Genomic DNA, 53,043 nt, shown 5'->3' with positions numbered 1-53,043 from the left:
GGAGGGCGTGCCGCTGCGGGTCGACGGCTTCGTCCGGGCCGGCGCGGTCTTCTCCGGCGGCACCTTCGCCTCCGCGCTGACCGCCTTCGGACGCGGCCGGCAGATGCTGCGGGCGGCCCGCGAGCGCCGGCTGCACGCGCCCCGGCTGGTCGGCCGGCGGGCCCGCGCGCCGCTGGGCGCGCCCCGGTTCAGCACCGAGACGGGCACCTGGGCGCTGCCGCTGCCCACCCTGGACCCGCAGGTGGTGGCCCGGTCGGCCGCCGCCCTGGAGCGGTACGGCCCCGACTTCCGCTACCGCCACTACGCCTCGGTGAAGACGCTGCCGATGGCCCTCGGCGGCACGGCGGCGCTCGGCGCGGCCGTCGCGGCGGCCCAGGTCCCCGCCGCGCGCCGGTGGATGATGGACCGGTACGAGGCGGGCAGCGGCCCCTCGGCCGAGCGGCGCGCCCGCAGCTGGTTCACGGTCCGCTTCGTCGGCGAGGGCGGCGGACGCCGGGTCCTCACCGAGGTGGCGGGCGGCGACCCCGGCTACGACGAGACGGCGAAGATGCTGGCCGAGTCGGCGCTCTGCCTCGCCCTGGACCCGCTGCCGAAGACGGCGGGCCAGGTCACGACGGCGGTCGCGATGGGCGACGCGCTCATCGCCCGGCTGCGGGCGGCGGGGCTCCGCTTCCGGGTGGCGCACGCGGAGTAGCGGGCGGCCCGGGGCGCGCGGGCCGCCGGCTTCACCAGCCGATCATGTCGGCGGGGGCGGTGCGGTCGTCGACGATCGCGTCGATCTCGATCTCGACCAGCCAGGCGGGGTCGATGAACCGGGACACCTCGACGAAGGTGCAGGCGGGACGGACCCCGGCGAACCGCTCCCCGTGGGCGCGGGCCGCCTCCCGCCAGGTGGTGGCGTCGGTGAGCATGACCCGGGTGCGGACGACGTCGGCGAGGCGGGCGCCCGCCTCGCGGAGGGCCGCCTCGGCGATGTCGAGGCAGCGCACGGTCTGGGCGTAGACGTCGCCGGGCGCGGTGGCGGTGCCGTCGGGCGCGATCGGGGCCGTACCGGCGACGGAGACGTACGGGCCGTGCCGTACCGCGCGGGAGAAGCCGATCTCCGGTTCGAGCGGCGAGCCGGAGGAGACGAGCCGGCGGGAAGTCGTGTGCAGGTCCATCCGCTCATCCTGCCCACCGCGCGCGCCGGCCAAAGCCGGGACGGGGACGGGCTTCAGGGCCCCATGAGGCGGAAGGGGTGCCCGGCCGGATCCGCGTAGACCCGCCACAGCGGCGCCCCGTCGGGCCCGTCCGCGTCGCCCAGCGGTACGGCACCGAGGGCGAGCACGGCCCCGTGGGCGGCGGCCGGGTCCGGGACCCGGACGTCCAGCAGGAACTGCTGCTCGGGGGCGCCCCAGACGGGCGGCCGGTGGTCGGCCACCTCCTGGAAGGCGAGGACGGGTCCGCGCGCGTCGCGCAGCACGGCCGAGCCGGCGCCGACGGCGAGCCCCGGATCGGGCGCGTCGACCTCGCCGCCCAGCAACTCCCGGTAGAACCGGGCGAGTCCGAAGGCGTCGGGGCAGTCGAGCACGACGCAGCGCAGCCGCCCGTTCACCCGGTGGTCCAGTCGGCGAGCACGTACAGGATGGCGCAGGTCCAGGCGAGCGCGGAGAGCGCGGCGACGGCGAGGACGGCGGGCAGCGCGCGGCCGCCGGAGCGGCGGCGGGGGCCCGTGGTGGCGGGGGAGGTCATGGAGGCCACTGTGCCGTGCGGGTCTGACAGCGGGCATCCGTACGGCTACTCAGCCGCTACTCAGCTCCTCCTCGGACGCCCTGCCGCGCGCCTCGGCGAGGGCCCGCCGGCAGAGCGCGTCGGCGCGCCGGGTGGTCTCGGGGATCCGGTAGCGCGGGGTGAGCGCGAGGGTGTGCGCACAGGCGTTGTCGAGGGAGGTCCCGTGCCCGACGGAGACGAAGACGGGCTTGACCCCGCGCCGGGTGCGCAACGCCCGCCCGACCTCCTCCTCCTGGGCGAGGAGGGGCGTGAAGTCGCCGCGCTCGGGGCCGGGTTGCCCGTACGAGAAGGTGAAGGGGTTCTTGGCGACGCCGATCGAGGCGCGGCCGGTGAGCACGCCGAGGTGGGCGGCGAGGCCGAACCGGCGCGGGTGGGCGAGGCCGTAGCCGTCGCAGACCAGGAGGCCCGGGTCGGCGGCGAGCGCGTCCAGGGCGGCGAGCACGGTGGGGATCTCTCGGAAGGCCAGCAGCCCCGGCACGTAGGGGAAGGAGACCCGTCCCACGGCGGTGGCCTCCTCGACCACCTCCAGCGTCGCGGCGTCGAGCACCACGGCCGCCGCGGCGACGAGGTCGCGCTCGTCGTCGTAGGCGACGTCGAGCCCGGTGACGTGTCCCTCCCCCGCCGGCGGCCCGGTCTCGTCCAGCACGAGCCGCCCGCGCAGCGCGTGCTGGACGGCCAGTGCCGCCGCCTCGTCGGCGGGCCAGTCCGCCGGAACCCCGATGATCGCCATCCCGCCACCCTACGGCGCCCTGCGGTAGCCTCCCCGCCGTGACCGCGATCGACGACCTCGTGCGCCTCTGCCCGCCGCCCGCCGAACCGCCGCCCGCCGTGGACTGGGCGGAGGTCGAGCGCGCCCTCGGGGTGCCGCTCCCCGCCGACTACAAGCTGCTGGTCGAGACGTACGGCGCGGGGATCTTCGACTCCACGGTGTGGCTGCTCGCCCCGGAGTCGGCGCGCGCGGACTGCGCGTTGCTCGCGCAGGCGGCCGAACGGGACGAGATCCTGGCCTCGTTGTGGTACGACGTCGGCGAGGAGCGGCCCGAGGAGCTGGAGGAGCCCGGCGCGCGGGTGGTGCCGTGGGCGTTCGAGGAGGGGTCGGGGGCGTTCCTCTACTGGCTGGTGCGGCCCGGCAGCCCGCCGGAGGAGTGGCCGGTCCTCTACAACGAGGGGCGCGGCCCGCTCTGGGAGCACCACGGGCCGGGCTGTGCCGCCTTCCTCCACGCGGTGCTCACGGGCACGGCGGAGACCTCGTACTTCGGCTACCTGTACGAGGTGCTGAAGCCGGTCGAGCACCGTTTCAGGACCGCCGCCGAGACCCTCGGGGGCTGATCGGCGCGGCGGGCCCCGCCGGTAGCCTTGCCCGCATGTTCGTACTGGAATTGACCTACACCGCGCCCGTCGAGCGGGCGGACGCCCTCATGGACGCGCACATCGCCTGGCTGGACGAGCAGTACGCCGCCGGGGTGTTCCTCGCGTCCGGGCGGAAGAACCCGCGCGACGGCGGGGTGATCCTGGCCGCCGGGGTCGACCGGGCCGCGATCGAGCGGATCGCGGCGGCCGACCCCTTCAGCTCCGAGGGCGTGTGCGCGTACCGGATCACCGAGTTCTACGCGTCGAAGACCGTCGAGGGCCTGGCCGGCTACCGCGAGCAGCCGCCGGCCTGACCCCCTGCGGACCTCAGGGGCGGGCGAGCCGCGCGATCCTGCCCTTCTCGCCCGAGGCCCAGCAGCCGCCGTCCGGGGCGCAGTCCACGGTGTCGTACGAGCCGGTGTCCACGGTCCGCCAGGTGCGGCCGCCGTCGCGGGTGAGGTCGGTGCCGGTCGGGCCGACGGCGAGGGCGGCGGTCCCGGAGTGCGGGAGCCAGGCGACGCCGGAGCGGTACGCGGGCGGGGGCGTCCCGGCCGGGGTCCAGCCGCGCCCGCCGTCGGCGGTGACGGCGGCGGCCGCCGGCGAGGGCTGCCCGGCGCGGTAGTCGCCGCCGACCGCGAGGCCGTGGCGGCGGTCGCGGAAGGCGAGTCCGAAGACGCCCCGGGCCGGGTCGCCGGCCGGGACCGGGCTGTCGGTGACGGTCCAGGTGCGGCCCCCGTCGGCGGAGTGGAAGACGCGGGCGGTGGCGCCGCCGCCGGTCGCGAACCAGACGTCCCCACCCGGTCCCCGGTCCGCCGTGACGAGGCACTGCCCGCTCGCGGCGAAACCGGCCTCGCCGGGCAGCGCGGCCGGCATGCCGGCGTCCGGCAGGACCTCCCACGAGCGGCCGCCGTCCCGGGTGGACAGGATCCGGAACCTCCCGTCGACCGGATCGCTCAGGGCGAGGCCGTGGCGGCGGTCGAGGAAGGTCACGCAGTCGTAGAAGGCGCGCGGGTCGGTGTTGCGGAAGGCCTCGGTCCAGGTGGCGCCGCCGTCCTCGGTGCGCAGCAGGCGGGACGCCTCGCCCTCGCCGATCGCGAGGACGACGGCCCGGCGGGCGTCGAGGGCCTCGACGTCGCGGAGTTCCAGGCCCTCCCCGCCGGGCGGCGAGACGTTCCGCCAGGTCCGTCCGGCGTCGGTGGTGCGCAGGACGGTGCCGCGGGAGCCGGCGGTCCAGGCGGTGCGGTGGTCCACCGCCGCCAGGCCCCGGAAGCGGACGTCGGTCCCGGTGGGGGTGAGCCGCCAGCCGGGCGCGGGGGCCGGGGCGGCAGCGGACTCCGCCGGGGCGGTGGGGGACGCGGGGGTCCGGGGGGCCGCGGGGGCCGTGGGGATCGCCCCGGCCCGCGCGGGGGCCGCGAGGGTCAGCGCCAGCGCCGCCCCCAGCAGGCCCGTCAGCCCCGTCAGGGCCGCCCGTCCCGTCCGTCCCGCTGTCATCGTGCGTCGCGTCGTTCGCATCTTTCGCACAGGTGTCATGGCGCCGGAAGCTAGCGGCGGCGGCCCGGGCCCGTCCAGAGGGCGTCCCCGGGGCGGCGGCCCCGGCAGGCGGCCCTCCGGGGCGCCGGGGTGCGGGACGCACGGGGCGTTCCTAGGCTGGGCGCATGACCGAGGGAACAGCGGAGACGGGCGCGGAGTCCCCGCTCGCCGAGAAGCCGCGGCTCAAGGAGTACGACGGCGAGGGCATCACCGTGACGTTCGAGCCGCGCCGCTGTCTGCACGCGGCCGAGTGCGTCCACGGCCTGCCCGAGGTCTTCGACCTGTCCCGCCGCCCGTGGGTGCTGCCGGACGGCGCCGAGCCGGAGCGGGTCGCCGAGGTGATCCGGCGCTGTCCCTCGGGCGCGCTCCGGTACCTCCCGGCGGGGGACGGCGCGGGCGAGGAGCCGGACGTCCCCACCACCGTGCGCCGCTCGCCCTCCGGGCAGCTGGTGGTCCGCGGCGACCTGCTGGTGTCGGGCGGGGCGGGGGCCCGGCGCGAGACGCGGGCCGTGCTCTGCGGCTGCGGCGCCTCGGGGAACCAGCCGTACTGCGACCACTCGGGGCCCTGCGCGCAGCCCGGCGGGGACGCCGACGACGCGGCCGGGGACCGCCGGTGAGCCCCTCGGCCGTCCGCTCCGCCGCCCCGTCCCCCGCCCGTGGCGCCGTCCCTTTCGTCCCGCGGTGACGCACCTCACGTAGGGGGCGAGTGCACGTTCCGGCGGTTCCGCTCGTCTTCACAAGTGTCAGGTGCCCTGGTGTCGGGGAGACGCTCAGGATCGCAACCGCGCGAGAGGAGTTTGCCGTGTCCGCCGTGATAGAGCAGCCCGTCCAGGCCCGTATGGTCGCTTCCGCCCCCCGGATGGAGACCGTCCCCGCCACCCTCCGCTACGACCGCGAGGATCCGTACGCGGTCAGCATGGCCTTCCCGCCGCCGGCGACCCTGGAGGGCGTGGAGGTCTCCTGGGCCTTCGCCCGGGAGCTGCTGGTGCAGGGGGTCGAACGGCCCGCGGGCGACGGGGACGTCCGGCTCCGGCCGTACGGCTACGACCGGACGGTCGTCGAGTTCCACGCCCCGGAGGGCGTGGCCATGGTCCACGTCCGCACCTCGGAGCTGCGCCGCTTCCTGGAGCGCTCGCAGCACCTGGTGCCGGCCGGGCGCGAGCACCAGTACCTGGACTGGGACCGGGACCTGGCCGAGCTGCTGGGCGGCCTGCCGTAGGGCCGGCCCCTCCTCGGCGGTCCCCGGGCCGCCGTAAACCGTTTGCCTCCGCTCCGGGCGGGACCTAGCGTCGACGGGGTCGCATCGCCTCCCGATCGGAGAAGGAACGTTGTTCATCTGAGGTCCTGAGACACCGTGCCGCGCGTGGCCCCCGTGCCGTGCGCGCCGTTCTCGACCTCGGTGGACGAGCCGTTCCCCACGCCGCCCGCGCACCGGTGTCTCACGCGTCGCACCCCATCCACGCTCACACCGTGCTCGCGGCACCGGAGGCCCTCGTGTCCCATCGACCCGTCTTCCTCTCCACCACCTCGCTCTCCTTCTCCTGGCCCGACGGCACCGAGGTCTTCGACGACCTCGGGGTCACAATCGGCCCGGGCCGTACCGGCCTGGTCGGCACGAACGGTTCGGGAAAGTCCACCCTGCTCCGGCTCCTCGCCGGGGAACTCGACCCCACCGCCGGCTCGGTGACGGCCTCCGGCGCGGTCGGCCACCTGCCGCAGAACCTGGTGCTGGACACCGGCCTGCGGGTCGACGCGATCCTCGGGATCGACCGGAAACGGGCGGCGCTGCACGCCGTCGAGGCGGGCGACGCGGCCGAGGAGCACTTCGCCGTGATCGGCGACGACTGGGACGTGGAGGAGCGGGCCCGGGCCGCGCTCGACCAGCTCGGCCTCGGCTCCGTCGGCCTGGACCGCACGGTCGGCGAGGTGTCGGGCGGCGAGTCGGTGCTGCTGCGGCTGGCGGCGCTGCTGTTGGCCCGGCCGGACGTGCTGCTCCTCGACGAGCCCACCAACAACCTGGACCTGTACGCCCGTTCGCGGCTGTACGCGGCGGTGGAGAGCTGGCCCGGGGTGCTGGTGGTGGTCAGCCACGACCGGGAGCTCCTGGAGCGGGTCGACCGGATCGCCGACCTCCACGAGGGCGGGCTGAGCTGGTACGGCGGCCCCTACTCGGCCTACGAGGAGGCGCTCGCCGCCGAACAGGAGGCGGCGGAGCGGACGGTGCGGGCCGCCGCGGCGGACGTCCAGCGCCAGCGGCGCGAACTGTCCGAGGCACAGATGAAGTTGGCGCGCCGCAGGCGGTACGCGCAGAAGAGCTTCGAGAACAAGGCGGTGCCGAAGGTGGTGGCGCGCGCCCGGCAGAGCACGGCGCAGGTGTCGGCGGGCAAGCACCGCGCCCTGCACGCGGACCGGCTGGCGGAGGCCCGGCAGCGGCTGGACGTGGCGGTGGAGGCGGTGCGGGACGACGACGAGATCCGCGTCGAACTGCCGCACACCTCGGTGCCGCCGGGGCGGGAGGTGCTGCGGCTGCGGGACCTGGAGCTGCGGTACGGGGCCCGGGTCGAGGGCGCGTTCGAACTGCGGGGGCCGGAGCGGATCGCACTGGTGGGCCGCAACGGGGCGGGCAAGACGACGCTGCTGAGGACGCTCGCCGGGGAGCTGGAGCCGGTGTCCGGGGAGGTGGAGGCGCTGGTGCCGCTCCGTTTCCTGCCGCAGCGGCTCGACATCCTCGACGACGGGCTCAGCGTCGTGGAGAACGTGGCCCGCTTCGCTCCCGCGTCGTCGGGGAACGCGATCAGGGCCCGGCTCGCGCGGTTCCTGTTCCGCGGGGCCCGGGCGGACCGGCTCGCGGGCACCCTGTCGGGCGGGGAGCGGTTCCGGGCGGCGCTCGCGGCGCTGCTCCTGGCGGAGCCCGCTCCGCAACTGCTGCTGCTGGACGAGCCGACGAACAACCTGGACGTGGCGTCGGTGCGGAAACTGACGGCGGCCCTCCGCGCGTACGAGGGGGCACTGGTCGTGGCCAGTCACGACCTGACATTCCTGGAGTCGCTGAGGGTCACCGGCCGGCTGCTCCTCGACGGCCGCCTGCGGCCGACGTCGGCGGAGGAGCTCCGGGCGATGACGGGATCAACGGTGCAGTAACGCCCAGGACTTGGTGCCGCCCTCGGGAGTGAGGGCGGGCGCCAGGCCCCAGTCGCCGCCCCACTCCTCGACCGCCGCGGCCAGCAGCCACATGCTGCGGCTGCGGCGGTCGCGGCAGCGCTCGGCGTCGTCCGGTTCGCGGTGGGCGGGATGCTGGTCGTAGACGACGATCCGCAGGGCGTCGTACTGCCAGCGGACGCGCAGGGCCATCTCGCGGTCGGGGGTGAACCGGTAGGCGGCGGCGACGAGTTCGGAGGCGGCGAGGGACGCGGTGTCGCGGAGCTCGGCGAGGCCGTGGCGGGCGAGGAGGCCATCGACGGCCCGGCGGGCGAGGCCCGCGCAGTAGGCGCCACCGGGGAGCAGCATCGAATAGCTGAGGTTCTCCGCGGCGGGGGGTAGGGGTCCGGCCGCCGGGACGGCGGCCGGAAGGCAACGCAGGGCGCCCTTCATCGGATTGCTCACATTTCCTGTACATGGGGGTGCTCTGCACACGGTCACGGTCGCCCCGTGTGAGACTTGCGCTACCGACCGTAGCGCAGAAGCGGAGCACAGTGCTACTACTTGCACGTAGTGGCGCTGTTTCCGGACAGAGAGCGACCAGCGGCACGGGAAAGGGCGGCAGGGGGCCGCCCGGCAGGACGAGGGAGAACGACGTGCCACCCAGGAGCAGCCCCACCGCGCGCCAGCAGCGACTCGGCGCGGAACTGCGCAAACTGCGCGAACAGTCGGGGATGTCGGCCCAGCAGGCCGCCGCCCTCCTGGGCGTCGACCGCACCCGGATCCCCAACGTGGAGTCCGGCCGCTTCGGCATCAGCCCCGAGCGGGTGCGGACCCTGGCCTTCAACTACGGCTGCCCCGACACCGCCCTGGTCGACCTGCTCGCCGCCATGGCGCAGGAGCGGGACCGCGGCTGGTGGGAGGAGCACCGCGGGCTCCTGCCGCCCGCCCTCCTCGACATCGCCGAACTCGAATACCACGCGGCCGAGTTGGCCACCGCCGTGACCACCCACGTCCCGGGACTCCTGCAGACCGAGGAGCAGGCGCGGGCGGTCTTCGACACCGCCGTGCCCCCGCTGCCCCGCCCCGACCTGGAGGCCCGGCTCGCCCTGCGGCTGCGCCGCCAGGAGACCCTGGACCGGCCGGTGCCGTACGAGGCCGTGATCCACGAGGCGGCGCTGCGCATGCAGTTCGGCGGCCCCAAGGTCGCCCGCCCCCAGCTGGAGCACATCCTGGACCAGTCCGAGCGGGCCACCGTCACGGTGCGGGTCATCCCGTTCGCCGCGGGGGGTTTCCCGGGGGCGGGACAGTCGTTCACCTATGTGTCCGCGCCCGTGCCCCAGCTCGACACCGTGCAGCTCGACTCCTCGCACGGCTCGACGCTCCTCGACGCCGACATGAAGCTGCGCCGGTACCAGGGGCTGCTGGAACGGCTGCGCGGACTCGCCCTGTCCACCGCCGACTCCCGCGCGTTCATCCGCTCGATAGCCCAGGACCTGTGAAGGACCCCCACACCATGGACGTCACCCTCTCCCCCGCCCCTTCCGCCTCCCCCGCCGCGCGCACCGACATCGCCTGGGGCGACGCCTTCTGCAGCGAGGGCGCCAACTGCTTCCGCTTCGGCCTCGACGACGCCGGCCGGGCCTACATCGGCTCGACCCTCGCCCCCGGCGAGTACGTCAGCGACTCGGTGGAGGCGCTGCGCGCACTGATCTCCGCGGTGAAGTCCGGCGCGGCCGACCACCTGCTCTGAGTAGCCGATCAGTTGTTCACGGGTGACCACCGGCGACGTGACCTGCGTCTCTTTTGCCCGCGCGAGCTGCGCACATAACGGAACGTAGCCGGACAAGCCCCGAGAGGGGCTTGGTCACCGCCTTACGGAGCCTTAACCTACGGTCTCGTAACCTACGAGTCCGTAGGTAGTTCCGTTTGCCCTTCTCCGTCCCCAGGAGTCCCCGTGACGCTCACCTCTCCCCACCTCGGCAGCTCGGCAGGGTGGACCGACGCGCGCTTGCTGTACGCGTTGGAAGAGGTGGTGGAGAAGGAGCTCGACCGGCACCTCAAGGTCGCCAAGGACTGGATGCCGCACGAGTACGTGCCGTGGTCGGACGCCCGGAACTTCCCGGGCTTCTTCGAGGACGGCGAGGCCTGGGACCCGTCGCAGTCCAAGGTCACGGACATAGGGAAGACCGCGCTCGTGGTCAACCTCCTGACCGAGGACAACCTGCCGAGCTACCACCACGAGATCGCCAGCCTCTTCGGCCGCGACGGCGCCTGGGGCACCTGGGTGCACCGCTGGACCGCGGAGGAGGGCCGGCACGGCATCGTCATGCGCGACTACCTGCTCGCCTCCCGCGCCGTCGACCCGGACAAGCTGGAGCAGTTCCGGATGGCGCACATGAGCGAGGGCTTCGAGTCGGACAACCGCCACTCGATGCTGCACTCCGTGGCGTACGTGTCCTTCCAGGAGCTCGCCACCCGCATCTCGCACCGCAACACCGGCCACCAGTCCGGCGACCCCGTCTGCGACCGGATGCTCGCCCGCATCGCGCTCGACGAGAACCTGCACATGATCTTCTACCGCAACCTGCTGAAGGCCGCGCTGGAGATCGCCCCCGACCTGGCCATGCAGGCCGTGCGGGACGTGGTCGTCGGCTTCCGGATGCCGGGCCACGGCATCCCCGGCTTCGAGCGGGCCGCCGCGCAGATGGCGATCGGCGAGATCTACAACATGCGCATCCACCACGACGACGTCCTGGAGCCGGTGCTGCGGCACCTGAAGGTCCTGGAGATCTCCGGTCTCGGCCCCGACGGGCTGCGCGCCCAGGAGGAGCTGGGCCTGTTCATGAACGGGCTGGACGCGGAGGCGTCGAAGTTCGACGAGAAGCTCGCCGCCCGCAAGGCCCGGATGGCCGCCCGCGCCGCGGGCTGACGGCCCCGCCGTGGCCGGGGCCGTCAGCCCCGGCCACCGTCGCGCCGGAGCCGGAGCCGCTCCTTCTCCGAGAGCCCGCCCCACACGCCGAACCGCTCGTCGTGCGCGAGCGCGTACTCCAGGCAGGCGACGCGCCCCTCGCAGGCGCCGCAGAGCTGCTTGGCCTCGCGGGTCGAGGAGCCCGGGGCGGGGAAGAAGAACTCCGGACCGGCCTGGGCGCACAGGGCGCTCTCGCGCCAGGAGAGGTCGGGGGCGGTGAGAACGTCGGTATCCGTCTGCATGCCCCTACCGTGCCGTGCGGGCGTAAACACGCCCTCAACGTTCGATCAATGGCGCACGCCCAGCGCCGGCAGCACCGTCTCCGCGACCCGGTACGCCTCCTCCAGGAGGGGGTTGCCGGACAGGATGAAGGTGTCCGCGCCCAGCTCCCGGAACTCCTGGAGCCGCTCCACGACCTGGGCCGTGGAGCCGACGACCGCGGTGCCCGGCCCCGGCCGGAAGAGGCTCATGCCCGGCCAGAGGTTGGGGTACGTCTCCAGCTCCCGCGCGCGGGCCGGGACCCGGCCGCCGTGCTGGCGGAACTGCCGCTGCCAGCCCACGCCGTCCTCCCCCGCCCGCTCGCCGAGCTGACGGGCGTACGTCGCCGCGCTGGTCACGTCGAGGAGCCGGTCGGCCGCCGCCCACGCCTCGTCCTCGGTGTCGCGGACGATGAGGTGCAGGCGCAGGCCGATGCGCAGGGTGCGGCCGTACGCGGCCGCCCGGGCCCGCACGTGGTCGAGCTTCTCCTTCAGCAGGTGCGGCGGCTCGCCCCAGGTGAGGTAGACGTCGACGTGCTCGGCGGCCATCTCGACCCCGGGGGCCGAGGAGCCGCCGAACCAGAGCGGGACGTGCGGCGCCTGCACCGGGCGCAGGTCCCGGAAGGAGGCGCCCGCGTTCCTGAGGTCGTAGAAGCGCCCCTTGTGGTCGAAGACCTCGCCGGCCGTGAGCCGCTTCACGATCGACCAGTACTCGGCGCTCAGCTCGTACCGCTCGTCGTGGCCGACGTGCAGCCCGTACTCCTGGAGGGAGGCGGTCGAGCCGTTGACGACGTTGAAGCGGAGCCGGCCGCCGAAGAGGTTGTCGAAGGTGAGCGCCGTCTTGGCGAGCAGGGTCGGCGAGATCAGGCCGGGGTGGACGGCGAGCAGCGGCTTGAAGCGGGTGCTGGTGGAGGCCGCGAGCGCCGAGCCGAGCGGCCAGACGTCGTAGAGGTCGGTGGCCAGCAGCGCGCCGGTGTAGCCGAGGCGTTCGACGGTGCCGGCCAGCTGCTGGAGGTAGCCGAGGTCGACGGGCCTGCGGCCCTCCGGCTCCCAGGGGTAGGCGCCTTCGCGCGGGATGACGTACCAGAGGACTTCCGGTGCCGGGAGGGTCATGGGTCAGGCCTTCCGGGGCAGCGCGTCCGCGACGGTGACCGCGCGCTCGATGAATCCGGTGCGGTGGAAGACGTCGGCGGCCCGCTGCTGCTCGGCGATGAACTCCTCGCCGACCTCCTCGATCGTCCACGGCAGGGCGCGCAGGGCCGTCTCCCAGTCCTCGGCGGTGCCGCCCTGGTCGGCGGCGGCGATCGCGGCCGCCTCGCCGGGGTGGGCGGCGGCCCAGGCGTCGGCCCGGCGGAGCGCCCGGACCAGCGCCTCGACCAGCTCGGGCCGCCGCTCGGCCAGGTCGCGGCGGGTGAAGAAGACGGACCGGTCGGTGATGACGTCACCGGTGCGGATCAGGATGCGCAGACCGCCCGTGCGGCGGGCCGCGGCCAGTTCGGCGCCCTGCGCGACCCAGGCGGTGATCTCGCCCGAGCGGAGCTTCGCCTCGCTGCCGGAGTCGCCGCGCACCGGCGTGATGTCGGTGGCGTAGGAGAGGCCGGCGTCGTCCAGGGCCTGGGCGACGAGGTGGGTCTGCCAGGAGCCGACGGCGAGGTGGACGGTGCCGCCCTTCAGGTCGGCGACGGTACGGACCGGGCTGTCCTCGGGGACGAGGAGGGCGCCGTGGTCGGGGCGGGGCGCCGAGATCGCGGCGTAGACGATGTCGTGGCCGGCGGCCTGGGCGGTGACGGGCGGGGTGGAGCCGGTGCCGCCGAAGTCGATGGTGCCGTCGGCGAGGAGGGCGCCGGTGCGCACGCCGTCGGTGTACGCGTGCCAGCGCACGGTCTCGCCGAGGGCGGCGAGCTCCTCCTCCGCGTAGCCGAGGCGGGAGAGGTGGTAGAGGGAGGGGTTGCTGCGGTGGACGCCGAGGGTGACGGTCATGCGGAGAACTCCTTCTGCGGGGCGGGCACCGGTGCGGGTTCGGGTGCGGGTGCCGGGGTGGCGGTGGAGGTGGTCGGGGTGCGGTCGGGGCGGTCCTCGGCGGCGTGGACGCCGAGGTCGGCGAGGAGGCGGCGGCGCAGGGCGACGGCCTCGGGGTCGCCGGGATCACGGGGGTGGGGGACGGTCACGGGTTCGTCGGTGACCAGCCGGCCGTCGCGCAGGACGGCGACCCGGTCGGCGAGCCGCACCGCCTCGTCGACGTCGTGGGTGACGAGCAGGACCGCGGGCCGGTGGATCCGGCGCAGTTCGCCGACGAGGTCCTGCATCCGGAGCCGGGTCAGCGCGTCGAGGGCGGCGAACGGCTCGTCGAGCAGCAGCAGTTCCGGCTCGCGGACCAACGCCCTGGCCAGCGCGACCCGTTGGGCCTCGCCGCCGGAGAGGGTGGCCGGCCAGGCGTCGGCGTGCCGCTCCAGGCCGACCTCGGCGAGGGCCCGCAGGCCCGTCGCCCGGGTGGCGGCGCCGCGCGGCAGCCCGACGGTCACATTGGGGAGGACCTTCTTGGAGGGGATGAGCCGGGGCTCCTGGAAGACGATCGTGCGGGCCTCGGGGACGAGGACCTCGCCCCCGTCGGCCCCGTCGAGGGCGCCCAGGATGCGCAGCAGGGTGGTCTTCCCGCTGCCGCTGGCGCCGAGCAGGGCGACGAACTCGCCCCGCCCGAGGGTGAGGTCGAGGCCGTCGATGACGGCGCGGTCGCCGAAGACCCGGCGCAGTCCCCGTACGCGTACGGCGGTCATCGTGTCGTCCCTCCGGGTCCGGCGGTGCGCCAGGGCATGAGGATCCGCTCCAGGCCGCGGACGAGGACGTCGGCGGTGAGGCCGAGGAGCCCGTAGACGAGGATGCAGACCGCGAGGATGTCGGTGCGGGCGTAGCTCTGGGCCTGCGACATCAGATAGCCGATGCCGGCGGTGGCGTTGATCTCCTCGGCGGCGATGAGCGCGATGACGCTGAGGGTCGTCGAGAGGCGCAGGCCGGCGAGGAGCGAGGGCAGGGCGCCGGGGAGGACGACCTGGCGGACGATCGCGAGCCGGCCGAGGCCGAAGCCGCGCATGGCCTCGACGAGCTTGCGGTCGGTGTTGCGGACGCCGCCGCTGGTGGAGACGTACATGGGGAAGGTGGTGGCGACGGCGATGAGCAGGATCTTCGCCGTCTCGTTGATGCCGAACCAGACCATGAAGAGCGGCACCAGGGAGAGGAAGGGGATGGTGCGCAGGGTCTGGAGGGAGGAGTCGAGGAGTTCGTCGCCGAGCCGGGTGAAGCCGGTGGTGATCCCGAGGACGAGGCCGGCCGCGAGACCGATGACGAGTCCGGTCCCGGAGCGGGTGAGGGAGGTGGCGAGGGCGTCGGGCAGCTGCCCGTTCCCCCACAGCTCCCCCACCGCGTCCAGGACCTGGGCGGGAGAGGCGAGGACGTCGGGGGTCAGGAGGCCGGTGGCGGAGGAGACCCACCAGAGCACGAGCAGGGCGACCGGGCCGAGGGCGCGGACGGTGACCGCGTACGCACGGGGGCGGGGGCGGCGGACGGGCGGGCGGGGGACGACGAGGCCGGTGGCAGCCGGGGGCGCCGTCACGAGAGGGACTCGACGTCGAGGAGGTGGGCGGCGATGTCGACCGTGGTGGGCGTGACCTTCCGGTCGGCGTAGAACCGGGCGACGGTCTCGAAGCGCGCGACGTCCTCGGGGCCGATGGGGTCGACGGTCCCGCCCTGGCGGGTGAAGTCGATCTGGACCTCCCTGGCCCTGCCGGTGACGGCGGTGGGGCCGGCGTCGGTGAAGACGTTGAGGTAGGCGGCCGGGTCCTTCCGCTCCTTGGCGCTGTTCTCGTGGAGGTAGGCGTAGAGCGCCTTCACGATCGCCGGGTGGTCCTTCGCGAAGCCCGAACGGACCGCGTTGAGGCTGTAGTTGTCGGAGCCGATGGCCTTGCCGTCGGCGAGGAAGTGCGCCTTGCCGCTGCCGATCTCGGCGACGGCGTAGGTGGACCAGACGGCCCAGGCGTCGACCTGGCCGGCGTTGAAGACGGCGGCGGTCTGGTCGGGCCGCAGGTAGACGCGCTCCACCTTGTCGGCCGGGATGCCCTCCTTCGCGAGGGCCTTGAGGAGGAGGTACTCGCCGGTGCCGCCCTTGTTGACGGCGACCTTGCGGCCCACGAGGTCCTGGACGGAGGTGATGTCGGAGCCCTCGCGGACGAGGATGCCCTCGCCGACCGGGTCGGGGTCGGTGGCGGTGAAGAAGGCGAAGCCGGGGTTCTGGGCGAGGGAGGTGATGCCGGAGGTGATGGAGCCGGTGGCGAAGTCGAGCTGGTCCGCGTTCATCGCCTGGGCGGCGGGGGCGAAGGGCCCGGCGCTGCCGGTCCACGCGACCTTGGCGCCGACGGCGGCGAGGGCCCGGTCGAGGCTGCCGTCCTGCTTGCCCTTGGCGAGGACCCCGGAGTTGCCGGGGTCGGGGATGCGGACGGTGACCGTGCCGCCCTTCTCCCCGCCGCTCCGGCCGGAGGCGGAGTCGGCCGCCGGGTCGGCGCCGCAGGCGGTCAGGGTGGCGAGGGCGGCGAGGGCCGCCAGAGCGGTGAGGGGGGCGAGTGGGCGCATGGCGGTCGTCCTTGGGGAGCGGAGGGCGGGGTACGGGTGACGGCGGGGGCGCGGGCCGCGCGGAAGGGCGCCGGTCATGCGGCCGGGTCCGGTGTCGGCGTGGCCGGGCTCGGTGACGGTGCTGCCGGACCCGGTGACGGCGTGGCCGCGAGGAGCCGGTGGGCCGCGCGCAGCGGCTCGGGGTCGGCCCAGGCCCGGACGTCCACGGCCTCGGGGAGGAAGCCGTGGGCGCGCAGGGCCGCCTCCTGCCGGGCGAGCAAGTCGAGCCGGGTGTCGGAGAGGTCGGGGTGCAGGGTGCGGTGGGTGCCGGCGCGATAGGCGCCCGCGACGCCCTCCGCGCCCGCGCCGGTCTCCGCGCCGAGGATGCGGGCGACCTCGTCCGGCTCGCCGGCCGCCCAGTCGGCGGCGCGCAGCAGGACGGCGAGGAAGCGGGCCACCACCTCGGGCCGCCGGTCGAGGAGCTCCCGGTGCACGGTGAGGGGGCGGGGGGTGCCGTTGTTGACGCGGTGCGCCGGGTCGGGCAGCGCGTCGAGCTCGACGGCCACCTCGGCGCCGGCGCGCCGGGCCGACTCGACGGCGAGGGCGCCCTTCACGTACACGGCGTCGACCTCGCCCCGGCGCAGCGCGTCGAGCTCGGCGGCCCACTGCCCGGTGTGCCCGGTCGCGGGGACGTCGACGAGCCGGGCGTCGTCGAGCCCGAGGCCGGCCGAGGCGAGGGCTCCCTCGAAGCCGCGCAGGGCCATGGCCCGCCAGAAGTCGATGGGCACGTCGTGCCGGGGCAGGGCGAGGCGGAGTCCGCGCAGGGCGGCGGCGCCGCGGACCGGCGAGCCGGGGGCGACGAGCACCACCTGGCGCTCCTCGATCCAGGTGAGGCCGACGAGCCGGGTGTCCTGCCCGCGGGAACGGGCCCACAGGGCCGGGACGTTGCCGCCCTCGCGGAAGAGGCCGGGAAGGTCGTGGGTGTAGTGGGTGGCGCGGTCGGCGCCGGGGTCGGCGTCCTGGAGCGAGCGGACGGCGATGCCGTCCGGCGCGAACTCGGCGGCCAGCCAGCCGCGGTCGGCGGCCACGCCGGTGGCGGTGGGGACGGGGCAGCGGGTGAACCAGAGGGTGTCGGGCACCAGGGTGTCGGTCATGGGGGCGTCCAGGGGTGAGGGGGACGGGGAGGGCGAACGGGGAGGAGCGCGAGGAGGGACCGCGCCGGGGCGCGGCGGCACCTCCGGCGAACGCGGCGGGCCTCCGGCGGACGCGGAGCCCACGGCGGGCGCGGCGGCCCACGGTCGGCGCCGGGAGCGCCGGGAGCGAAGGGCGCGGCGGTGCGGCGCGAAGGGGTTCGGTCAACCGCCGTGGAGGCGCGGGAAACCCGGTGCGGCGACCGGCGCGATGGCCGGTGCGGCGCCCGGTGCGGCGCTGCCGTCAGCTACGGCGACAGGCGGTGCCGGTGACCCGCGCCAGGTCGATGTGGCGGCGCCGGGTGAGCCCGGGGGCGGCGGGGGGCACGGCGGAGGCGGCGGACATCGCCGTACGGCACGTGGTCATGGCGGTCCTGCTCCCTCCGGTGTCGTGTCCCGCGGTGCGGTGCTCCGCGGTGTGCTGGCCGGAACCATGGCACGGCGGTCCGGCCCGCCACAACTCGCTTCCCATCATGTGGGATTGCACGTGAACGGCGTGTTTCCTCCCGCCTCGGGGCGTCGTTCCCGCTCCCGTCATGTGGGAACGTGGGGCGACGATCACCCGAGGGGGAGCGAGCGCCATGACCACCGAGGCCGACGCCGTCCGGGCTCCGGCGGGCGCGCGGGCGGTCCGCCGCGCGCTCGACGTGCTGCACAGTTTCCACGACAACCGGCCCGACCTGAGCGTCTCCGACCTGGCGCGCCGACTGGACCTCTCCACGTCGACCGCCCACCGGCTGGTGCGGACCCTGCTCTCGGCGGACTTCCTGGAGCAGGACGCCCGCACGGCCCGTTACCGGCTGGGGCCCGCGGTGACGGAGCTGGGCCGGCTCTCGTACCACCAGCGGGGGCTACACCTCGCCGCGCCCGAACTGGCCGATCTGGCCGAGCGGACCGGCGCCACCGCCGACCTGGCCCTGCGCAGCGGGCCGTACGCGGTGATCGTGGCGGGCGGGTCGGTGACGCCGAAGGTGGGGCTGCGGCGCCCGCTGCACTCGACGGCGCTGGGCAAGGTGCTCCTCGCCTGGCCCCGGGCGGGCGAGGCAGGCCCGCTCGCGCTGCCGCCGCTGCCCGCCTTCACGGACCGGACGATCGTCGAACCGGCCGCCCTGGCGGCGGAGCTGGCGAAGGTGCGGGAGGCGGGCCACGCCCTCAACGACGAGGAGTCGGCGCGCGGGGTGCGGACCGTGGCGGTGCCGGTCCTGGAGCGGGCGGGGCACGCGCGGTTTGCGCTCGCGGTCCGGGCGACGCCGGAGGTGATCACGGACGCGCGGCTCGACTGGTTCCTGGCGCAGGCGCGGTCGTGTGCGCGGGCCCTGGAGGTGCTGCTGCTGTCCCCGGCGGAGCGCCGGGGCCCCGAGGCGTGACCACCGGACCCCTCCCCCTCTCCCCCGGCCGAGCCGACCGCGTCCCGGAGCCGTGCGGTCACGCACCGCTCGACGGGCCCGTCCCGTACGACCCGGCGGGCGTGCGCGGCCGACCGGCGAAGCCGACGATCTTCCCGGTCCCGGCGCCGCGGCGCCACGTGATTTCCTTCACACCGGCGGTGTCGTCCAGGGGCTTGCGCGGCGTCCGCCCGGCCCCGCCGCCGCCCCCGCGCGGCGGCGATACGCAGGGACCCTGCACCCGCCCGGGCCGCCGCCGCGCCCCGTACCTGCGAGAACGCCGGCGCGCGCGATCACCGGGGCGGGAGGGTGCCGGAGGGGTGCGCCCGCGCGTCCGGGGACGGCCGGGCGCCCCCGGGACGCACCGGCGCCGGAACCGTGCCGGAACCGCTCCCGCCATCCGGTACGTATGGAGGTGAGAGCCCTTCCCGTCCACCCCCACGAACCGCTAGGACTGACCCGTGATCGCCTCGCCCTCTCCCCTCGTGCCCGTCCCGATCCCCGACCGCGTGGCCGCCCTCATCGGCTCCTGTCTGCCCGCGCACGTCCTCCAGGCGGAGATCGAGGCGGACTGCGCGGCGCGCGAGGTCTACCGCTTCCGCGGGCCGCTCTGCGCGGAGGACCGGGCCGACCGCGAGCACGCGCTGTCCGCGCTCGCCCGGGCCAACAAGATCCTGGCCAGGCACCACCCGACGCTGCCGGTACGGCCCTGAGACCACTGCCGGTAGGCCCCTGAGGCCACCAACGGCACGGCCCTGAGGCCACCCGCGGCACGGCCCTGAGGCCTCGCCCGTTCGGCCGCCTCCCACGGGCAGCGGCGGCGGCGCGGTGTGACGCTGCGAGGGTGACCACGACCACCGACGCAAGCCCGGCGGCCCCGGCCGCTCCCGCGCCGCTCGACGGCCGCCGCCGCAACATCGTCTTCGGCACGATCATGCTCGGGGTGCTCCTGGCCGCGCTCGACCAGACGATCGTGGGCACCGCCCTGCCCACGATCGTCTCGGACCTCGGCGGCGCGGCCCACATGTCGTGGGTCGTCACCTCCTACCTGCTCGCGGAGACCGTGGCGACGGTCCTGGTCGGCAAGTTCGGCGACCTCTTCGGCCGCAAGCTGATCTTCCAGATCTCCGCGGTCGTCTTCATCACCGGCTCCTTCCTCTGCGGCCTCGCCACCAACATGACGCTGCTGATCGTCTGGCGCGGCCTCCAGGGCGTCGGCGCAGGCGGTCTGATGGTCACCTCGATGGCACTGATCGCCGACGTGATCCCGCTGCGCGAACGCGGCAAGTACCAGGGCGCGATCGGCGCCGTGTTCGGCGTCTCGACGGTCATCGGGCCGCTGCTCGGCGGCCTGTTCACCGACCACGCCAGCTGGCGCTGGGCGTTCTACGTCAACGTGCCGATCGCGATCCTCGTCGTCATCGCCGCCGCCCGGACGATCCCCTCGGTCCGCTCGGCCAGCCGGCCCGTCATCGACTACCTGGGCATCGCGCTGGTCGCGATCGGCTCCAGCGCCCTGATCCTGGCCACCAGCTGGGGCGGCAACGAGTACGCGTGGGGCTCCGGCGTCATCATCGGGCTCTTCGCCGGCGGCCTCGTCGCCCTCGGCCTCTTCTGCTGGGTGGAGGTCCGGGCGGCGGAACCCATGCTGCCCATGCGGCTGTTCCGCAACCCGGTCTTCACGGTCTGCTCGGTGCTGAGCTTCGTCGTCGGCTTCGCGATGCTCGGCGCGATGACCTTCCTGCCGACGTACCTCCAGTACGTGGACGGCGACTCGGCGACGATCTCCGGCATCCGGACGCTGCCGATGGTCGTCGGCCTGCTCATCGCCTCGATCTACAGCGGCAACGTGGTCTCCAAGACCGGGCACTACCGGATCTTCCCCGTCGTCGGCTGCGCCGTCATGGGCCTCGGGCTCTACCTGCTCTCGCTGATGGACGAGAACACCGGCACCTGGCTGGAGTCGCTGTACATGTTCGTGCTCGGCGTCGGCATCGGCCTGTGCATGCAGGTCCTCACGATCGCCGTGCAGAACACCGTCGACTACGCCGACCTCGGCACCGCCACCTCCGGCGTCACCTTCTTCCGCACGCTGGGCAGCTCCTTCGGCACCGCCGTCTTCGGCACGATCTACGCCAACTCCCTGAAGCCCAACCTCACCACCGGGATCGCCGAGGCGTCCGTCCTCGGCGGCCCGGTCGGCATCCCCCCGGAGACGGTCGCGAAGGCCGCGCAGAGCCCGGCCGGCCTCCACGCCCTGCCCGGCGGCGTCGCCGACCCGATCGTGCGGGCCTACGCCGAGACCCTGCACACCGTCTTCCTGTGGACCGTGCCGGTCGCCGTCGTCGGCTTCGTCGTCGCCCTCTTCCTCAAGCAGGTGAAGCTGCGCGACTCGGTCCGGGAGGCCGCCCCCGACATGGGCGAGGGCTTCGCCTCCCCCACCGGCAGCGGCGACTCGGCGAAGCTCCTCGAACTCGCCGTGGGACGGCTGCTGCGCCGGGTCGACATGGACACCGCGCGCCGGATCGTCGCCGGCTCCGACACCCGCCTCGACACGGCCGGCGCCTGGGCGGTCATGCAGGTGGAACTGCACACCCGGACGGTCGGGCACGCGAGCCTCGGGCTGATCGCGGCGAGCCGGCGGCTGCCGCCCGAGGTGATCTTCCCGGTCTTCGACCGGATGGTCGACGAGGGCTTCCTCACCCGGGACGGCAACCTCCTCTCCCACACCCCGGCCGGCGCCCGCGAGGCCGAGGTCATCACCCGCGCCTGGGGCGACTGGCTCGCTGACCGCCTGGAGCGGGAGCGCGGCCGGCCCAGCGGCCCCGAACTGCGCGCCGCCGCCGACGCCATCGCGAAGAAGGCCGTGGCGGAGGACCTCTCCACGGGGCTGCCGACGGGCGGCGCGGAGGACCGGACGGCGGTCACGGCGGGGCGCTGAGCCCAAAGGGCGAAAACGACTGGTCCGGACGGCGCCCCTCGCCGAGGATCGGGCCATGAGCCTTCTCGTCCACACTTTCGTCCTGACCGCCGACGGCACCGAGGAACTCCTGGAGGACCCGCCGGACGGCCGGGACCTCGCCGGTTTCGAACGGAGCCGCACCAAGCTGTGGGGGTCCTCCGCGATGCGGGCCCTCGGCGCGCGGTTCTTCCCGCTCCTCGACGGCTACGACCTGCGCGTCCAGCCCGGGGAACTGGCGGACTTCCTCGCCGAGTGCGACGCGGTCCGCCCCCATCTGGCCGCCCTCGCCGAGCACAGCGGCTACACCGAGCAGTACGTCACCGCGCGCTTCGACAACATCGTCGCCGCCGCCCGCCGCGCCGAGCGGGTCGGCGGCGGCGTCCTCGTCTGGTAGGCCGCAGGGCCGGGGTCAGGCGCCGGGGAAGTCGCCGTCGACGTAGACCCAGGCGCCGTCGTGGCGGGTGAAGCGGCTGTGCTCGTGGAGCGATCCGGCCTCGCCGTCGTGGACGTAGCGGGCGGTGAAGGTGACGGTGCCACGCTGGTGGAAGGCGGTGCCGTCGGTGACGGCCTCGATCTCCAGGCCCGTCCACCGCGTGCCGGGGTCCAGGTCGAGGGTGCCGGGACGGGTCTCGGGGGCCCAGGTGCGCAGCAGGTAGGGGGCGTCCCCGACCACGAAGGCGGCGTAGCGGGAGCGCATCAGGAGCACGGCGGTGGGGGCGGTGGCCGGGCCGGCGTGGAAGCGCCCGCAGCAGGCGCCGTACGGGGCGTCGAGCCCGCAGGGGCAGGGCGTGCCGGCGGTGACGGCCGGGGCGGGGGCGGGCGTGCGGGGGCGGGGCTTGCGTCGGGACATGCGGTCATTCTCCCCCGGCGCCGCCTGCCCGGGATGCGGACGCCGGCGTGGACGCCGGGGCCGGTCAGGGCCGTCCGGCGGGGACGGCCGAGTAGCGTACGGGCCATGCGACTGACGATTCTCGGAGGCGGCGGGTTCCGGGTGCCGCTGGTGTACGGCGCGCTGCTCGGCGACCACGCCGAGGGGCGGATCACCCACGTCACCCTGCACGACCTGGACTCCGGCCGGCTGACGGCCGTCGCCCGGGTCCTCGCCGAACAGGCCGAGGGGGTGCCCGACGCGCCCGCCGTGACGGCCACCACCGATCTCGACGAGGCCCTGCGCGGCGCGGACTTCATCTTCTCCGCGATCCGGGTCGGCGGCCTGGAGGGCCGGGCCGCCGACGAGCGGGTGGCGCTGGCCGAGGGGGTGCTCGGCCAGGAGACGGTGGGCGCGGGCGGGATCGCGTACGGCCTGCGGACCGTGCCGGTCGCCGTCGCCCTCGCCCGCCGGATCGCCGCGCTCGCCCCCGACGCCTGGGTCATCAACTTCACCAACCCGGCCGGGATGGTGACGGAGGCGATGTCCCGGATCCTCGGCGACCGGGTCGTCGGCATCTGCGACTCCCCCGTGGGCCTCGGGCGCCGGGTCGCCCGGGTCCTCGGCGCGGACCCGGACCGGGTGTGGATCGACTACGCGGGCCTCAACCACCTGGGCTGGCTGCGCGGGCTGCGGGTGGACGGCCGGGACGAGCTGCCGCGGCTCCTCGCGGACGAGGAGCTGCTCGGCTCCTTCGAGGAGGGCCGGCTCTTCGGCACCGAGTGGCTGCGGTCGCTGGGCGCGGTCCCCAACGAGTACCTGCACTACTACTACTTCAACCGGGAGGCGGTCGCCTCCTACCGGGGCGCCGCGAAGACCCGGGGCGCGTACCTCCTGGACCAGCAGGCCGGCTTCTACGCGGAGGCCGGCAAGCCGCGGGCCCGCGCCCTGGACGCCTGGCGCCGCACGCTCGCCGACCGCGAGGCGACGTACATGGCGCACAACCGGGAGGCGGCCGGAGCCGGGGAACGGTCCGTGGAGGACCTGGAGCCGGGCGGCTACGAGAGGGTGGCGCTCGCGCTGATGCGGGCGATCGCGCGCGGCGAGCGGGCCACGCTGATCCTCAACGTCCGCAACGGCACCGCGCTGCCGGGCCTCGACGCGGACGCGGTGGTCGAGGTGCCGTGCCTGGTGGACGCGGGCGGCGCCCGCCCGGTGGCGGCGGACCCGCTGCCGGACCACGCCATGGGGCTGGTGTCGGCGGTGAAGGCGGTGGAGCGGGAGGTGCTGGCGGCGGCGGAGAGCGGTGCGCGGGCGACCGCGGTGAAGGCCTTCGCGCTGCACCCGCTGGTGGACTCGGTGGGCGTGGCCCGCCGGCTGCTCGACGGCTACGCGGCCGTGCACCCGGGGCTCGCGTACCTGCGGGCATGAGGAACGGGGCGGCCCGCGCGGGCCGCCCCGTCCGTCCCCGTACGGATCAGGGCTTGCGGGCCACGGCGGCCCAGCCCGGGATGGGGTCGTCGCCCTGGACCGGCACCGGCTCGCCCAGCTCGGGGTGCCACTCGGCGGTGAGCGTCACCCCGGGCTCGACGAACTCCAGGCCGTCGAAGAAGGCGGCGAGCTCGTCGCGCGAGCGGGGCCGCAGGGTCAGGCCGCGGGCCTTGTACATGCCGACGGCCTTCGCCGCGCCCTCGGGATCGAAGTCCCCGGTGACGTGCGAGAGGACCAGGTAGCTGCCGGGGGCGAGCTGGTCGACGAGCTTGGCGACGATGGACTGGGCGCCGTCCTCGTCGCCCAGGAAGTGGAGCAGGGCCAGCATCGACAGCGCGATCGGCTTGTCGAAGTCAAGGACCTTTCCGGCCCTTTCGAGGATGGTCTCCGGGTCGCGGGCGTCCGCCTGGATGTACTCGGTGGCCCCCTCGGGGGTCGAGCGCAGCAGGGCGGCCGCGTGCGCGAGCACGATCGGGTCGTTGTCGCAGTAGACGATCCGGGAGTCCGGCGCGGCCGCCTGCGCGATCTGGTGCAGGTTGGGCTCGGTCGGGATCCCGGTGCCGACGTCCAGGTACTGGCGGACGCCGCGGGCGCTGAGCCAGCGGATGGCACGGTGCATGAAGGCGCGGTTGACCCGGGCCATGTCCCGGCCGCGGGCGTCGACGGTGAGGAGCTGGCGGGCCATCTCCTCGTCGACGGGGTAGTTGTCCTTGCCGCCCAGGAACCAGTCGTACATCCGCGCGGGGTGCGGCTTGCTGGTGTCGATCCGCGTCTCGCTCCGCGGGGCAGCGGGTTCCTGGGTCATCGGCTCTCCTGGTAGGGACGAACGGGTGGCGCTGCTACAAGAGTTACGTGACGGTGGTGGTGCGGCGGAAGGGGTCAGGTGAGGAGAAAGTCAGCCTGACCGGATTTGGCCCCCGCGATGAACGCGGCGATCTCCCCGTGGGTGTAGATGAGGGCGGGTCCTTCAGGGTCTGCGGACTGTCGCACGGCGACCCTGCCGTCGGCCAGTTTCATGGCCTCCACGCAGTTGCCCCCGTTCCCGCCGCTCCAGGGCTTGTGCCATCCCTCGGCACCGAGCTCCGCGGCGGGCATGCCGTTGTATATGCGATCCATTCACAGCTCCTTGCGGAGGTCCCGGAGGATCTCCTTCGTGCGTTGTGCAGTCGCGGCCTGCGCCGCCATACGGTCCATGACCTCCAGGTGGGACGCCACCTCGGGACGCGCGTCGAGGTAGACGGCGCCGGTCAGGTACTCGCTGTAGACCATGTCCGGGAGTTCGGGCATGGCGAAGCGGAAGAGGACGAACGGACCGTACGTGCCGGGGTGGTGGCCGGACGCGAACTCCGCGATCTGCAGGGTGACGTTCGGCAGCTCGGACGCTTCGAGCAGCCGGTCGAGCTGGTCGCGCATCACCTCGGGCCCGTCGCCGACCGGCCGGCGGAAGACCGTCTCGTCCATGATCACCCAGAACTTCGGGGCGTCCTCCCTGGTCAGCAGGGACTGGCGCTCCATCCGCAGGGCTACATGCCGATCGATGTCCTCTTCCCTGGCGGCTTCGCCGCCACCGCCGACCGCTCCGCTGCGCAGGATGGCGCGGGCGTACTCCTCGGTCTGGAGCAGACCGGGGACGAACTGGGGTTCGTAGGCCCGGATGAGGCTCGCGGCCCCCTCCAGGCTGACGTACATGGAGAACCAGCCGGGCAGCACGTCGTGGAACCGCTGCCACCAGCCGGGCAGGTTGGCCTCCTCGGCGAGGGCGACGAACGCCTCCGCCTCGGGGTCGGTGATGCCGTACGCGCGCAGCAGCAGCTGGACGTACGGGATCTTCAGCGCGACCTCGGCGGTCTCCATGCGGCGGATGGTGGCCGGGGCGACGTGGAGGACCTTGGCGGCCTCCTCCCGCTTGAGACCCGCGCGCTCGCGCAGATCCTGCAGACGCCGGCCCAGGACGACCTGTCCCACCGTCGGGGCGGACCGCGGCTCGCTCACTCTCAGACCTCCCCGACGCGCTGTTTCGATGAGTGTGCCACGAAGCCCGGCCAGAGAGAACACGGCACTCTGCAATTTTCAGAGTGCCACTTGCCAAGTGTCCGAGTCAGGAGGACAGTGTTCCGGTGAACCAGTACACACTGCCGCCGGTGCGCCCCCGCGCCCCGGCGACAGTGCCGTACGGCAGTCCTGCCCACTGTTGTGAGGAACCGGTCGTGGCTTCTGGTAACGCGCAGCCCTCAGGTCTCATGAGCCCCCGAGTCATGGCCCAGCGCCCCCAGCCCCACCACGACCCCCTGCACCGGGACGCCCACCGCGACCCGCACCGGGACCCCCACCACCGCGAGCCGTACCACCGCGACCCCCTCCACCGCTTCGCCTTCGAGCTGCCCGCCCGCACCGAGTCCGTGGGCCGCGCCCGGCGGCTCACCGAGGAACGGCTGGTCCTCTGGGGCCGCGGACCGGAGATACGCGACACGGCCGCCCTGGTCGTCTCGGAACTGGTCACCAACGCGGTGCTGCACACCGCGAGCAGCCGGATCGTCTGCGAACTCCGCCAGGGCGCCGACGCCCTCCGCATCGCCGTGCGGGACGAGGGCGGCCCCGCCGGCCCCCGGATCCGCGACTGCGGCGCGGACGAGCGCGGCCGCGGACTCCTCATCGTCGACGCGCTGTGCGAGGCCTGGGGCGCCGAGCGCACCGGCCACGGCACGGCGCAGATCGTCTGGGCGGAACTCCCGCACCACCCGGGGGAGCCATGCTGAAGTCGATGGCGACCCTGCTCGCCCCCCGCGCCCGCCGCTCCCCCGCGAGCGGCCCCGCCCTCGCCGCCACCCGCCTCGCGGTCCCCGCCGGCCTGAACGCCGGACTCGGCTGCGACGCCGTCGGCGTCCCCGCCCGCTTCGGCTTCAAGATCCTCTCCCGGCTCCCCGCCAAGGGCTGCGTGTACGCCGACACCGACTGGTGGTGGTGGCTCGTCCCGGCCGGCTCCGACCTCGACCTGGTCTGGCCGCTGCCCTCCTGCTACGCCCCCGGCGCGGAGATCCCCGACCGCACCCCGCGGCTGATCCACCACCCGGACGGCACCTCGCCCTACACCCCGCCGATCCCGCTCTACCTGCTGACCTGCCAGCTCACCGGCATCGCCCCGGCCTGGCCGGCGCCGCAGGTGCGCAGCGCCCTGTGACGGTCCGGGCCCCCGGCTGCGTAGAGTCGGCCCCATGTTCACCCCGCAGGGCCCGACCCTCCGCGAACTGACCGTCCAGGCGCTCTCCTCCGTCGAGCACGGTTACGACCTGCTCGCCCCGAAGTTCGACGCGACGCCCTTCCGCACCTCCGACCGGATCCTCTCCTCGGTGACCCGCGCCCTGGAGGGGCTGGGCCCCTTCGACGCGGGCCTGGACGTCTGCTGCGGCACCGGGGCGGGCCTCCCCGTCCTCCGCTCGGTCTGCGCGGGCCGGGTCACGGGCGTCGACTTCAGCGCCAACATGCTGGCCGAGGCCCGCCGCCGCCACCCCGCCGCGACCCTGGTCCGCGCCGACGCCCTCGCCCTCCCCTTCACCGCCTCCTTCGACCTGGCGGTCAGCTTCGGCGCCTTCGGGCACTTCCTGCCCGACGCCCAGCGCACCCTCTTCGCCCAGGTCCACGCCGCGCTGCGCCCCGGCGGCCTCCTCGCCTTCCCGCTCCCGGCCCCGCCCCCGGTCGGCTCCCGCGCCTACTGGACCCTGTGGGCCTTCGACGCGGCCATGCGCGTCCGCAACGCCGTCCTGCGCCCCCCGTTCGTCATGTACTACCGCACCTTCCGCCTGCCCGACGTCCGCACCCGCCTGGAGGAGGCGGGCTACGAGGTCGCCCACCGGCCCCTCCCCGAATTCGGCACCCGCGAGGACGGCAGCCCGCGCTGCCGGCTGGTGCTGGCGCGGAAGGCCGGAGAGTCCGCAGCCGAAGAGGCCGGAGAGGTCAGGGAAGGGGACCGCCCCACTGCGCCTCGTCGCCGGTGAAGCCGACGGTCACGCCCACCTCCAGCACGTCCCCGGCGTGGGGCGGGATGTCGAAGGCGTAGGCGGCCACGGCCCTGCGCCCGGGCAGCAGGTCCCCGTCGAACGACAGGATCCCCTGCTCCGCGTCGAACACCCCGACGGCCTCCCGGCCGTCGCCGTCCCGCCCCTGCACCGTCACCAGCTTGAGCCGTTCGCCGGAGCCGTTGCGGACGGTCACGTCCACCTTCACCGGGGTGTTCCCCGCTTTGTGCCCGGCCGCGCCCTCGGCCGGCGTGAACCGCTCCGGCGCCGACACCGTCACCTCGACCCCGTCGCCGTACCGGTGGGTCGCGCCGAAGGGCAGCAGGCCCTCGGCGGCGGGCTCGGCGGACGGCGGGCGGGCGGGGGTCTCGCGCGGGGCGGACGCGGTGGGCGTGGACGCCGCGGGCGCGGGCGGCGTCGCGGAGGGCGCGCCCCCGCCCCCGTCGTCGTCCCCGAAGGCGCCCGTGCCGACCAGGAGACCGGCGACGCCGACGGCGAGGACCAGCACCCCGACCAGGGCGAGCAGCCAGGTGCGGCGGCGGTGCGACGGCGTGGAGGACGGCCCGCTCAGGGGACCGGGCGGAGGGCCGCCGGGAGGGCCGGCGTCCTGGGAGGACCGTCCGGGACCGGAACCGTTCGCGTCGCGCATGGCACGCCTCCGCCGTCCCCGAGGGGTTTTCCTCAGCGTAGGCGCGGCATGCGGAAAGCGCCGGTCGAAGAGATCGACCGGCGCTTCCGTGTGGTGTCCGAGGGGGGACTTGAACCCCCACGCCCGATAAAGGGCACTAGCACCTCAAGCTAGCGCGTCTGCCATTCCGCCACCCGGACAGGGTGTGTGTCGCGGGTGTTCCCCGCGGCGACATGGATAACTCTACCAGGGGTTCGCGGGGGCTTTCACCGGCGTTTTCCGTGGTCAGTCACGGGGTGGTGGGTGGGGCGGTCCCGTGCGCCGGTGGACCCCCGGTCGTGACCGGGCGCACGGGGACCGCCCGTCCCCGGGGAGGCCGCCGTGGCGGCCGGGAGCTGGGCGCCCCCCGACGCCTGCTCCGGGGGACACGATGGCCCCGGGGGGTTGGTCCAGGCCAGTCGGTGTCCGGAATCCGTCAGGTCAGCGGACGGCGGTGAGGCGGGCGGAGACGACGACGTTGCCGGTGTAGCCGGTGGCGCGGCTGTAGGGGCCGCCGCAGGTGATCACGCGGAGTTCGGGGGTGCGGGTGGAGGCGTAGACGCGGGCGGCGGGGAAGCCGTCCTTGGGGACGACCTCGACGGCGTGGACGGTGAAGACGGCGGTGCGGCCGTCGGCGCGGCGGACCTCGACGGCGCGGCCGCGGGTCAGGGCGCCGAGGGCGTGGAAGACGGCGGGGCCCGCGGGGGTGTCGACGTGGCCGGCGAGGACGGCGGTGCCGGGTTCGCCGGGGGTGACCGAGCCCGCGTACCAGCCGGCCCGGCCGGGGTGCTCCGGCGGCGGGGCCTCCAGCCAGCCGTCCGCGTCCAGGCCGACCCGGGTGAGGGGGGCGTCCACGCCGATGGCCGGGATGGCGACGGAGAGCGGGGCGGAGGCCGGGAGCGGCGCGCGCGCCGGGGGCGGGGGCGCCGCCGGGGCCGGGGCGTCCGCCGCGAGGGGCCGGGGCGGGCCGGTGGCGGCGAGTTCCTGCGCACCGCCGCGGACGAGGTGCACGCCGACGAGGAGGAGGATCGCGACGACGCCCCAGGCGCCGCGCCGGCCGTGCGCGCTCTCCACCGCCTCGGGCCCTCCTGCCTCGTCTCGGTCGTACGCGGGTGGTCGCCCCTCCGCCCCGGACCTCGTCACACCGGGGCGGAGGGGCCGTCTCAGGGGCGGCCGCCGGCCCGGCCGCGGCGGCGGGTGAGGGCGACGGCGGCGCCGGCCGCGGCGGCGATGAGGACGGCGCCGGCGGCCAGTTCGGCCGTGCCGAGCGCGTCGGAGCCGGTGGAGCCGCCGAAGCCCGCCTTGACGCCCCTGTGCGGGGGCCGCGGGGGGTGCGGGGTGACCGGGGCCGGCGGCGGGGCGGTGCCGTGGTCGACGGTGAGGGTGGTGGTGCCGCGCTCGCCCTTGCAGTCGAAGGCGATCTCGTACTCGGCGCCGGCCTTCGCGTCGATGTCGACGGTCGCGCGGCCGGGGCGGCCCTCGGTGAGGGTCACGGTGTCGAAGATCCCCGAGGTGACGGTCACGGACGGCACCTCGCAGCCCTCGGAGGTCAGCGTGACGGTGCCGCCGGGGGCGACGGTCCGGGGGGTGACGGAGAAGCCGAAGGAGGTGATGTCCCGGCCGGTTCCGGTGCCGTCGTCGGCAGGGGCCGCGGGGGCGGACAGCGCCACGGCCGCGGTGGCGAGCAGGGCGGCGGAAGCGGTACGTATCGCGCGCATGCGGTCCTCCGGTTCGCGGCGGGGCGGGGACGCCCCCACCGCGACCGAAGCTAGGCGCGCCCGGGGGACGCCGCCACCGGGCTCCCGCCGTGCTCCGCCGTACGGGGCACGCGGTGGTGCGATCAGGGGATGCGGACGACCTGGCCGGCGTAGGAGAGGTTGCCGCCGAAGCCGAAGAGGAGGACGGGGGCGCCGGAGGGGAGCTCGCCGCGCTCGACGAGCTTGGCGAGGGCGAGCGGCACGGAGGCGGCGGAGGTGTTGCCGGAGTCGACGACGTCCCGGGCGACGACGGCGTTGACGGCGCCGATCTTCGCGGCGAGGGGTTCGATGATCCGCAGGTTGGCCTGGTGGAGGACGACGCCGGCGAGGTCCTCGGGGGCGATGCCGGAGCGGGCGCACGCCTCGCGGGCGAGGGCGGGGAGCTTCGTGGTGGCCCAGCGGTAGACGCTCTGGCCCTCCTGGGCGAAGCGGGGCGGGGTGCCCTCGATGCGGACGGCGTGGCCCATCTCGGGGACCGAGCCCCACAGGACGGGGCCGATGGCGCCGGTGTCGGTCTCGGTGGCCTCGACGATCACGGCGCCGGCGCCGTCGCCGGTGAGCACGCAGGTGGTCCGGTCGGACCAGTCGGTGATCTCGGTCATCTTGTCGGCGCCGATGACCAGGGCGCGGCGGGCGGCGCCCGCGCGGACCGCGTGGTCGGCGGTGGCGAGCGCGTGGGTGAAGCCGGCGCAGACCACGTTGAGGTCGAGGGTGGCGGGCGAGCCCATGCCGAGGCGGGCGGCGACCCGGGCGGCGGTGTTGGGCGAGCGGTCGATCGCGGTGGAGGTGGCGACGATGACGTAGTCGATGTCTCCGGGGGCGAGCCCGGCGGCGGCGAGCGCCTTGCCCGCGGCGTGCGCGGCGAGCTCGTCGACCGGCTCCTCGGGCCCGGCGACGTGCCGCGTGCGGATGCCGACCCGGCTGAGGATCCACTCGTCGCTCGTGTCGACCAGCTCGGCCAGGTCGTGGTTGGTCAGCACCTTGGCGGGCTGGTAGTGCCCGAGCGCGGCGATGCGAGTGCCCGTCATCCCGGGACCCCCTCGATGGTTCGTTCAGCGGCAGGAACCACCCAGTCTTGCCAGCGACTGATGGGTAACCGGTGACGTAAACCACCAAGATTCGCCCGAGTCGCTTGGCCGACCGTGACAAGGGGTCGGGCGGCGCACCGGTCCGGGCGCGGAATCCGGGGATGGCGGAGAATGACGGGGTCAGGGGCAGGAACACCGGAAGAATCGAAGGCGGCGGGGATGGGACGGGTCACCGAGCGGCGGCGGGTCACGCGGATCCGGGGCGGGGCGGTGAACGCGCGTCCGGACACCCTGGTGGCGGAGGAGCCGCTGGAGATCCGGCTGGACGGGCGGCCGATCGCGATCACCATGCGGACGCCGGGCAACGACTTCGCGCTGGCCGCGGGCTTCCTGGTGAGCGAGGGGGTGCTGGCCTCGGCGGCCGACGTGCGGTCCATCGTGTACTGCGCGGGGGCGAAGGAGGACGGCACCAACACGTACAACGTGGTGGACGTGAAGCTCGCGCCCGGGGTCGTCGTCCCGGACATCACGCTGGAGCGGAACGTCTACACGACCTCGTCGTGCGGGCTGTGCGGGAAGGCGAGCCTGGACGCGGTGCGGACCACGGCCCGCTTCCCGATCGCCGACGCTCCCCCGGTGCGCGTCTCCCCCGCGCTCCTGTCCGCGCTGCCGGACCGGCTGCGGGCGGCGCAGAAGGTCTTCGACACGACGGGCGGGCTGCACGCGGCGGCGCTCTTCTCGGAGGACGGCGAGCTGCTCGACGTACGGGAGGACGTGGGCCGGCACAACGCGGTGGACAAGCTGGTCGGGCGGGCCCTGCGCGAGGACCTGCTGCCGCTGGACCGGGCGGTGCTGCTGGTCTCCGGCCGGGCCTCCTTCGAACTGGCGCAGAAGGCCGTGATGGCGGGGATCCCGGTGCTCGCCGCGGTGTCCGCGCCGTCCTCGCTCGCGGTCGACCTGGCGGCGGAGACGGGCCTGACGCTGGTCGGCTTCCTGCGCGGACCGGACATGAACGTGTACGCCGGCGAGCACCGGATCGTGCTGGAGGGCTAGCTCTCCGGAGGGCTAGTTCTTCGGCGGGTCGATCATCTGGAGGGCCAGGGTGGCCGGGGGCGGGGCGAGGCCGGGGCCGCCGGCCTCGGTCCAGGCGAGGATGTCGTCGAGGCAGTCGTCGTCGAGGGTGAAGCCGATCCAGGCGGCCCGGCCGCCGCGCCTGCGGCCCTCGGTGGAGGGCTGGACGACCACGACGTTCGCCTGGGCGCAGGGCCCGAGGCAGTCGCTGGTGCGGACGGCGAGCCGCCCGCCGGAGGCCGCCGCGGCGGCCCGGAGCCGGTCGAGCTGGGCGGCGTGGTCGGTGCCGGGGTTCTTGCGGGGGTCTCCGCAGCAGCACCCCCGGCAGACGACGAGGGAGCAGGGGCGGGCCCCGTACCGTATCGGGACGCGGTTCGCGCGGGTGCGGCCGGGATCGAGGGAGGGCATGGGAGCACCGTAGCGGCCCCGGCGGTCACCTCGGGGCGGCGGCCGGCGCGACGGCGGGGTCGGGCTCCCGGGGGACGGCGGCCTCCGGGTCGCGGGCGCGGCGCCTGGCGAGGACGGCGCAGACCATGAGCTGCATCTGGTGGAAGAGCATCAGGGGGAGCACGGCGAGCGAGGCGTGGGCGCCGAAGAGGACGCTCGCCATGGGCAGTCCCGCGGCCAGGCTCTTCTTGGAGCCGGCGAACTGGATGGCGATCCGGTCGGCCCGGCCGAAGCCGAGCCGGCCCGCCCCGTACCAGGTCAGGGCCAGCATCAGGGCGAGCAGCACGGCCTCGGCGGCGAGCAGCAGGGCGAGCCGGCCGGGGGTCACCAGGTGCCAGATCCCGGCGACCACGCCCTGGCTGAAGGCGGTGTAGACGACGAGGAGGATCGAGCCCCGGTCGACGTACCCGAGCACCTTCTTGTGGCGGACCAGGAAGCCGGCGACCCAGCGGCGCAGGGCCTGCCCGAGGAGGAAGGGCGCCAGGAGCTGGAGGACGATCCCGAGGACCGCGTCGGCGGAGGGGCCGCCGGTGCCGCCGCCGAGCAGGGCGGCGGCGAGCAGCGGGGTCAGCACGATGCCGGCGAGCGAGGAGAAGGAGCCGGCGCAGATCGCGGCCGGGACGTTGCCCCGGGCGATCGAGGTGAAGGCGATCGAGGACTGGATGGTCGACGGGACCAGGCACAGGAAGAGGAAGCCGCCGTACAGCTGCGGGGTGAGGACCCCCGGCACGAGGCCCCGGGCGGCGAGTCCGAGGAGCGGGAAGACGAGGAAGGTCGCGCCGAGGACGGTGAGGTGGAGCCGCCAGTGCCGCAGGCCGTCGAGCGCCTCGCGGGTGGAGAGCCGGGCGCCGTAGAGGAAGAAGAGCAGCGCGACGACGCCCGTGGCGGCGGACCCGGCGGCGGTGGCGGCCGCGCCGGAGGCGGGCAGCAGGGCGGCGAGGCCGACGGTGCCGAGCAGGGCGAGGACGTAGCCGTCGACCGGCAGCCAGGAGGGCAGGAGGGGACGTCGGTTCATGGCTCCACTCGCGGGCGGGGGCGGCCGCCGGGGCGGCCGTGGTCGCTCTCCATCCTGGTCCGCGGGACCGTCATCGGGAATCCGGTACAGCGCACTGACTGTCATCACGTTCCGCGATAGCGTCGCGGTGTGTACGAACCCGCCCAGCTGCGCACCTTCCTCGCCGTCGCCCAGACGCTGTCCTTCACCCGGGCGGCCCGGCGGCTCGGGGTGCGCCAGTCGACCGTCAGCCAGCACGTGCGGCGCCTGGAGGAGGCGACCGGGCGGCCGCTCTTCGTCCGGGACACCCACAGCGTGGAGCTGACCGGGGACGGGGAGGCGATGCTGGGCTTCGCCCGCACGATCCTCCAGGCGCACGAGCGGGCGGCGGCCTTCTTCACCGGGACGCGGCTGCGCGGCCGGCTGCGGTTCGGCGCCTCGGAGGACTTCGTGGCGACCCGGCTGCCGGAGATCCTGGAGTCCTTCCGGCGGGCGCACCCCGAGGTGGACCTGGAGCTGACCGTCGAGCTGTCGGGGACGCTCCAGGCGCGGCTCGCCGCCGGCCGGCTCGACCTGATCCTGGCCAAGCGGGGCGCAGGGGCGGACGGGGACGCCGAGGGCGGGGTGCCGGTGTGGAGCGACGCGCTGGTGTGGATCGGGGCGCCGGGGCTGCGGCTCGACCCGGAGCGGCCGGTGCCGCTGATCCTCTATCCGCCGCCGGGCATCACCCGGGCGCGGGCGCTCGCGGCCCTGGAGGCGGAGGGCCGGGCGTGGCGGATCGCGTGCACGAGCTCCAGTCTGAGCGCCAACGTGGCGGCGGCCCGCGCGGGGCTCGGCGTGATGGCCCACACGCGGGGCCTGGTGCCGCCCGGGCTGGTGCCCGTGTCGCCCCGGTCGGGGCTGCCGGAGCTGGGCGGGGTCGACTTCGTCCTGCGCAAGGGGCGGCGCGGCGGGGCGACGCAGGAGGCGGCGGACGCGCTGGCGGAGGCGATCCTGGAGGGCGGCGACGGGCTGCGGCGCCAGGACTGACGGATACCGGCCGGGGGCGGGAGCGTGCGCGGGCGGTACAGATTCCGTGGAGACTTCGCGGGGCACGGACCTACCGGACGGTACGCAACGGCCCCCTGCCGGCCGCCATTTCCCTCCTCACCTGCCCTGACCTGTGCGAACGGGGAATGTCGCGGCTTGGTGAAGGTCCTGCCGCAGCCGCTCCGGGTGGGGTACGGTCACGGCGCCGCGGCCCACGCAGCGGCCCCTTTCAGCCACCGAGCCGTCGAGGGAGGAGCTGGTCCGTGCGCGAGTTCACCGTGCCGCCCGTCGAGGCGGCCCCGCTCAGCGGCGGGCTGGCGGACGCCGTCTTCACCCGTGCCGCCGAGGCCCCCGACGCGATCGCCTTCGGGCGCAGGACGGCGGACGGCGGCTGGGAGGACGTGAGCCGCGCCCGGTTCCGGGACGAGGTGCTGGCGCTGGCGAAGGGGCTCGTCGCGCACGGGGTGCGGTTCGGCGACCGGGTCGCGATCATGTCCCGCACCCGCTACGAGTGGACGCTCTTCGACTTCGCGCTGTGGACGCTCGGCGCCCAGCCCGTGCCGGTCTACCCGACCTCCTCCGCCGACCAGGTCCACTGGATGCTGTACGACGCCGAGGTCACCGCCTGCGTGGTGGAGCACGAGGACCACGCCATGACCATCGGGTCCGTGGTGGACCGGCTGCCGAGGCTCCGGCGGCTGTGGCAGCTCGACCCCGGCGAGGACGCCGGGCCGGGCGCGGTCGCCGAGCTGACCGCCGCCGGGGAGGGCATCGACGAGGACGTGGTGCAGCGGCACCGCCGGGCGGTGACCCCCGACTCGGTGGCCACGGTCATCTACACCTCGGGCACCACCGGCCGCCCCAAGGGCTGCGTGATCACCCACGGCCACTTCATGTTCGAGACCGACGCCCTGCTCGCCGGCTGGGAGCCGGTCTTCCGCTCCCGCCCCGGCGACCAGGCGTCCACCCTGCTCTTCCTGCCCCTCGCCCACGTCTTCGGGCGGATGGTGGAGGTCGCGGCCGTGCGGGGCGGGGTGAAGCTCGGGCACCAGCCGTCGATGACCGCGTCGGCGCTGCTGCCCGACCTGGTGTCGTTCCGGCCGAGCTTCGTGCTCGCCGTGCCGTACGTCTTCGAGAAGATCTTCCACGCCGCGCGCCGCAGGGCCGAGGCCGACGGCCGGGCCGCCGTCTTCGACAAGGCGGTGGAGGTGGCCGTGAAGTACGCGGAGGCGCTGGAGCACAAGGCCTTCGGCCAGGGCCCCGGCCCGTCGGCGGCGCTGCGGGTGCAGCACCAGTTCTTCGACAAGACCGTCTACGGCCGGGTCCGCGAGGCGCTGGGCGGCCGGATCAGGTACGCGATGTCGGGCGGTTCGGCGATGGACCGCAGGACCGGGCTGTTCTTCGCGGGCGCCGGCGTCACCGTCTTCGAGGGGTACGGCCTGACGGAGTCGACGGCCGCCGCCACCGCGAACCCGCCCGGCCGGGTGCGGTACGGCACGGTGGGCCGGCCGGTGCCGGGCACCACCGTGCACATCGCGGAGGACGGCGAGGTGTGGCTCCACGGCGGGCAGGTCTTCTCCGGCTACCTGGGCGACCCGGCGGCCACGGCGGCGGTGCTCAACGACGGCTGGCTCGCCACCGGCGACCTGGGCGCGCTCGACGCCGAGGGCTACCTGACGATCACCGGGCGGAAGAAGGAGATCCTGGTGACCTCCGGCGGCAAGAGCGTGGCGCCGGCCGGTCTGGAGGAGCGGGTGCGGGCGCACCCGCTGATCGCCCAGTGCCTCGTCGTCGGCAACGACCGGCCGTACGTCGCGGCCCTGGTCACCCTGGACCAGGAGGCGGTGGACCACTGGCTCGCCATCCAGGGCCGGCCGCCGCTCTCCCCCGCGGAACTGGTCCGCGACCCGGACCTGGAGACGGAGATCCGGCGCGGGGTGGTGGCCGCGAACACCCTGGTGTCGCAGGCCGAGTCGATCCGCACCTTCCGGATCCTCGCCCACCCGTTCAGCGAGGAGCACGGGCTGCTCACCCCGTCGCTGAAGCTGAAGCGGAAGGCGATCGAGCGGGCGTACGCCGCGGAGGTCGAGGCGCTGTACGGCTGACGGGGCGCCCGACCGGCGGAATGTTGCGGGCCGGGTGATCGTTGGAGGAAGGGGACGGGCGTTCGCGCGCCCGTCCGCGTACGACCACGACGACGTAAGGATCCATCCCACGTGAGCACGGACAGCAAGGTCCCCTCGGTCATCCTGAACAACGGCGTGGCGATGCCGCAGCTCGGCTTCGGCGTCTGGCAGGTGCCGGACGACGAGGCCGCGAAGGCCGTGGCCACCGCCCTGGAGGCCGGCTACCGCTCCATCGACACGGCGGCGATCTACGAGAACGAGCGGGGCACCGGCCGGGCCGTGACCGCCTCCGGCGTCCCCCGCGAGGAGCTCTTCGTCACCACCAAGCTGTGGAACAGCGAGCAGGGGCACGACTCCGCCCTGCGCGCCTTCGACGCCTCCCTGGAGCGCCTCGGCCTCGACTACGTCGACCTGTACCTGATCCACTGGCCGGTGCCGGCGAAGGACGCGTACGTCGACACCTACCGGGCCCTCGAGAAGATCCTCGCCGACGGCCGCGCCAAGGCGATCGGCGTCTCGAACTTCCTCCCGGAGCACCTGGAGCGGCTGACGGCCGAGACCGGCGTCGTCCCCGCCGTGAACCAGATCGAGCTGCACCCGCAGCTGGCGCAGGCCGAGTCCCGCGCGGCGCACGCCCGGCTGGGCATCGCGACCGAGGCGTGGTCGCCGCTCGGCCAGGGCCGGGGGCTGCTCGACGTCCCGGCGCTGATCGCCATCGCCCGCAAGCACGGGCGGACCCCCGCGCAGGTGGTGCTCCGCTGGCACCTCCAGCTGGGGAACGTGGTCATCCCGAAGTCGGTGACCCCGTCCCGCATCCGCGAGAACATCGACGTCTTCGACTTCGAGCTGGACGCCGAGGACATGGCGGCGATCGCCGCGCTCGACGAGGGCACGCGCCTCGGGCCGAACCCGGCCGAGTTCGACGCCGGCGCCTGAGGCTCCGGGTGAAGGGGAGGGAGGACGGGGGCCCCGCCCCCGTCCCCGATGGGTTGTACCGGGTGCGGAACGTGGGCAGCGGCCTGCTCCTGGAGGTGTACGCGGGCTCGCGGCGCGGCGGCGCCAAGGTCCAGCAGGGGGCCGCCTCGGACTCTCCGGGGCAGCGGTGGCGGGTGTCGGCGGTGCCGAACGGCGGGGGGCTCTACCACCTGGTCAACGCGGCCAGCGGGAAGCGGCTGGACGTCGTGAACGCCTCCACGGAGCCGGGCGCGCTCGTCCAGCAGTGGCGGGCGAACAACTTCGGCGCCCAGGAGTGGATCATCGAGCAGGACGTCCAGGCGCCCGGCACGGTCGCGCTGGTGAGCTTCGTCAGCGGACTGCTCCTGGAGGTGGCGGACGGCTCGGCGGCCGAGGGCGCCGACATCCGGCAGGGGGAGGACACCGACTCGCCGTTCCAGTGGTGGCGGCTGGAGCCGGTGGCCCCCTGAGCACGGCGGCGGCCCGCGCGGTTCAGCCCTTGCGGGCGGTGTGGACCGTGTGGGCCGTCAGGTGGAAGAGGTCCGTGCGGTGGTGCAGGGACCGCGCGTCGGCCGGGTCGAGCAGCCGGTCGAGGGTCGCGCGGTCCTCGGCGCCCAGGTGCTCGCCGAGGCCCTCGCGGAGCCGCTCGAAGTGGCGGACGGCGAACTCGCGGACGGCCTGGGGGACGGGCGCGGGCACGTCCACGAGGAAGGTGCGGGTGCCGGCCGGGGTGAGCCCGGCGGCGGTGAACAGGGCGCGCCAGTCGTCCGGTTCGCGCACGGCGCCGGGCAGCTCGGAGCGCATCCGGGCGAACCGGTCGGCGTGCTCGGCGTCGAGGCGGGCCTCCAGGCCGGGGCGGCCGATGCCGATGTCCCGGGGCAGGTGACGGGGCGGCAGCCCGCCCTCGACGAGGGCGATCAGGCCGCCGGGGCGGAGCAGCTTCGCGAAGCCGGCGAGCGCGGCGCCCTGGTCGCCGATGTGGTGCAGCGCGTTGCCGGCCCACAGCAGGTCCGTCTCGCCCAGGCTGCCGGTCTCCTCGGGGAGTTCGGCGCGCAGGGTGCTGATCCTGGCGCCGAGCCCCCGCGCCTCGGCGCGGGCGCGGGCGCGCTCCAGGAGTTCGGGGGTGCCGTCGACGGCGACGGCCTCGGCGTACGGGAACGCCTCCGCGAGCACCGCGGTGATGACGCCGGGGCCGCTGCCGACGTCGAGCAGGCGGCGCACGCCGCCGGCCGGGACGAGGGTGCCGAGCCAGGCGGCGGCCTCGCGGTAGGCGGTGCCGGCGATCTCGGCCTGGCTCTCCAGGAGCGGGGCGAGCCGGCCCCAGTCGTACTCGGTGCCGTCGCCGTGGGCGTGGCCGTGGTGGGCGTGGCCCGGGCCGGGCTCGTGGTGGTCGTGCGGGGCGTGGGACGCGCGATGCTGGGTCATGGCACCAGCGTGCGCCGGACCGCGCCGAAAACGCGAGAAAAGTTGCCGGTACGGCAAACGTGTCGCGGGCCCCGCGTGCCGCCCGCCGTAAGCCGACCGCCCGGCGACCCGGTGTCCCCACGGGCCGGGGCCGGACGGGCCGGGGTGGGGCGGAGCGGGCCGGGGCGGGCCCGCCGGCCGGGCCGGGGCGGGGCGTTCCGGGATGGCGCGGGCCGGGGTGGGACGGGCCGGGGTGGGGCGGGGCGGAATTCCCGGGGCCCCGTGCGGCCGGGCTGTTAGCCTGGGCGCATGGGTACGTTCCACTACTTCCTCTGATTCCGGGTACCGGTCCGGCCGCGGGTGCGGCCACGGGCCGGTTTCGTGTGCCCTCCTTCCACGAACCCCGCAGAGGAATCCACCCATGCGCGAGCGCGCCCAGCTCTCCCTCCGTCACGTCGGCGTCTCCTTCGGGGACCGCCGCGTCCTCGACCAGGTCTCGTTCACCGTCCGCCCCGGCGAGAAGGCCGTCGTCGTCGGCGAGAACGGCTCCGGCAAGTCCACCCTGCTCCGGCTGCTCGACGGCGGCCTGACCCCCGACGAGGGCGAGGTCCTCGTCCGCTTCCCCGGCTCCGTCGCCCGGCTCGCCCAGACGCTGCCGGAGACCTATCCGGTCGGCCCGGACGACACCGTCCAGGACGCCGTCGACCTCGCCCTCGCCGAACTGCGCGGGCTGGAGGCCGGGTTGCGGGCGGCCGAGGCGGACCTCGGCACGGCGGGCGCGGAGGAGCTGGCCGCGTACGGCGCGCTCCTCGACCGCTTCGAGGAGCGCGGCGGCTACACCGCGGACGCCGGGGTCGCCGCCTCCCTGCACGCCCTCGGCCTCGGGCACGTCACCGGAGACCGGCGGCTCGCCACCCTCTCCGGCGGCGAGCAGGCGCGGCTCGCGCTCGCCTGCGTGCTCTCCTCCGGCGCCGAGCTCCTGCTGTTCGACGAGCCGACGAACCACCTCGACCGCGACGCCGTCGACTGGCTGCGCGGCCGGCTCGCCGCGCACCGGGGCACGGCCCTGGTCGTCACCCACGACCGGGCCTTCCTGGAGGGCTTCGCGACGACGGTCCTGGAAGTCGACCGGGACCGGCGGACCGTGCTGCGGTACGGGGACGGCTGGGCCGGCTACCGGTCCGCGAAGGCCGCCGAGCGCCGGCGCCGGGTCCAGGAGCACCTGGAGTGGCGGGAGGAGGTGGCCCGTACCGAGGAGCTGGTCGCGGCGGCGGGGCAGCGGCTCGCCGTGACCGGCCGGGATCCCCGCCAGGGCTTCGGCAAGCACCGCCGCTCCAGCGAGAACAAGCTGTCGGGGCAGGTGCGGACGGCCCGGCGGCGGCTGGAGGAGCTGCTGCGCGATCCGGTGGCCGCGCCGCCCGAACCGCTGCGGTTCGGCGGGCGGTTCGCCGGCGCCGGGCCCCTCGCGGAGGTGCTGGTGGAGCTGGAGGGGGTCCGCTGCGGCGACCGGCTCGCCGTGGACGGGCTGCGGATCGGGGCCGGCGAGCGCGTGCTGGTGTCGGGGCCCAACGGGGCCGGGAAGACGACCCTGCTGCGCCTCCTCGCCGGTGAACTGGCCCCGGAGGAAGGGGTGGTGCGCCGGACGGGCCGGGTCGGCTACCTCGCGCAGGAGCTGGCGCACTCCCCCGCCCGCGGGACCGCCCTGGCGGTCTGGGCGGAGGGCAGGCCCGGGGCGCCCGAGGAGCACGCCGGGGAGCTGCTGGCGCTGGGCCTGCTGCGCGAGGAGGACCTGGCGGTCCCCGTGGCGGCGCTCTCCGCCGGTCAGCGCCGCCGCCTCGAACTGGCCCTGCTGGTCTCCCGCCCCGCCGACCTGCTGGTCCTGGACGAGCCCACGAACCACCTCGCGCCCGCGCTGGTGGAGGAGCTGGAGGAGGCCGTCGCCGCGTTCCCCGGGACGGTGGTCGCGGTCTCCCACGACCGGGAGTTCCGCAAGCGCTTCGCCGGGCGTCCGCTGGAGCTGGCCGGGGGCCGGGTGGCGGTCTAGGCGACGGGCGGCTTCACGTACGCGGCGAGGGGGTACTCGGGGGCCGGGCGGGGGCGGTCCTGGTCCGGGAGGGCCGCCAGGGCGGCGGCAAGGGCGTCGGTGGCGGCCGGGCCGCCGCGGAACCAGGAGGCGTAGTACCCGGCGCGGAGCCGGCGGGCGGTGGCGGCCGGGGTCGCGCCCTGGCCGTGGCCGGTGAAGGTGGTGGTGCCGGCCGGGGCCAGGCCGTGGGCGGCGGCGAGGGCGTCGACGCGGCCGGCCAGGTCGTGGGCGGCGCCGGTCGCACGGTGCGGCCGCAGCAGGGCGTCGATGTCGCTGCCGACGTCGTGGGCGGCGTCCTTGTCGACGGTGACGGCGAGGACGCCGCCGGGGCGCAGCACCCGCGCGGCCTCGGCGACGATCTCCCCGGTGAACGGCACCAGATGGAGCAGCCACACCGCGCAGACCGCGTCGAGGCTCCCGTCGGCGAAGGGCAGCCGGCGGGCGTCGGCGCGGACCGTCCGGCCGGGGAGCCGCCCGGCGGCGGTCCGGAGCATGGCGTGGGCGGCGTCGGCGCCGAGCACCCGCAGCCCGGGGCGGCCGAGCCGTTCGGTGACGAGGCCGGTGCCGCAGGCGAGGTCGAGCAGGGTGCGGGCGCCGGCCGGCACGAGCCGCAGCACGGCCCGGGCAGCCGCCTCGGCCCGGGGCACGCCGCCTCGGGTCTCGTCGTAGTGGGCCGCCTGGGTCTCGTAGTCGAGCAGGGTGTCCGCCATGCCCGGGATGCTACGGGGCGGCCCGGGGGGGGTGACGGTGGGTCAGCGGGCGCCGTGGCCGGGGGCGATGGACTCGACGCGTTCGGCGAGGTCGAAGTCCTTCCCGGTGAGGGCTCCGCCCGCGGAGTGGGTGTGGACGGCGAGGGCGACCGAGTCGTAGCCGAGCGTCAGGTCGGAGTGGTGGTTCAGCTCCTGCTGGATCTGGGCGACGTGGACGACGAGCGCGGTGGCGGCGAAGTGGTCGGGGAGCCGGTAGGAGCGGACCAGCCGGGCGTCCTCGACGGCCCAGCCGGGAAGCTCCCGCAGACGGTCCTCGATCTCCTTCTGCGACAGCGGCTGTGTGGGCACGGGGGTGCTCCCTCCGGTCGGTGGTGCGCGGGGCGGGGTACGTGGTGCGGGCGTCGCTCCCCGGGGGAACGTACCCGGGTCGCCCCTCTGGGATACCGTCTGCGCATGACAACGGTGGTGAGCGACACGGGTGTCGGACCGCTGCTGCGCGACTGGCGCGAGCGGCGGCGGCTCAGCCAGCTGCAGCTGGCGCTGCGCGCGGACTCCTCCGCGCGGCACATCTCCTTCGTCGAGACGGGCCGCTCGCGGCCGAGCGAGGAGATGATCCTCAAGCTCGCCGAGCACCTGGACGTGCCGGTGCGGGACCGCAACGCACTGCTCCTGGCGGCGGGTTACGCGCCCCGCTACGCGGAGTCGACGCTCGACGCGCCGGAGCTGGGGCCGCTGCGGGACGGCATCGCGCGGCTGCTCCAGGGGTACGAGCCGTATCCGGCGCTCGTCGTGGACGGCTCGTACACGGTGGTGGCGGCCAACCGGGCGATCGCCCTGCTGCTCGACGGGCTGCCCGGGCACCTGCTGACGCCCCCGATGAACGCCATGCGGATCACCCTGCACCCGGAGGGACTGGCACCCCGGATCCGCAACCTGCGGGAGTGGCGGGGGCACCTGCTGGCCCAGATGGAGCGTCAGATCGCCTTCGCCCGCTCGGACGCGCTGCGCGCGGTGTACGAGGAGGTGACGGCGTATCCGCTGCCGGAGCCGCCCCGGGCGGCGGCCGTCGAGGACCCGGAGCCGTACCCGTACTTCGCGCTGCCGCTGCGGATCGAGCACGACGGGCGGGTGCTGTCCTTCGTGTCGTCGATCTCGACCTTCAACACGCCGATGGACGTGACCGTCGCCGAGCTGGCCATCGAGACGCTGCTCCCGGCCGACCCGGCGACGGTGGAGTACCTGCACTCCCCCCGTTCCTGACGGGCCCTCAGCGGGTGGCGGCGCGCAGCGCGCCCCACTGGAGGAGCGCGAAGCCCGCGACGGTGCCGGCCTGCATCGGGGTCCAGACGAGTCCGGCGGTGGTGGGGTCCAGCCAGGCGGCGAGGGCGACCAGGCTGAGGACGGCCCACAGCAGGTTGGCGTCCACGACGAGCTTCACGGCGAGCGCCGGGGGCTGCGGGCGGCTCGCCAGCCAGGCGACGCCGGCGGCGAAGGCCGTGAGGAAGAGGCCGAGTCCGAGGAGCAGGGCGGGGTCCACGCCGAGGAGTTCGCCGAGCGGGCCGGAGGCCAGGGCGTAGGCGAGCCCGTTGGCCCCGGTGACGACGGCGTCGAGGGCGAGGAAGCGGCGGACCATGGAGTGCGGCCGGGTGGTGCGGGCGAGACCGGCGAGCAGGGTCTGGGACATGGCGGATCACCCTCCAGAAGGGGTCGTTCGTGCGGTGGGGACCCGGCGCCCGGGCGGAGTGCGCCGCCCGGGTTCCGGTGCTCCAGAGCTTGCCGACCGGGGCGGGTCCGGGTCGATTACCCCCGAGGTCATGCCGGAACCCGGGCGGAGCCGGCGGAGGCGTAGGCGGAACCGGCGGAGGCGTAGGGGGGAGCCGGCGGGGCGTCAGTAGGCGGCCCGGCGGTGGCCGATGTGGGCGCGCAGCCGGGCGGTGTCGGCTTCGGTCCAGCCTTCGGGCGGGACGACGGCGGCCCAGCCGTCGACGGCTCCGGCGCCGTAGCGGTGCCCGTGCGGGGCATCGACGCCGTACGAGACGGCCATGTCGACCGAGGTCTGCCAGAAGGTGACGAAGGGGAACCAGCGGATCTCGGGGGTGATGTCCGGGCCGAGCGGCCGAGAGAGCCAGCGGGGCCGGTCGAGCAGGAGGTCGGGCGACCACCAGACGACGGGGTCGGAGGCGTTCTGGAGGTAGACGACGCGCGGGTGTTCCCAGGGGGCGGCCGGGCGGGCGAGGTCGACGGCCGGGAACTGGCCGAACCTCACCCGTCGGCCGCCCTCGTACTCGGGGCGCCAGACGGGGCTGCCCGGGTCGCGGTCGCGGCGCAGCTCGCGGGAGATCGGCGAGAAGTCGGGCGGGCCCATGAGGAGGGCGCCGTCGGTGCCGGCGAGGAGGGCGTCGACGGTGCCGAAGGAGGCTTCGACGGCGTAGGCGCCGAGGCTCTCGCCGGTGACCACGAGCCGGGGCCTGCGGTCGTCGGGCAGGGTGGCGATCCGGGCCCGGACGGCGTCGACGAGGGCGCGGGTGGCCCGGCCCGCCTTCTCCTTGTCGACGAGGAAGGAGACCCAGCTCGGCAGGTACGAGTACTGGACGGCGACGATCGCGGTGTCGCCCCGGTACATGTACTCCAGGGCCTCGGCGACGTTCGGGTCGACCCAGCCGGTGCCGGTGGTGCCGGCGACGGCGAGGACGGCCCGGTCGAAGGCGCCGGTGCGGTCGAGTTCGCGGACGGCGAGCGCGGCCTGGGCGGCGAAGGGGCGGTCGTCGGCGAAGGCGACGGGCGGGGTGGAGGGGACGTAGACCCGGACGGGGTCGCGGGAGGGGCGTCCGCTCCAGGCGGTGAGCGCGGCCCGGGTGGGGGCGGAGCCGGTGAAGTTGCGGCCCTCGTAGCCGAGGGAGTCCCAGTCGAGGAGGGAGCCGGGGCCGCCGGAGACGAAGCGGGAGACGGGGCGCTCGATGCCCGCCCTGGTGCCGCCGTTGGTGGCGGCGGCGATGCGGTCGGCGACGTCGACGATCCCCCGGTCGTAGACGATGTCGCGGACGCCGACGAGGACGGCGAGGGCGGTGAGCAGCGCGCCGGTGGCGTAGGCGAGGGGCCGGGGCAGGAGCCGGCCGAGCAGCCGGATCAGGGTGACGGCGCCGAGCCGCACGAGCCGGGCCAGGAGCAGGGCGAGGGCGAGGAGCGCGAGGGCGATCAGCGCGATCATCGGGGTGTGCCAGGTCAGCGAGGGCGGCAGGTCCTGGAGGACCCTCAGCCGGCGCTGCATCCGCGCGGACTCGGAGATGAGCCAGACGCTCGCGAGCGGGGCGAGCAGCCAGTACGCCTGCCAGCAGCGGGCGCGGACCCGCTCGCCCGGATGCCGGGGGACGACGGCCCGGAAGAGCCAGGCGAGGGTGGAGCCGAGGGCGTAGCCGATGGCGGCGGTGATGCCGCCGACGATGCCCTGGAGGTACCAGGGGCGGGGCACCAGCGAGGGGCTGAGGCTCGACCAGAAGAAGACGGTGGCCAGGAAGAGCGCGGTGAGGTCGGGCCACCGCCGGACCCGGTACGCGGCGTCCGGCCGGTCCCAGTAGGGCCGCCGCGCGAAGGAGGCCCCCCGGCGGACGGCCCGCCGCACGAGAACGACGGGGGCACGGGGACCACTGCCACTGCCGTCGCCGCTGCCCGGGGCGGGGGCGGGGGTGGACACCGGGCCGCTGCCCGGGCCGGGGTCCGGGGACCGAGCGGGCTGGGGGGTCCGGTCGGTCGAGGTCATCCGGTCAGCCTCGTACGGACCGGTGGGCGGCCGCAAACGGGATTCCCCGGCGACCGGACGGATCCGGCCGCCCTGCGGGGGGGGGCGGGGCGGCCGGATCCCGTGGCCGGCGGACCGCCGTCAGCGGGCCGGGGCTCGCCGTCAGTGGGCCAAGAGCTCGCCGTCAGCGGGCCGGGGGCTCGCCGTCAGGGGAACGGCGGGCGTCGTCAGCGGGGCGGGGCCTCGCGGTGGGGGGCGGGGCCGGAGGGGGCGGGGGTCGGTTCCGCCGTCGGTTCGGGGGCCGGTGCGGAGGGGGGCTCGGCGGTACGGCGGGCCCGGGAGGCCTCGGCGCGCAGCAGGGCCTGGAGGACGGCGTACGGGTCGGTGGGCATGACGGTGCTCCTCGCGGGTGCGGGGTGGGTGGGAAGGGGCTGCTGGGGCGGGGCCCGTCAGCAGCGCATCACCACCCGCCGGTGCGAGGACGGGCGCGGCGCCGGCACGGGGGCGGGGGCGCCGGTCCGCGGGGCGCGACGGGACCGGAGGGGGCGCGGGAGTGCCGGGACGGGCCGGACGCGGGTCCTGCGGTGCCGGGCCCGGCCGGGGAGACCCGCCTCCGCGGGGCCGGGTTCGTGGGTCTCGCCGGCCGGATCCGGGGCGGTGGACGCGGCGGCCGGCCGGGGTTCGGCACCGGCGGGGCCGGCCGCCCCGCCGAGGGCGGCCAGGACCAGGAGCGCGCCGCAGAGCAGGGCGAGGAACCGCCGGAGGCGCGCCGTACGGCCCGCCGGGGCGGCGGGCGCGCGGGGCGGCCGGGGTGCGGGGCTCACGGTGATCCGTACTGCCCCGCCGGGGCGTCCGGCGCTCCGCCCGGGCGGGAGAACCGCCCTCCTGGACTACGCCTCCGGGGCCCGGTTCACCGTCACGGGGGCCCCGGTGCCGTCGGCCGGGCCCTCCTCCGGAGCCGCCGGCGGGGCGAGCGGCACCTGCGGGCCGTCGTCCTCGCGCAGCCAGCGCCGCAGCACCCGGTGCACCTGCTCGGCGCCCACCAGCTCCTCCCCCTCCGCGACCGGGGGCGACAGCTCCGGCGGGGAGAGCAGGAAGGGGTGGGACTGCTCGCCGCCGAGGCCGCCGTGCGAGCCGATCTGCTCCTCGAAGGCGTGCACGGTGCCGGTCGCCGGGTCGTACATCGAGTTGACCATCACGTCGGCGACGTGCGGGAAGCCGTCGGTGCGCCGGACCGCGTCCGCCGCGCCCCGGCCGAAGACCGCCAGCGGCCCGTCGTCGGCCAGCTCCGCCACCGGCACCTCCACCCCGTCCCGGGCCATCACCACCGAGCCGTGCTCGGCGCTCGCCACCAGCAGGAAGCCGATCCCCGGGTGCTGGGCGAGGGTGCGCAGCAGCGCCGGATGGCGCCGGTCGATCTCCTCCTTCGTCATCCGGTGCGGCACGTCGGGGAAGGAGATCAGGCCGAGGTTGCCCGAGGCGAGGACGACCGGCTCGGAGGGACGGGCGGGCAGCTCGCGCCGCGTCTCCTCACCGGTCTCCACCGGCCGGTGCAGGGCGCTGCGCAGCGCGTCCCTGGCCGCGTCCCCGGCCTCCGCGCCGCTGCGGGTCCGGCCGACCCGCCGGGACACCGGCAGTCCGCAGCCCGCCCGCACCAGGTCCTTCAGCGTCAGCCCGTACGCGCCGGCGAAGGTCTCCCCCGGGCTCTGCCCGTGGTCGGAGAGGAGCACGATCCGGTACGGCCGCGGGGCGTGCTCGGCCACCCTGGCGACCAGCGCGAGCGAACGGTCCAGGCGGCGCAGCACCTGGTCGGTGTCCCGCCCCCGGGGGCCCGAGTGGTGCGCCACCTCGTCGTAGGCGACCAGGTCGGCGTAGACGGCGGTGCGGCCGGCGAGCACGTCGCCCATCACCGCCGCGACCACCACGTCCCGCTCGACCACCGTCGCGAAGGCCCGCACGAAGGGGTAGGTGCCGCCGCGCCGGATCCGGGGCGTCTCGCGGCGCAGCCGCGCCCGGGTGGACTGCGCCAGCTCGCGCACGACCTCGTTGACGAGCGAGCCGGCGGTGCGCACCGCGTTGGCCGGGTCCGCGAAGTACGCGACGTAGCCGGCCCGCGAGCGGTTGCGGCGGCCCCGGCGGGCCGCCGCGGTCAGCACCAGCGCCACCTGGTCGGCGCCGCCGCTGAAGAGGTTGCCCCGGGAGGCGCCGTCCAGGCTGAGCAGCCCGCCGTCGCCGGTGCGGCGCACCGCCCGGCGCTGGAGCTCCACCGCGCTCGCCGGCCGGTTGGACACCATGAGCCGGCCGGTGTCCTTCTCGTACCAGCGGAAGGCGGGCACGTCCTCGTTGCTGCCGTGCAGGATGCCGAGCTGGCTGGCGCCGGTCTGGCTCGACCAGTCCGTCCGCCACGGGGTGAGCCGGTGGCCGGCGTCCAGCCAGCCCGCCACCGTCGGCATCAGCCCGTCGGCCACGGCCCGGCGCAGCGTCCGGTGGCCGACGCCGTCGAGCTGGAGGAAGACGGTGCCGGGCGCGGGGGCCGGGACGGAGCGGGGGTCGCGGGGGCGGGTGCGGCCGGTCTGCCGGTACAGGCGGCGGCGGTAGGCGTCGTCGTCGCGCACGGCGAGCGCGGTGGAGGTGGCGGAGGCGACCGCGGACATCACGGCCGCGACGACGACGGCGGTCTCGGGGTCGGCGGCGCCCCGCCCGTCCGGGATCAGCCAGAGCGCGACGAGCAGCAGCGAGCCGTTGAGGAAGAACACCAGCAGGCCGAGGACGAGCGCCGGGACCAGCAGGAAGGCGCGGACGACGAGCGGCCAGACGAGCGCGGTCAGCAGGCCGAAGGCGCCGGCGGCCCAGGCGGCGGTCAGGGCCGTGCGGGTGAGGCTGTCGCCGTCGGGGGACTGCAGCTGGAAGTCCGGCAGCAGTCCCGCGAGCACGAGCAGGGTGAGCGTCGAGACGCCCCACACGCTGAGCACCCGCACCGCCGTCCGCCCCGCGCCCCGCCACCGCCGGTCGCGCCCTCGCCCGTCGCCCACGCCGCCCGCACCTTCCACCCAAACGTCCCCCCACCCTGACATACCTCCCCACCCGGGGCGTTCCCCAGTGGTGCGGCCGGGCGCGGGTCGCGGGACGGGGGCGGGGGGTCAGGTGCCGTCGTAGCCGGCGGTGGGCATGGAGAGGCGGCGGTGGACGGCGGCCCTGGCGGCGGAGTCGTAGGGCGGCGGCGGCGCGTCGGCCGTCTCGACCCGCACGCCGCGCCGCGCGCACTCCGCCCGGAAGCCCGGCACCGAGGTGAGGGCCCGGGCCAGGACGCGCTCGTTCGCCGCGACGAAGACGTCGACCTCGCCGGACTCGACGTCGGCCCAGAGTTCGTCGTGGTCGGGCCGGACGCCGTAGAAGAGGAGCCGGCGCACGAGGACGTATCCGCGTTCGACCGCCCAGCGGGCGCACATCGCGTGCTGGCCGCGCGTGTCGACGAGGAAGGGCTCGGAATCGAGTTCTTCGAGCGGGGTGAGGCTGGCGATCGCCGCGACCCGGACGTCGTTCATGGACCGACCCTACTGCCCGGCGGAGCCGCACGGGAGGCCCGCCGGGCCTCTACCCTCGTGAGGGAGCGCGGATCGCGAGGGAAGGGCGGCATGCCGGTGGAGGTCACCTGGTGGGGGCACGCGACCTGCACGGTCGAGGACTCCGGGGTCCGGTTCCTCACCGATCCGCTGTTCGCCCGGCGCCTCGCGCACCTGCGCCGCCGCCGCGGCGCCCCGCCGCCGCCCGAGGCGGCGGTCGCGGAGGCGGTCCTCGTCTCGCACCTGCACTCCGACCACCTGCACCTGCCGTCGCTGGCCCGGCTCGCGCCGGGGACCCGCGTCCTGGTGCCGTCGGGCGCGGCCGACGCGGTGCCGGGGCTGCGCCGGCTGGCCGCGGCGGGGCTGCGGCTGACGGAGGTGGCGCCCGGGGACGAGGTGGTGGTGGAGGGCGTGACGGTACGGGCCGTACCGGCGCTGCACGACGGCCGGCGGCTGCCGTTCGGCCCGCACCGCTCCCCCGCGCTCGGCTACGTCGTCGAGGGCGAGGCGCGGACCTACTTCGCCGGGGACACCGGGCTCTTCGACTCCATGGCGGAGGCGGTCGGGCCGGTGGACGTGGCGCTGCTGCCGGTGGGCGGCTGGGGCCCCTTCCTGGGGCAGGGGCACCTGGACGCGGGGCGCGCGGCGCGGGCGCTGGCGGAGCTGTCGCCGGCGGCGGCGGTGCCGGTGCACTACGGCACGTACTGGCCGATCGGCATGGACGGGGTCCGGCCGCACGAGTTCCACGCGCCGGGCGTCGAGTTCGCGCGGCAGGCGGCCCTGCTGGCGCCGAAGGTGGCGGTGCACCCGCTGGGGCACGGCGAGCGGGTGCGGCCCGAGGTCGCCCGGTGACCGGTGGGCTGCTGGCCGCGGTGCGGGACCTGCCGCCGGAGTCGACGCAGCAGGCGGTGGGCTACCCCTCGCTGTTCCTGCTGGTGGCGCTGGGGGCGCTGGTGCCGGTGGTGCCGACGGGGGCGATCGTCAGCTCGGCCGCGGTGGTCGCCCTGCACCAGTCCTCGGCGGTGTCGCCCTTCCCGCTGCTCCTCGTCTTCCTGGTGGCCTCGGCGGCCGCCTTCCTCGGCGATCTGGCGCTGTACTGGCTGGGGCGGCGCGGGGTCCGGTCGCGGAACGGCTCGCGGTGGCTGGCGGCGCTGCGCTCGCGGGTGACGCCGGACCGGCTGGCGCACGCGCAGGAGCGGCTCGACAGTCACCAGGTGTCGGTGCTGGTGCTGTCCCGGCTGGTGCCGGCCGGGCGGATCCCGGTGATGCTGGCCTGTCTGCTGGCCCGGATGCCGCTGCGCCGGTTCGCGCGGGGCGACGCGGCGGCGTGCCTGGCCTGGGCGGCGACGTACCAGCTGATCGGGATCCTGGGCGGTTCGCTCTTCCCGGAGCCCTGGCAGGGCGTGGTGGCGGCGGTGGGTCTGACGCTGCTGGTCAGCGCGGTCCCGGCGCTGTGGCGGCGGGTCCGGGGCGGCGGGCGCGACGCGCTACGGCACGAGGACGCGTGAACCGCCGACGGGGAGGTCCCACAGGTCCTCGCGGGGAAGTCCGGCGTGGGCCCAGGCGGCCCGGACCCGGGTGAGGGGTTCGAGGACGGGTTCGGAGGAGAGCACGAAGGTGGCCCAGTGCATGGGGGCCATCCGGCGGGCGCCCAGGTCCTGGTGGGCGCGGACGGCCTCCTCGGGGTCGGTGTGGACGTCGCTGAGCCACCAGCGCGGGTCGTAGGCGCCGATGGGCAGGAGTGCCAGGTCGATGCCGGGGTGGCGGCGGCCGATCTCGGCGAACCAGTGGCCGTATCCGGTGTCCCCGGCGAAGTAGACGCGGTGCCCGGCGGTGTCGGTGAGCACCCAGCCGCCCCACAGGGAGCGGCAGGTGTCCAGGAGGGTCCGCTTGGACCAGTGGTGGGCGGGGACGAAGTCGAAGCGGACGCCGCCGAGTTCGGCCGCCTCCCACCAGTCGAGCTCGGTGACCCGGGTGAAGCCGCGCCGGACGAACCAGCGGCCGAGGCCAGCCGGGACGAGGACCGGGGTGGTGCGCGGGAGGCGCCGGAGGGTGGGGGCGTCGAGGTGGTCGAAGTGGTTGTGGCTGATGACGACGGCGTCGACCGGCGGCAGGTCCTCCCAGCGGACCCCGACCGGGGTGAGCCGGGCGGGGGTGCCGAAGATGCGGCGGGACCAGACCGGGTCGGTGAGGACGGTGAGGCCGCCGAGGCGGAGGATCCAGCTGGCGTGCCCGGCCCAGGTGACCGCGACGGTGCCGGGCCCGGCGGGCGGCAGCGGACCGGGCGCGAAGGGCAGCAGCGGCACGTCCCGCAGGCCCTCGGGCCGGGGGCGTACGGCTCCTTCGCGGGCGAGCCGGGCGAGGGCGCGGACGCCGGGCAGGGGCGCGGTGAGCCGGTCGGCGAAGGTGCGGGGCCAGTCCGCGCGCAGCCGGCCGAGGGGCTGGAGCACGGAGGTGGGGAGCGCGGCGGGCGCGGCCCGGTGCGGGGCCCCGGCGGGGCGGGCCGTCCGTTCGGTCATCAGCGGGCTCCGTTCTGCGCGGTGGGGTCGGCCGGCGGCCGGGCCAGGTCTTCCAGGGCGGCGGTCAGCCGGGCCAGGGCCCGTACCGCCTGGGGCAGTTCCTCGGGGGCGCGGGCGGCGAGGGTCTCGGCGCGTTCGGGCGGGGTGGTGCCGAGCAGGGGGCCGGTGTCGAGGCGGACCCGCAGCGCGACGGGTTCGTCGCCGAAGCGGTGGCCGCCGGGGACGGGCCGGCCGAGGCGGGCGGTGAGGTGCTGCTCCAGTTCCGGGGAGTCGGTGACGCCGTGGGCGGCGAGTTCGGCGCGGAGCGGTCCGAGGTCGGCGTAGAGGTGGCGGCCGGCCCGCGGGGGCCGGGCGAGGCCGCCGGCGGCGAGGACGGCGCGGTGCGCGGCGGCGGCGAGCCGGCCGTGGACGGCGGCGGCGCGCAGGGCCGGTACGAGGACGTCCTCGGGTTCGTCGAGGGCGTGGGCGACGGCGGGGGCGACGGGGGCGGGGAGCACGGCGCCGAGGACGGTGAGGACGTCGAGGGCGCGGGCCCGGGGGTCGCCGTAGCGGTCGGCGCGGGCGGCGCAGGCGGGCGGGAAGCGGGCGATGGCGCAGGGCCAGGAGGCGGGGACGAGTCCGCCGCCGGCGAGGTCGGCGAGGACGGTGACGTCGTCGGGGCACATCTCGGCGGGGCTGACCAGGACGGTGTCCCGGGGGTGGTGGAGGGTGTCGCGCCAGGTCTCGTCGCTGATCACGTGGAGGCCCTCGGCGACGGCGGCCTCGCAGCTCTCGCGGACCAGTTCGGGCGGGGCGACGGTGGCGGTGGGGTCGTCGGCGACGGAGAGGAGCAGGACGCGGGGGTCGCCGCCCTCGGCGCGGACCCGGCGGACGGTCTCCAGGAGGGCGTACGGGTCGGGGACGCCGCCGGCCTCGGGGGTGGTGGGCACGTGGTAGGCGGGCCGGCCGAGGAGCCGGACCTGCGGGGTCCACCAGGCGGGGCAGGGGCGGGGCAGCAGCACGTCGCCGCCGTGGGCGGCGAGGAGGGCGAGGAGCAGGGCGGGGGCGCCGGGGGCGACGAGGGCGTCCTCGGCGTGGCCGCGCAGGCCCCGCCGCCACCAGTAGCCGGCGGCGGCCTCGCGCACGACGGGTCCGCCGCCGGGCGGTTCGGGGTCGGTCCGGCCGGCGGCGGCCGCGAGGAGGGCGGCGAGCCCCGGGGGGACGGGGCGGCCGCTCCCGGGTGCCGGGGGTCCGTAGCGCACCGGGCCGCGGCCTTCCGGAGCCGTCTCCCGCATGTCCCGTACCTCCTGAGCGCGGGGGGGCGCCGGCACGGCGTCCCCGTGCCCTTTATAAGGGCGAACGCCCCGGCCCGCCCGTTCAGACGACGGTGACCGGGTGACGGACGACGGCGTCGAAGAGGTAGCCCTGGGTGTTGTGTACGGCCCGGTCGGG

Annotated in this window: 62 protein-coding genes and 1 tRNA gene (2 of these 63 only partly in view); 26 read left to right on the top strand and 37 right to left on the bottom strand. The window is 75.7% G+C overall.

Going from position 1 to position 53,043, the window contains the following annotated elements; all coding sequences use genetic code 11:
* A protein-coding gene (locus ACFW6A_RS11005; protein ID WP_386639944.1) for a saccharopine dehydrogenase family protein crosses the window boundary here: on the top strand, positions 1-694 show its 3' portion. 524 nt of this gene lie to the left of the window's left edge; the window shows 694 of its 1,218 coding nt (coding positions 525-1,218); its start codon lies off the left edge, out of view; it ends in the stop codon at positions 692-694.
* Between the two features lie 31 nt (positions 695-725).
* Here the strand turns inward: ACFW6A_RS11005 and ACFW6A_RS11000 are convergent, their stop codons facing one another.
* Genes ACFW6A_RS11000 through ACFW6A_RS10985 form a run of 4 tightly spaced genes read right to left on the bottom strand, consistent with a single transcriptional unit; the run spans position 726 to position 2,500 of the window.
* Entirely contained in the window at positions 726-1,160 is a 435-nt protein-coding gene (locus ACFW6A_RS11000; protein WP_351845368.1) for a RidA family protein, read from the bottom strand.
* A gap of 53 nt (positions 1,161-1,213) precedes the next feature.
* Positions 1,214-1,594: a VOC family protein gene (locus ACFW6A_RS10995; RefSeq protein WP_351845366.1), complete on the bottom strand. Its 381-nt coding sequence runs from the start codon at positions 1,592-1,594 to the stop codon at positions 1,214-1,216.
* Positions 1,591-1,731, bottom strand: a complete 141-nt coding sequence (gene mmpA / locus ACFW6A_RS10990; RefSeq protein ID WP_351845364.1) for a morphogenic membrane protein MmpA — start codon at positions 1,729-1,731, stop codon at positions 1,591-1,593. The genes ACFW6A_RS10995 and mmpA overlap by 4 nt, the downstream gene beginning before the upstream one ends.
* A 49-nt stretch (positions 1,732-1,780) precedes the next feature.
* Positions 1,781-2,500 (bottom strand): endonuclease V, encoded by a 720-nt coding sequence (locus ACFW6A_RS10985; protein WP_351845362.1) that lies wholly within the window; start codon positions 2,498-2,500, stop codon positions 1,781-1,783.
* Positions 2,501-2,538: 38 nt separating this feature from the next.
* Between ACFW6A_RS10985 and ACFW6A_RS10980 the strand changes: the two genes are divergently transcribed.
* Both ACFW6A_RS10980 and ACFW6A_RS10975 read left to right on the top strand, forming a co-directional pair.
* A complete protein-coding gene (locus tag ACFW6A_RS10980; protein WP_386639941.1) occupies positions 2,539-3,099 on the top strand; it encodes an SMI1/KNR4 family protein in 561 nt (186 codons plus the stop codon).
* A 35-nt stretch (positions 3,100-3,134) separates the two neighbouring features.
* On the top strand, positions 3,135-3,434 hold the full coding sequence (locus ACFW6A_RS10975; protein ID WP_360315913.1) for a YciI family protein: 300 nt from the start codon (positions 3,135-3,137) through the stop codon (positions 3,432-3,434).
* 13 nt (positions 3,435-3,447) lie between these two features.
* Here ACFW6A_RS10975 and ACFW6A_RS10970 read toward each other — a convergent pair whose 3' ends face one another.
* Positions 3,448-4,611, bottom strand: a complete 1,164-nt coding sequence (locus tag ACFW6A_RS10970) for a WD40/YVTN/BNR-like repeat-containing protein (protein WP_386639938.1) — start codon at positions 4,609-4,611, stop codon at positions 3,448-3,450.
* Between the two features lie 164 nt (positions 4,612-4,775).
* Here ACFW6A_RS10970 and ACFW6A_RS10965 point away from each other — a divergent pair, with 164 nt between their 5' ends.
* From ACFW6A_RS10965 to ACFW6A_RS10955, 3 genes are all read left to right on the top strand, one after another.
* Positions 4,776-5,267 (top strand): (4Fe-4S)-binding protein, encoded by a 492-nt coding sequence (locus ACFW6A_RS10965; RefSeq protein WP_386639935.1) that lies wholly within the window; start codon positions 4,776-4,778, stop codon positions 5,265-5,267.
* A 185-nt stretch (positions 5,268-5,452) separates the two neighbouring features.
* Positions 5,453-5,869: an SsgA family sporulation/cell division regulator gene (locus ACFW6A_RS10960; RefSeq protein ID WP_043231242.1), complete on the top strand. Its 417-nt coding sequence runs from the start codon at positions 5,453-5,455 to the stop codon at positions 5,867-5,869.
* Positions 5,870-6,144: 275 nt separating this feature from the next.
* Positions 6,145-7,791 carry an ABC-F family ATP-binding cassette domain-containing protein gene (locus ACFW6A_RS10955; RefSeq protein WP_386639932.1) on the top strand — a complete coding sequence of 549 codons (1,647 nt, stop codon included), beginning with the start codon at positions 6,145-6,147 and terminating at the stop codon, positions 7,789-7,791.
* Here ACFW6A_RS10955 and ACFW6A_RS10950 read toward each other — a convergent pair.
* Positions 7,777-8,253, bottom strand: a complete 477-nt coding sequence (locus ACFW6A_RS10950; protein ID WP_386639929.1) for an ATP-binding protein — start codon at positions 8,251-8,253, stop codon at positions 7,777-7,779. The two genes, ACFW6A_RS10955 and ACFW6A_RS10950, sit on opposite strands and share 15 nt — an antisense overlap.
* Positions 8,254-8,444: 191 nt before the next feature.
* Here ACFW6A_RS10950 and ACFW6A_RS10945 point away from each other — a divergent pair, with 191 nt between their 5' ends.
* The 3 genes from ACFW6A_RS10945 to ACFW6A_RS10935 all read left to right on the top strand — a co-directional run bounded on the left by ACFW6A_RS10945 (position 8,445) and on the right by ACFW6A_RS10935 (position 10,720).
* Positions 8,445-9,290 carry a helix-turn-helix domain-containing protein gene (locus ACFW6A_RS10945; RefSeq protein ID WP_386639926.1) on the top strand — a complete coding sequence of 282 codons (846 nt, stop codon included), beginning with the start codon at positions 8,445-8,447 and terminating at the stop codon, positions 9,288-9,290.
* The gene (locus ACFW6A_RS10940; RefSeq protein ID WP_351845349.1) at positions 9,287-9,541 is read left to right on the top strand and encodes a hypothetical protein; all 255 of its coding nucleotides are present in this window, start codon (positions 9,287-9,289) and stop codon (positions 9,539-9,541) included. The genes ACFW6A_RS10945 and ACFW6A_RS10940 overlap by 4 nt, the downstream gene beginning before the upstream one ends.
* 204 nt (positions 9,542-9,745) lie before the next feature.
* Positions 9,746-10,720, top strand: coding sequence for an acyl-ACP desaturase (locus tag ACFW6A_RS10935; RefSeq protein WP_351845347.1), 975 nt, complete (start codon positions 9,746-9,748; stop codon positions 10,718-10,720).
* A 23-nt stretch (positions 10,721-10,743) separates the two neighbouring features.
* On the opposite strand, the gene ACFW6A_RS10930 is transcribed toward ACFW6A_RS10935, so the two are convergent.
* The 8 genes from ACFW6A_RS10930 to ACFW6A_RS10895 all read right to left on the bottom strand — a co-directional run bounded on the left by ACFW6A_RS10930 (position 10,744) and on the right by ACFW6A_RS10895 (position 17,172).
* Positions 10,744-11,001: a WhiB family transcriptional regulator gene (locus ACFW6A_RS10930; RefSeq protein WP_351845345.1), complete on the bottom strand. Its 258-nt coding sequence runs from the start codon at positions 10,999-11,001 to the stop codon at positions 10,744-10,746.
* 45 nt (positions 11,002-11,046) lie between these two features.
* Complete coding sequence (locus ACFW6A_RS10925) at positions 11,047-12,129, bottom strand: LLM class flavin-dependent oxidoreductase (RefSeq protein ID WP_351845343.1); 1,083 nt, start codon at positions 12,127-12,129, stop codon at positions 11,047-11,049.
* A 3-nt stretch (positions 12,130-12,132) separates the two neighbouring features.
* On the bottom strand, positions 12,133-12,996 hold the full coding sequence (locus ACFW6A_RS10920; protein ID WP_386639922.1) for an ABC transporter substrate-binding protein: 864 nt from the start codon (positions 12,994-12,996) through the stop codon (positions 12,133-12,135).
* A complete protein-coding gene (locus ACFW6A_RS10915) occupies positions 12,993-13,790 on the bottom strand; it encodes an ABC transporter ATP-binding protein (protein WP_386639919.1) in 798 nt (265 codons plus the stop codon). Before ACFW6A_RS10915 ends, ACFW6A_RS10920 begins: the two co-directional genes overlap by 4 nt.
* On the bottom strand, positions 13,787-14,623 hold the full coding sequence (locus ACFW6A_RS10910; RefSeq protein ID WP_351845337.1) for an ABC transporter permease: 837 nt from the start codon (positions 14,621-14,623) through the stop codon (positions 13,787-13,789). Before ACFW6A_RS10910 ends, ACFW6A_RS10915 begins: the two co-directional genes overlap by 4 nt.
* Positions 14,620-15,636 (bottom strand): ABC transporter substrate-binding protein, encoded by a 1,017-nt coding sequence (locus ACFW6A_RS10905; protein WP_386482983.1) that lies wholly within the window; start codon positions 15,634-15,636, stop codon positions 14,620-14,622. The genes ACFW6A_RS10910 and ACFW6A_RS10905 overlap by 4 nt, the downstream gene beginning before the upstream one ends.
* Before the next feature lie 74 nt (positions 15,637-15,710).
* Positions 15,711-16,769 carry an ABC transporter substrate-binding protein gene (locus ACFW6A_RS10900; RefSeq protein ID WP_351845333.1) on the bottom strand — a complete coding sequence of 353 codons (1,059 nt, stop codon included), beginning with the start codon at positions 16,767-16,769 and terminating at the stop codon, positions 15,711-15,713.
* Between the two features lie 280 nt (positions 16,770-17,049).
* Positions 17,050-17,172, bottom strand: coding sequence for a putative leader peptide (locus tag ACFW6A_RS10895; protein ID WP_351845331.1), 123 nt, complete (start codon positions 17,170-17,172; stop codon positions 17,050-17,052).
* Between the two features lie 214 nt (positions 17,173-17,386).
* On the opposite strand from ACFW6A_RS10895, the gene ACFW6A_RS10890 reads away from it, so the two are divergent.
* The 4 genes from ACFW6A_RS10890 (at position 17,387) to ACFW6A_RS10875 (ending at position 21,546) form a co-directional block, all read left to right on the top strand.
* Entirely contained in the window at positions 17,387-18,172 is a 786-nt protein-coding gene (locus tag ACFW6A_RS10890; RefSeq protein WP_386482989.1) for an IclR family transcriptional regulator, read from the top strand.
* A 482-nt stretch (positions 18,173-18,654) separates the two neighbouring features.
* Positions 18,655-18,903, top strand: coding sequence for a hypothetical protein (locus ACFW6A_RS10885; RefSeq protein WP_386483009.1), 249 nt, complete (start codon positions 18,655-18,657; stop codon positions 18,901-18,903).
* Positions 18,904-19,034: 131 nt separating this feature from the next.
* Positions 19,035-21,131: an MDR family MFS transporter gene (locus ACFW6A_RS10880; protein WP_351845325.1), complete on the top strand. Its 2,097-nt coding sequence runs from the start codon at positions 19,035-19,037 to the stop codon at positions 21,129-21,131.
* Positions 21,132-21,186: 55 nt separating this feature from the next.
* Complete coding sequence (locus ACFW6A_RS10875) at positions 21,187-21,546, top strand: hypothetical protein (protein ID WP_351845323.1); 360 nt, start codon at positions 21,187-21,189, stop codon at positions 21,544-21,546.
* Positions 21,547-21,561: 15 nt separating this feature from the next.
* Here ACFW6A_RS10875 and ACFW6A_RS10870 read toward each other — a convergent pair whose 3' ends face one another.
* The gene (locus ACFW6A_RS10870) at positions 21,562-22,002 is read right to left on the bottom strand and encodes a YchJ family metal-binding protein (protein WP_351845321.1); all 441 of its coding nucleotides are present in this window, start codon (positions 22,000-22,002) and stop codon (positions 21,562-21,564) included.
* Positions 22,003-22,107: 105 nt separating this feature from the next.
* Here ACFW6A_RS10870 and ACFW6A_RS10865 point away from each other — a divergent pair, with 105 nt between their 5' ends.
* Positions 22,108-23,451, top strand: a complete 1,344-nt coding sequence (locus ACFW6A_RS10865) for a 6-phospho-beta-glucosidase (protein ID WP_386639913.1) — start codon at positions 22,108-22,110, stop codon at positions 23,449-23,451.
* A gap of 46 nt (positions 23,452-23,497) precedes the next feature.
* Here ACFW6A_RS10865 and ACFW6A_RS10860 read toward each other — a convergent pair whose 3' ends face one another.
* The 3 genes from ACFW6A_RS10860 to ACFW6A_RS10850 form a co-directional block, all read right to left on the bottom strand.
* Entirely contained in the window at positions 23,498-24,316 is an 819-nt protein-coding gene (locus ACFW6A_RS10860) for an SAM-dependent methyltransferase (protein WP_351845317.1), read from the bottom strand.
* A gap of 74 nt (positions 24,317-24,390) precedes the next feature.
* Positions 24,391-24,627, bottom strand: a complete 237-nt coding sequence (locus ACFW6A_RS10855) for a DUF397 domain-containing protein (RefSeq protein ID WP_030495614.1) — start codon at positions 24,625-24,627, stop codon at positions 24,391-24,393.
* Positions 24,628-25,503 carry a helix-turn-helix transcriptional regulator gene (locus ACFW6A_RS10850; protein WP_351845315.1) on the bottom strand — a complete coding sequence of 292 codons (876 nt, stop codon included), beginning with the start codon at positions 25,501-25,503 and terminating at the stop codon, positions 24,628-24,630.
* 263 nt (positions 25,504-25,766) lie between these two features.
* Between ACFW6A_RS10850 and ACFW6A_RS10845 the strand changes: the two genes are divergently transcribed.
* The 3 genes from ACFW6A_RS10845 to ACFW6A_RS10835 are packed head-to-tail and all read left to right on the top strand — an operon-like array spanning position 25,767 to position 27,503.
* Positions 25,767-26,267 carry an ATP-binding protein gene (locus tag ACFW6A_RS10845; protein WP_386639905.1) on the top strand — a complete coding sequence of 167 codons (501 nt, stop codon included), beginning with the start codon at positions 25,767-25,769 and terminating at the stop codon, positions 26,265-26,267.
* A complete protein-coding gene (locus ACFW6A_RS10840; protein ID WP_351845311.1) occupies positions 26,261-26,689 on the top strand; it encodes a hypothetical protein in 429 nt (142 codons plus the stop codon). Before ACFW6A_RS10845 ends, ACFW6A_RS10840 begins: the two co-directional genes overlap by 7 nt.
* Before the next feature lie 34 nt (positions 26,690-26,723).
* Positions 26,724-27,503, top strand: coding sequence for a class I SAM-dependent methyltransferase (locus ACFW6A_RS10835; RefSeq protein ID WP_386483006.1), 780 nt, complete (start codon positions 26,724-26,726; stop codon positions 27,501-27,503).
* On the opposite strand, the gene ACFW6A_RS10830 is transcribed toward ACFW6A_RS10835, so the two are convergent.
* The 5 genes from ACFW6A_RS10830 to ACFW6A_RS10810 form a co-directional block, all read right to left on the bottom strand.
* Entirely contained in the window at positions 27,463-28,173 is a 711-nt protein-coding gene (locus ACFW6A_RS10830; protein ID WP_386639902.1) for a hypothetical protein, read from the bottom strand. The genes ACFW6A_RS10835 and ACFW6A_RS10830 overlap by 41 nt on opposite strands.
* 91 nt (positions 28,174-28,264) lie before the next feature.
* A tRNA-Leu gene (locus ACFW6A_RS10825) sits at positions 28,265-28,352 on the bottom strand.
* A 280-nt stretch (positions 28,353-28,632) separates the two neighbouring features.
* Entirely contained in the window at positions 28,633-29,265 is a 633-nt protein-coding gene (locus ACFW6A_RS10820) for a class F sortase (protein ID WP_351845305.1), read from the bottom strand.
* A gap of 89 nt (positions 29,266-29,354) precedes the next feature.
* The gene (locus ACFW6A_RS10815; RefSeq protein WP_351845303.1) at positions 29,355-29,909 is read right to left on the bottom strand and encodes a hypothetical protein; all 555 of its coding nucleotides are present in this window, start codon (positions 29,907-29,909) and stop codon (positions 29,355-29,357) included.
* 122 nt (positions 29,910-30,031) lie between these two features.
* Positions 30,032-30,976, bottom strand: coding sequence for a beta-ketoacyl-ACP synthase III (locus ACFW6A_RS10810; RefSeq protein WP_351845301.1), 945 nt, complete (start codon positions 30,974-30,976; stop codon positions 30,032-30,034).
* A gap of 219 nt (positions 30,977-31,195) precedes the next feature.
* Here ACFW6A_RS10810 and fdhD point away from each other — a divergent pair, with 219 nt between their 5' ends.
* Positions 31,196-32,029 (top strand): formate dehydrogenase accessory sulfurtransferase FdhD, encoded by an 834-nt coding sequence (fdhD, locus tag ACFW6A_RS10805; RefSeq protein WP_386639897.1) that lies wholly within the window; start codon positions 31,196-31,198, stop codon positions 32,027-32,029.
* A 12-nt stretch (positions 32,030-32,041) separates the two neighbouring features.
* Here the strand turns inward: fdhD and ACFW6A_RS10800 are convergent, their stop codons facing one another.
* Complete coding sequence (locus ACFW6A_RS10800; protein WP_351845297.1) at positions 32,042-32,455, bottom strand: (2Fe-2S) ferredoxin domain-containing protein; 414 nt, start codon at positions 32,453-32,455, stop codon at positions 32,042-32,044.
* Positions 32,456-32,480: 25 nt separating this feature from the next.
* Positions 32,481-33,509: a bile acid:sodium symporter family protein gene (locus ACFW6A_RS10795; protein ID WP_351845295.1), complete on the bottom strand. Its 1,029-nt coding sequence runs from the start codon at positions 33,507-33,509 to the stop codon at positions 32,481-32,483.
* Positions 33,510-33,638: 129 nt separating this feature from the next.
* Between ACFW6A_RS10795 and ACFW6A_RS10790 the strand changes: the two genes are divergently transcribed.
* From ACFW6A_RS10790 to ACFW6A_RS10775, 4 genes are all read left to right on the top strand, one after another.
* Positions 33,639-34,517, top strand: coding sequence for a LysR family transcriptional regulator (locus tag ACFW6A_RS10790; protein WP_351845293.1), 879 nt, complete (start codon positions 33,639-33,641; stop codon positions 34,515-34,517).
* A gap of 263 nt (positions 34,518-34,780) precedes the next feature.
* Positions 34,781-36,622 (top strand): long-chain fatty acid--CoA ligase, encoded by a 1,842-nt coding sequence (locus ACFW6A_RS10785; protein ID WP_351845291.1) that lies wholly within the window; start codon positions 34,781-34,783, stop codon positions 36,620-36,622.
* A gap of 162 nt (positions 36,623-36,784) precedes the next feature.
* Positions 36,785-37,579 carry an aldo/keto reductase gene (locus ACFW6A_RS10780; protein WP_351845414.1) on the top strand — a complete coding sequence of 265 codons (795 nt, stop codon included), beginning with the start codon at positions 36,785-36,787 and terminating at the stop codon, positions 37,577-37,579.
* An 8-nt stretch (positions 37,580-37,587) separates the two neighbouring features.
* A complete protein-coding gene (locus ACFW6A_RS10775) occupies positions 37,588-38,067 on the top strand; it encodes an RICIN domain-containing protein (RefSeq protein WP_386480250.1) in 480 nt (159 codons plus the stop codon).
* Between the two features lie 22 nt (positions 38,068-38,089).
* Here the strand turns inward: ACFW6A_RS10775 and ACFW6A_RS10770 are convergent, their stop codons facing one another.
* Positions 38,090-39,022 carry a class I SAM-dependent methyltransferase gene (locus tag ACFW6A_RS10770; protein ID WP_351845289.1) on the bottom strand — a complete coding sequence of 311 codons (933 nt, stop codon included), beginning with the start codon at positions 39,020-39,022 and terminating at the stop codon, positions 38,090-38,092.
* 400 nt (positions 39,023-39,422) lie between these two features.
* Between ACFW6A_RS10770 and ACFW6A_RS10765 the strand changes: the two genes are divergently transcribed.
* Positions 39,423-41,045 (top strand): ABC-F family ATP-binding cassette domain-containing protein, encoded by a 1,623-nt coding sequence (locus ACFW6A_RS10765; RefSeq protein WP_351845287.1) that lies wholly within the window; start codon positions 39,423-39,425, stop codon positions 41,043-41,045.
* Here the strand turns inward: ACFW6A_RS10765 and ACFW6A_RS10760 are convergent.
* Together ACFW6A_RS10760 and ACFW6A_RS10755 are read right to left on the bottom strand one after the other, a co-directional pair.
* Entirely contained in the window at positions 41,042-41,782 is a 741-nt protein-coding gene (locus tag ACFW6A_RS10760; RefSeq protein ID WP_351845410.1) for a class I SAM-dependent methyltransferase, read from the bottom strand. The genes ACFW6A_RS10765 and ACFW6A_RS10760 overlap by 4 nt on opposite strands.
* A 54-nt stretch (positions 41,783-41,836) precedes the next feature.
* Positions 41,837-42,142: a 4a-hydroxytetrahydrobiopterin dehydratase gene (locus tag ACFW6A_RS10755; RefSeq protein WP_351845285.1), complete on the bottom strand. Its 306-nt coding sequence runs from the start codon at positions 42,140-42,142 to the stop codon at positions 41,837-41,839.
* Positions 42,143-42,247: 105 nt separating this feature from the next.
* On the opposite strand from ACFW6A_RS10755, the gene ACFW6A_RS10750 reads away from it, so the two are divergent.
* Complete coding sequence (locus tag ACFW6A_RS10750) at positions 42,248-43,054, top strand: helix-turn-helix domain-containing protein (RefSeq protein WP_386639891.1); 807 nt, start codon at positions 42,248-42,250, stop codon at positions 43,052-43,054.
* Between the two features lie 7 nt (positions 43,055-43,061).
* Here the strand turns inward: ACFW6A_RS10750 and ACFW6A_RS10745 are convergent, their stop codons facing one another.
* The 6 genes from ACFW6A_RS10745 to ACFW6A_RS10720 all read right to left on the bottom strand — a co-directional run bounded on the left by ACFW6A_RS10745 (position 43,062) and on the right by ACFW6A_RS10720 (position 49,075).
* A complete protein-coding gene (locus tag ACFW6A_RS10745; RefSeq protein WP_386480262.1) occupies positions 43,062-43,478 on the bottom strand; it encodes a hypothetical protein in 417 nt (138 codons plus the stop codon).
* A 204-nt stretch (positions 43,479-43,682) separates the two neighbouring features.
* Positions 43,683-45,551 carry an alpha/beta hydrolase gene (locus ACFW6A_RS10740; protein WP_386639888.1) on the bottom strand — a complete coding sequence of 623 codons (1,869 nt, stop codon included), beginning with the start codon at positions 45,549-45,551 and terminating at the stop codon, positions 43,683-43,685.
* A gap of 206 nt (positions 45,552-45,757) precedes the next feature.
* A complete protein-coding gene (locus ACFW6A_RS10735; protein WP_351845277.1) occupies positions 45,758-45,922 on the bottom strand; it encodes a hypothetical protein in 165 nt (54 codons plus the stop codon).
* Positions 45,923-45,979: 57 nt separating this feature from the next.
* Positions 45,980-46,354, bottom strand: a complete 375-nt coding sequence (locus ACFW6A_RS10730) for a hypothetical protein (protein WP_351845275.1) — start codon at positions 46,352-46,354, stop codon at positions 45,980-45,982.
* Positions 46,355-46,420: 66 nt separating this feature from the next.
* Positions 46,421-48,562 (bottom strand): phage holin family protein, encoded by a 2,142-nt coding sequence (locus tag ACFW6A_RS10725; protein WP_386639885.1) that lies wholly within the window; start codon positions 48,560-48,562, stop codon positions 46,421-46,423.
* Between the two features lie 108 nt (positions 48,563-48,670).
* A complete protein-coding gene (locus tag ACFW6A_RS10720; protein WP_351845271.1) occupies positions 48,671-49,075 on the bottom strand; it encodes a hypothetical protein in 405 nt (134 codons plus the stop codon).
* 90 nt (positions 49,076-49,165) lie between these two features.
* Between ACFW6A_RS10720 and ACFW6A_RS10715 the strand changes: the two genes are divergently transcribed.
* Positions 49,166-49,945 (top strand): MBL fold metallo-hydrolase, encoded by a 780-nt coding sequence (locus ACFW6A_RS10715; protein WP_386480272.1) that lies wholly within the window; start codon positions 49,166-49,168, stop codon positions 49,943-49,945.
* A complete protein-coding gene (locus ACFW6A_RS10710; protein ID WP_386639882.1) occupies positions 49,942-50,601 on the top strand; it encodes a DedA family protein in 660 nt (219 codons plus the stop codon). Before ACFW6A_RS10715 ends, ACFW6A_RS10710 begins: the two co-directional genes overlap by 4 nt.
* Here the strand turns inward: ACFW6A_RS10710 and ACFW6A_RS10705 are convergent.
* The 3 genes from ACFW6A_RS10705 to ACFW6A_RS10695 all read right to left on the bottom strand — a co-directional run.
* Positions 50,581-51,612 (bottom strand): MBL fold metallo-hydrolase, encoded by a 1,032-nt coding sequence (locus ACFW6A_RS10705; protein ID WP_351845265.1) that lies wholly within the window; start codon positions 51,610-51,612, stop codon positions 50,581-50,583. The genes ACFW6A_RS10710 and ACFW6A_RS10705 overlap by 21 nt on opposite strands.
* Positions 51,612-52,886 carry an aminotransferase class I/II-fold pyridoxal phosphate-dependent enzyme gene (locus ACFW6A_RS10700; protein WP_386639879.1) on the bottom strand — a complete coding sequence of 425 codons (1,275 nt, stop codon included), beginning with the start codon at positions 52,884-52,886 and terminating at the stop codon, positions 51,612-51,614. Before ACFW6A_RS10700 ends, ACFW6A_RS10705 begins: the two co-directional genes overlap by 1 nt.
* A gap of 82 nt (positions 52,887-52,968) precedes the next feature.
* Positions 52,969-53,043 carry the 3' portion of a sulfite oxidase gene (locus ACFW6A_RS10695; RefSeq protein ID WP_351845261.1) on the bottom strand. The gene runs 1,137 nt beyond the window's last position, so only the last 75 of its 1,212 coding nucleotides appear in the window; the start codon falls outside the window, past its right edge — the gene reads right to left on this strand; its stop codon occupies positions 52,969-52,971.

The organism is Streptomyces sp. NPDC058758 (assembly GCF_042746075.1).
Classification (GTDB): domain Bacteria; phylum Actinomycetota; class Actinomycetes; order Streptomycetales; family Streptomycetaceae; genus Streptomyces.
The sequence above is the reverse complement of the archived record's forward strand: the minus strand, read 5'-3'. Positions and strand labels throughout refer to the sequence as shown.

Bases quoted from the DNA above. Each gene is read 5' to 3' on its own strand.
- ACFW6A_RS11000 (WP_351845368.1), bottom strand. From the start codon at position 1,160: ATGGACCTGCACACGACTTCCCGCCGGCTCGTCTCCTCCGGCTCGCCG.
- mmpA (WP_351845364.1), bottom strand. From the start codon at position 1,731: ATGACCTCCCCCGCCACCACGGGCCCCCGCCGCCGCTCCGGCGGCCGC.
- ACFW6A_RS10985 (WP_351845362.1), bottom strand. From the start codon at position 2,500: ATGGCGATCATCGGGGTTCCGGCGGACTGGCCCGCCGACGAGGCGGCG.
- ACFW6A_RS10975 (WP_360315913.1), top strand. From the start codon at position 3,135: ATGTTCGTACTGGAATTGACCTACACCGCGCCCGTCGAGCGGGCGGAC.
- ACFW6A_RS10970 (WP_386639938.1), bottom strand. From the start codon at position 4,611: ATGACAGCGGGACGGACGGGACGGGCGGCCCTGACGGGGCTGACGGGC.
- ACFW6A_RS10965 (WP_386639935.1), top strand. From the start codon at position 4,776: ATGACCGAGGGAACAGCGGAGACGGGCGCGGAGTCCCCGCTCGCCGAG.
- ACFW6A_RS10930 (WP_351845345.1), bottom strand. From the start codon at position 11,001: ATGCAGACGGATACCGACGTTCTCACCGCCCCCGACCTCTCCTGGCGC.
- ACFW6A_RS10925 (WP_351845343.1), bottom strand. From the start codon at position 12,129: ATGACCCTCCCGGCACCGGAAGTCCTCTGGTACGTCATCCCGCGCGAA.
- ACFW6A_RS10920 (WP_386639922.1), bottom strand. From the start codon at position 12,996: ATGACCGTCACCCTCGGCGTCCACCGCAGCAACCCCTCCCTCTACCAC.
- ACFW6A_RS10915 (WP_386639919.1), bottom strand. From the start codon at position 13,790: ATGACCGCCGTACGCGTACGGGGACTGCGCCGGGTCTTCGGCGACCGC.
- ACFW6A_RS10905 (WP_386482983.1), bottom strand. From the start codon at position 15,636: ATGCGCCCACTCGCCCCCCTCACCGCTCTGGCGGCCCTCGCCGCCCTC.
- ACFW6A_RS10900 (WP_351845333.1), bottom strand. From the start codon at position 16,769: ATGACCGACACCCTGGTGCCCGACACCCTCTGGTTCACCCGCTGCCCC.
- ACFW6A_RS10895 (WP_351845331.1), bottom strand. From the start codon at position 17,172: ATGACCACGTGCCGTACGGCGATGTCCGCCGCCTCCGCCGTGCCCCCC.
- ACFW6A_RS10890 (WP_386482989.1), top strand. From the start codon at position 17,387: ATGACCACCGAGGCCGACGCCGTCCGGGCTCCGGCGGGCGCGCGGGCG.
- ACFW6A_RS10875 (WP_351845323.1), top strand. From the start codon at position 21,187: ATGAGCCTTCTCGTCCACACTTTCGTCCTGACCGCCGACGGCACCGAG.
- ACFW6A_RS10870 (WP_351845321.1), bottom strand. From the start codon at position 22,002: ATGTCCCGACGCAAGCCCCGCCCCCGCACGCCCGCCCCCGCCCCGGCC.
- ACFW6A_RS10865 (WP_386639913.1), top strand. From the start codon at position 22,108: ATGCGACTGACGATTCTCGGAGGCGGCGGGTTCCGGGTGCCGCTGGTG.
- ACFW6A_RS10860 (WP_351845317.1), bottom strand. From the start codon at position 24,316: ATGACCCAGGAACCCGCTGCCCCGCGGAGCGAGACGCGGATCGACACC.
- ACFW6A_RS10855 (WP_030495614.1), bottom strand. From the start codon at position 24,627: ATGGATCGCATATACAACGGCATGCCCGCCGCGGAGCTCGGTGCCGAG.
- ACFW6A_RS10845 (WP_386639905.1), top strand. From the start codon at position 25,767: ATGGCCCAGCGCCCCCAGCCCCACCACGACCCCCTGCACCGGGACGCC.
- ACFW6A_RS10840 (WP_351845311.1), top strand. From the start codon at position 26,261: ATGCTGAAGTCGATGGCGACCCTGCTCGCCCCCCGCGCCCGCCGCTCC.
- ACFW6A_RS10835 (WP_386483006.1), top strand. From the start codon at position 26,724: ATGTTCACCCCGCAGGGCCCGACCCTCCGCGAACTGACCGTCCAGGCG.
- ACFW6A_RS10830 (WP_386639902.1), bottom strand. From the start codon at position 28,173: ATGCGCGACGCGAACGGTTCCGGTCCCGGACGGTCCTCCCAGGACGCC.
- ACFW6A_RS10815 (WP_351845303.1), bottom strand. From the start codon at position 29,909: ATGCGCGCGATACGTACCGCTTCCGCCGCCCTGCTCGCCACCGCGGCC.
- ACFW6A_RS10810 (WP_351845301.1), bottom strand. From the start codon at position 30,976: ATGACGGGCACTCGCATCGCCGCGCTCGGGCACTACCAGCCCGCCAAG.
- fdhD (WP_386639897.1), top strand. From the start codon at position 31,196: ATGGGACGGGTCACCGAGCGGCGGCGGGTCACGCGGATCCGGGGCGGG.
- ACFW6A_RS10800 (WP_351845297.1), bottom strand. From the start codon at position 32,455: ATGCCCTCCCTCGATCCCGGCCGCACCCGCGCGAACCGCGTCCCGATA.
- ACFW6A_RS10795 (WP_351845295.1), bottom strand. From the start codon at position 33,509: ATGAACCGACGTCCCCTCCTGCCCTCCTGGCTGCCGGTCGACGGCTAC.
- ACFW6A_RS10780 (WP_351845414.1), top strand. From the start codon at position 36,785: ATGCCGCAGCTCGGCTTCGGCGTCTGGCAGGTGCCGGACGACGAGGCC.
- ACFW6A_RS10770 (WP_351845289.1), bottom strand. From the start codon at position 39,022: ATGACCCAGCATCGCGCGTCCCACGCCCCGCACGACCACCACGAGCCC.
- ACFW6A_RS10765 (WP_351845287.1), top strand. From the start codon at position 39,423: ATGCGCGAGCGCGCCCAGCTCTCCCTCCGTCACGTCGGCGTCTCCTTC.
- ACFW6A_RS10750 (WP_386639891.1), top strand. From the start codon at position 42,248: ATGACAACGGTGGTGAGCGACACGGGTGTCGGACCGCTGCTGCGCGAC.
- ACFW6A_RS10745 (WP_386480262.1), bottom strand. From the start codon at position 43,478: ATGTCCCAGACCCTGCTCGCCGGTCTCGCCCGCACCACCCGGCCGCAC.
- ACFW6A_RS10740 (WP_386639888.1), bottom strand. From the start codon at position 45,551: ATGACCTCGACCGACCGGACCCCCCAGCCCGCTCGGTCCCCGGACCCC.
- ACFW6A_RS10735 (WP_351845277.1), bottom strand. From the start codon at position 45,922: ATGCCCACCGACCCGTACGCCGTCCTCCAGGCCCTGCTGCGCGCCGAG.
- ACFW6A_RS10720 (WP_351845271.1), bottom strand. From the start codon at position 49,075: ATGAACGACGTCCGGGTCGCGGCGATCGCCAGCCTCACCCCGCTCGAA.
- ACFW6A_RS10715 (WP_386480272.1), top strand. From the start codon at position 49,166: ATGCCGGTGGAGGTCACCTGGTGGGGGCACGCGACCTGCACGGTCGAG.
- ACFW6A_RS10705 (WP_351845265.1), bottom strand. From the start codon at position 51,612: ATGACCGAACGGACGGCCCGCCCCGCCGGGGCCCCGCACCGGGCCGCG.
- ACFW6A_RS10700 (WP_386639879.1), bottom strand. From the start codon at position 52,886: ATGCGGGAGACGGCTCCGGAAGGCCGCGGCCCGGTGCGCTACGGACCC.